We start from the raw sequence: 57,671 nt of genomic DNA on the forward strand, positions 1-57,671 counted from the left end.
AACTCATCATAAAATAAGGTAGTTAAGTAGTAATAAGAAGGAAAACCACAGCTCTTTGGGCTGTGGTTTTTTATTTTAAAACTCAATTATGCTGGCCTGTCTGAACACAATTTTAAGGATTTAGAGGATGGACAGGATTGGATTTTGTAAAAGAAAAAAGCGGGTACGGGAGAGAAGCGAGGTGTGTTTGAATAGATAAAATGGCTATTGCAGCACTTTGAAAGCCTTGAAACGAGTATTGCACTTGCTAAAGTAGGTACTATTTCCATTTACTTTTTTCTATCCCTTCACTCCCGGGCCGGCTGTAATGCTTCTACCGAAAAATCCTGTCCATCTTTTAAATCTTTAAAATCGTGTTCAGACTAATAAATCCTGGTTCAGACAAAAGGCCCGTATAAATAGCAAATCGAAAATAGACCTATAGGAAAACGATTCTGCCTGGTAGTTTCGTTGAATAGATACAGGTTGTGGGCAGAGGTAATTTCAGGCGGAAAGCTGCAGAAGGTAATACCGGGTTTTAGAAAATACTTAAATTGGCAACCTGAATCATTTAGAATCAAAAAGGAGGAAAAATGTCCGGACACAGTAAATGGTCTACCATTAAGCGGAAAAAAGGCGCTTTGGACGCCAAACGTTCCAAGATCTTCACCAAAATTATAAAGGAAATCAGCGTGGCCGTACGCGAAGGCGGCCCCGATCCCGAAGGAAATCCCCGGCTGAGATTGGCCATTCAGACGGCGAAAGCCAACAACATGCCCAAAGAGAACATGGAGCGGGCCATTAAAAAAAGCTCCGGCACCGACGGCGCCCATTACCAGGAAGTAACTTATGAAGGTTATGCCAGCAACGGCGTAGCCGTTTTCGTGGAGTGCCTTACGGATAACCTGAACCGCACCGTAGCTGCCGTTCGCCTGGCCTTCAGCAAAGCCGGCGGCGCATTAGGAACCAACGGTTCTTTGGAATTCATCTTCGACCGCAAAGGCGTGTTCGTGCTGAAAAAAGGGGAGCAGAAAGTAGACGAAGAAGAATTCACCCTCGAAATGATCGATGCCGGTGCGGAAGATGTGGTTTTTGAAGACGAATTCATTACCGTTTATACTGCTTTCGAGGATTTCGGCGCCATGCAGAAAAAAGTGGAAGAAATGGGCCTGGAAGGGGAAAGCGCCGAGGTGCAGCGGATCCCGAAAACCACCGTGGCGCTTGATCTGGAAAATGCCCGCAAAGTGCTGAAGCTGATCGATGTACTGGAAGACGACGACGATGTGCAGAAAGTGTATCATAACCTGGAGCTTACCGAAGAAATGATGGCAGCGCTTGATTAAGCATATACCTGAGTCGAAGAAAAGGATGAAGGGGAGGAGATAAAACGTTTGGTGTTTTAGTAACAATTATTATATTTGAAAAAACATCTTTCACGAAATCCCTCTTCATTTTATGGTAAATAACTACTCCGAAACCTCGGTTTCCGAAAATTATTCGGCGCCGGAACAGACCCTGGAATTTAAAGGCAAAGGCACCGAACTCTTCGGAATACAGCTGCCGAACTGGGTACTGACCCTGGTAACCTGCGGGCTTTATTACCCTTGGGCCAAAGTGGAAATCCTGAAATATGTGTACAGTAAAACCGAATTTGCCGGCAGCCGCTTCAAATTCCACGGTACCGGGAAAGAAATGTTCAAAGGCTTTATCAAGGCCATCGGTATTTTTGCTGTGCTCATCGGATTTTTTCTCTTTTGTTCGCTTTCGGGAAAGCCGGAGTTGATTCTGGTTGGGATGTTAGGTTTTTATGCCGGTTTAGGCCTGATTATTCCGGTGGCGATTCACGGGCGCATGCGCTACCGCCTTTCCCGCACTTCATGGCGCGGCATTCATTTCGGTTATACCGGCAGCCTGAAACAACTTTATATCGAATGCATTAAAGGCGCTTTTCTTACAGCAATCACTTTTGGCATTTACGGCAGCTGGTTTGTGGTAAATCTGCGCAAATACATTATCGGGAATATCCGGTTTGGTAACATTCGTTTCAGTTTCGACGGGGAAGGCGGCGAGCTTTTTATTACCCACCTGAAAGGTTACTTTCTTAGTGTTTTCACCTTGGGGATCTACCTTTTCTGGTACATGCGCGACCTGCACTTCTTCTACGTAAATAACATTCTGGCCGAACAGAACGGCCGGCTGGTGCGCCTGGATGCCAATGTAACCGGAACCGGCTACCTGAAACTGATCGTAGGCAACGTGCTGATCATGGTTTTCACCTTAGGCCTGGGAATTCCGTTCGTTACAGTAAGAACGCTTAACTTTGTAATTTCAAACACGCAATTGATAGGAACGCTGGATCTGGAAAACATCGAACAAGCCGAAGCCGACCGCATCGGGGCTACTTTCGAAGACGTTTCCGACCTGCTTAACCTCGACCTAGTTTAATTCGACTTTTTAATTTTTATGGCCGTATTTCAGGGCTTATTTTTCGACGGTAAAACATCTTCCGGGCAACCGGTGGAAATTAAATTATCTCCCGGCCTGCTGGTGCTCACCAAAAAGTATGGTCCGGAACCCTCAGAGTTCGGCTGGAAAATTGCCAGAATTTCCCGTAACGATTTTAACGACCGGGAACAGGTAGTACTGGAATATGCTTCAGAGCCCCGGGAGGTACTGGAAGTAAACGATCCGGCATTTTCCGGGGCTTTGCAGGCCGCTTATCCGCATGCCCCGTTCGTAAAACTGAAGTACAGTTCTTTCGTTTCTGGCAACCCCTTGCCTTTAATAGGCGTGTTGGTTGGTTTCATTGCTCTCATCGCGGCTGCTTATTTCTGGCTTATTCCTAAACTGACCGACGTTGCCGCCGAGAATATGCCCACCATCACCGAAGCGCAGATCGGCGAAGCCCTGATCGGAGCCATGCTGAAGGATGAGGCCATCGATTCTGCCAAAACGGTTTATGCCCAGAAATTCTTTAACCACTTACATGGGAAAAGCGAAAATGTAGCCACCATTACCGTGATCGATGAAAAGCAGGCCAATGCCTTTGCAGTTCCGGGTGGGAATATCGTTATCTTTAAACCGATCATCGCCCTCACCGACAACTACGCCGAACTGGCCGGCCTTCTTGCGCACGAAAATGCCCATTTGCAGCACCGTCACTCGTTAAAGCTCCTGTTCCGGAACTTGTCTACCTATTTTCTGGCTTCGCTGCTTTTTGGCGACGTGAACGGCTTAATGGCCATTTTAATTGAAAACGCGGAAAATCTGAAAGAACTGGAGTACAACCGCGACCTGGAAAAAGAAGCCGATATGTCCGGGCTGGAGTTGCTTCGGGCCAGAAAGATCGATCCGAATGGCATGGTGAACTTGTTTAGTGCCTTAAAAGATGAACACGGGAAATCCGCAATACCAGAGTTTTTAAGCACCCACCCGGTTTTCGATTCCCGGATCGAATACCTGAAAGCCGAGATCGTTAAAAAGCCTTATCAGACCCAACCGAATGATTCCCTGGAATATTATTTCCGGAAACTGAAAGAATAAAAGCGCGGGCTGCTAACGGAAATTCTGTAATTTGGCAGCGTTCCGGAGTTTTAACCCTAAACAAAAAGCCAATCCGGAACGGTTGGCTTTCTTTTTTTATGCAACCTGAACTTCCTTTCAGCGGACTTTTTGTGCTCGAACTGGCAAGCGTGCTGGCCGGACCCAGCGTGGGGCAATTTTTTGCCGAACTCGGCGCCGAAGTCGTAAAAATTGAAAATACGGCTACGCAAGGCGATGTAACCCGCAAATGGAAAGCCGCGACCGAAGACCCGGATACGGATATTTCGGCTTATTTTTCGTGTGCCAACTGGGGTAAAAAATCGGTAGCCCTGGACCTGAAAAACCCGGAAGGTTTAGCGGTGGTGTACCGGTTAGTTCAAAAAGCCGACATCGTAATTGCCAGCTACAAACCCGGCGATGCCGAAAAGCTGCAGGTCGATTATGAAACGCTATCAGGAATAAATCCGAAACTGCTTTACGGCAGCATTACCGGTTACGGCCCGGAGGTTGCCCGCGCCGGTTACGATGCCGTTATTCAGGCCGAAAGCGGTTTGATGTACCTGAACGGGCAGCCCGACGGGGAACCCACCAAAATGCCCGTAGCCTTTGTAGACCTGCTGGCGGCGCACCAGTTAAAAGAAGGCTTGCTTACTGCTTTGTACATGCGCGAAAGAACCGGAAAAGGAACATTGGTACAGATCTCCTTGCTCGATGCCGCGCTCACTTCCCTTGCCAATCAGGGAACCAACTATTTAGTAGCCGGACTGAATCCGCAACGGACCGGCTCTGAGCACCCCAATATCGTTCCCTACGGTACCATTTTCAAAACTTCCGACCAAAAACAATTAATTTTGGCCATCGGCGACGACCGGCAGTTTCAGCATTTATGTGAAGTATTGGGTGCACCGGAATTAGCTTCCAACCCTTTATTCAACCGCAATAATGCGCGGGTAAAAAACCGTATTGTTTTAAATGAAAAACTCAAAGAACTGATAGCCGGTTTTAATCAGGCTGAACTTTTAGCGGAACTGGAAAGGCGGTTTGTGCCGGCCGGAGCGGTAAAAGATGTGCAGGAAGCGCTTTCCGGGAAGGCGGCACAGGAATTAAAATTGCAGGCGAAAAAAAACGGAAAACTGTTAGTTGGTATGAAAACGGTAGCATTTAAGCTCCAGAACCTGCCGAATGCTGAATTATTGCCACCGCCTCATTTTGGAGAAAATACAGTGGAAGTGCTTGAAAATCATTTGGTTAAATAATGTTAATTTTTGAAGAAGTATCGGGAAGAAGGCACTTCCTGGCCGAAAATTGGGTTTAAAGAAAAACTAAAACCTAAATTGCAGAAAAAAGTATGCTGAAAGCGGCATATATCTTTTGAGCTGCTTTTTTCAATTTCAACTTTTAAACACACAATACTTATGGAGGACAGACTGGATGCTATTTTTGAAGGTCTTAAGCAGAAATCTTCGGCCAAGCAGGCCATTTATCGCAACACCAAGACTACTTTCGATAAACTTAGAACGATTTCCAAGGATCTGGTAAAACGGCTGAGCCAGCGCGTTACGCCCCTCGACGATACCGTTGTTGTTGAGTACCGCGATGTAAATGAACTGGAGTTTCACATCAAGATCTCCGGCGACCTGCTTATTTTCGTGATGCATTCCAACATCGTTACTTTTCCGGACGATTACGACCTGATGAAGAGCGATTACGTGGAGGAGGACTTTAAGCGGCGTTTCTTCGGCCACATTATGGCTTATAATTTCATGGCCGATTCCATAAAGTATAACCGCATGAACGATCCCGGTTACCTGCTGGGCCGTTTGCTGGTGAACATCGAAAACCATTTCTACCTGGAAGGCGTGGACCAGATGAACCTGGATTATCAGGACATCGAAAAAAATGAAATTACCGACGAGAACCTGCTGCTGATGGTGGAAAGTGCGGTAATTGCTTCGGTAAACAACGACCTTATGGCCCAGGAACTGGACGATATCCGGAAAATTACCGTGAAGCAAAAGCTTGACAACCAGCAGGTAAGCCGCACCCAGAAAGTAGGCTTTAATTTCAGCTACGAAGCAGGCCACACCCACGACTAGATTTTTTTTCGATTTTATACCCTTTATGACTTCTGAAAAGCAGCACCTTGCAATAAAGAATATGGTTTGCGCGCGTTGCGTGCGGGTGGTAAAAGAAGAACTGGAAAAGCTCGGCCTTACCGTTGACCAGGTAGAACTGGGCGAAGCCACGGTTTCAGGAACTGCTGACCGGGAAGAAATTAAAGAAACGCTGGCGGCTGCCGGGTTTGAACTGCTGGAAGATAAAAAAGCGAAGCTCGTCGAGCAGATCAAAAACTATATTATCTGGCTCGTGCAGCACCCGGAAGCCCGCAATACCAATTATTCCGATAAAATTGCGGAGCATTTAGGCAAGGATTACCACTACCTGAGCCAGCTTTTTTCTGCTTCCGAAAACGTTACGATCGAGCGGTACATCATTCTGCAAAAGATCGAGCGGGTAAAAGAACTACTGGTCTACGACGAACTGAACCTGAGCGAAATCGCCTACGAGCTGGGCTACAGCAGCGTAGCGCACCTTTCGAACCAGTTTAAACAAGTTACCGGATTCACGCCCACCGCCTTCAAAAAGCTCAAGAACCACCACCGCCAACCGCTGGATCGGCTAGGTTCGGGAAATGAAAAAGAATAAACAGAAGATGGAAAACTTGGTGAATCAATAGTATTCATAAAATTTCGAAAAGCCCTTGGCCTGAGCCTGGGGCTTTTTTTATTTGCCAGGTTTAAGGTGCTCATTAAAATTGACCGGGCAAAATTTCATTGCCGTCTGCTTTAGCTGACGGAAGCCGTCTGCTTATTTTAATAAATATTTGGCTAAAGCCGGAATTGAAACGCCCCTAAATCCGTCAGCTAAAGCAGACGGCAATGAATAGGATGCGATGGGTAGGATAAGGCATACAACCAAGCCTTATTTCCTGCCAAACTAATCCTGTAAATCATTCCGGGAATTCTGTAACGCTTTCGGGCAGCTGTCGTCATACATTTGTATTGTTCAATTACGTACTAAAGCTATGAGCACTACAACCTTAAATCCCGCCCGGAAACCGGTGGAAGGCACCTTCCCGGTAACCGGCATGACTTGTGCCGCCTGTGCCTCCAGTGTGGAAAGCATGCTGCAGCACCAGCCCGGCGTCGAAAATGCCCAGGTAAACTTTGCCGGCCAAACGGCCACCGTTTTTTATTTCCCCGATCAGGTAGAACCCAAAATCCTTCGGAATGCGGTTAAATCCTTGGGCTACGACCTGCTGGTGCAGCCTTCCGAATCCGATATAGAAGCCCTCGAGAAAAAGCAGGCACAGGAATACAAGCGTTTAAAGACCCGGACGTTTGGCGCCCTGGCGCTGGCCATTCCGGTTGCGGTACTCGGCATGATGTATCATAATCCTTCGCCTGCCTTAAAATGGGTGGAACTGGTTTTAACCGCGCCGGTGGTTTTCGGTTTTGGCTGGCCTTTCTTTAAACGCGCCTTTGCCCAGGCCCGGCACGGCCGCGCTAACATGGATACCCTGGTGGCCGTGAGTACCGGTATTGCCTTTATTTTCAGCGCTTTTAATACCATTTACCCGGAATATTTCGAAAGCCGCGGGCTGATGGCCATGGTTTATTACGAAGCGGCCGCGGTAATTATCGGTTTCATTCTGCTGGGTAAGTTACTGGAAGAAAGGGCTAAATCCGGCACTTCCGCGGCCCTGAAAAAGCTGATGGGCCTGCAACCAAAAACCGTAAAAGTGCTGAAAAACGGTACCGAAACCGAGGTAAAAGTAGAAGAAGTAGCTTACGGCGATGTGCTGGTGATCCGGCCCGGCGAGAAAATTCCGGTAGACGGCATGGTGCTGAACGGGGAATCTTTCCTGGATGAAAGCATGCTTACCGGCGAACCGCTGCCGGTTGCCAAAAAAGCCGGCGCTACGGTGTTTGCCGGCACTGTAAACCAGAAAGGTAGTCTGCAGGTAGAAGCCCGGAAGGTAGGCGCTACTACATTACTGGCCCAGATCATTAAATCGGTGCAAAGCGCCCAGAACTCCAAACCGCCAGTGCAGAAACTGGCCGATAAAATTGCCGGGATCTTTGTGCCGGTAGTGTTGGTAATTGCTACGCTGAGCTTTGCGGCCTGGATGTTCTTTGGCGGAGAATCAGCTCTCAGCCACGCCTTACTGGCTTTCGTAACGGTACTAATAATTGCCTGCCCGTGTGCCTTGGGCTTGGCTACGCCTACCGCTATTATGGTTGGGGTAGGGAAGGGCGCTGAAAACGGGATTCTGATCAAAGATGCCGAAAGTCTGGAGAAAGCCTATAAAATGGATGTTCTGATTTTAGATAAAACCGGTACCATAACCAACGGCAAACCCGAATTAACCGACATCCACTGGAAAGCCGATCCCACAGATATTCCTGCCTTAAAGCAAGCGCTCGTCTCCATGGAAGCTGCTTCCGAGCACCCGCTGGCCACGGCCATCGTGCATAAATTGCAGGAAGAAAAATTAGAAAGGGCAGAGGTAAAAGACTTTATCAGTATTACCGGCCGTGGCGTAAGTGCAAAAGTAAACGGTAAAAACTACCTGGTCGGCAACCGGAAATTCCTGAACGAAAACCTGGTACTTGCTGATCCGGAACTGGATAAACTTGCGGAAGCCTGGGAACAGGAAGCCAAAACGGTCATGTATTTCGCCGAAAATGTGAAAGCCGTTGCTATTATTGCCGTCGCCGATACCCTGAAAGAATCTTCGGTAGCCGCCATTTCACAGTTAAAGAACCTGGGAATTGAAATTCACATGCTCACCGGCGACAACGAAGCCACAGCCAAAGCGGTAGCTGCCCAAGCCGGCATCCCGAATTACCAGGCCGGCGTAATGCCATCCGACAAAGGTGCATTTGTGCAGGAATTAAAGCGAAAAGGCAAAGTGGTAGGCATGGCCGGCGACGGTATTAATGATTCAGAAGCCCTGGCTTTGGCCGATGTAAGTATCGCCATGGGCAAAGGCACCGACATTGCCATGGAAGTTGCCCAGCTTACGCTGATTCATTCCGACCTGAGCCACATCACCAAAGCCATCAAGCTTTCCCGCAAAACCGTAATCACGATCCGCGAAAACCTGTTCTGGGCCTTTATCTACAACGTGATCGGGATTCCGATTGCTGCCGGTATTCTCTACCCGAGCTTCGGTTTCCTGTTGAATCCGATGATCGCCGGTGCGGCCATGGCACTAAGTTCCGTTTCGGTAGTAAGTAATAGCTTGCGCTTAAAACGGCTGAAATTGTAAGAACAGGCAATTGTCTCCATAATAAAAAGTCCGCCGGGAAAGTTTACAACTTCCCCGGCGGACTTTTTATTAATAGGTTCAGTTTCGAAACTAGGATAAAAGTCAAAACATGTCGCAAGTTTAGGCGGAGCCGTAACTTGTGACTATTTCTGATAGCCAGTTTATAACTGGCGGAAGCATTGCGACTTTTCGGTAGCAAAACCTAGCGCTTTCGTAGTCAGCAGCTTTGGTTGCCTTGCAGGCAAGGTCTTTACAAACTGACCAAATAGATTCGCACAAGTTACGCTCCGCTAAACTTGCGCGATGGGAAGTGAAATAGGTAACTTACACGATCTCTCCCAATTCCAGCCAACGTTCGCCTTTTTGGTCCAGGTCTTTGTTTATTTGTTCCATTTCGGCTGCGGCGGCGCTTAACTGCTGGTGATCCAACGCGCCGCTGTTCATTTCGGCTACAAGGGCTTCTTTTCGCAATTCCAGTTTTTCGATGTCTTTTTCCAACTGTTCGTATTCCTGCTTTTCTTTAAAGGAGGCTTTCCGCTTTTTCTCGAAAGGGTCGCCGGTTGGAGCGGCCGCAGGAGCCGGATTGGCCGTTTTGGGTTTTTCGGGCTGAAGATTTACCGTTTTGTCCTGTTCTTTGAGCCATTCGCGGTAATCGGTATAGTTGCCCGGGAAATTACGGATCCTGCCGTTGCCTTCGAAAATAAAAGCATGGTCGATGAGCTGGTCCATAAAGTAGCGGTCGTGAGATACGATCAGCAGACAGCCGCCGAAATTCAGCAGGAAATCTTCCAGAATATTTAAGGTAATAATATCCAGGTCGTTGGTCGGCTCATCGAGGATCAGAAAGTTCGGATTTTTAATAAGCACCCGTAGCAATTGTAAGCGCCGTTTTTCGCCCCCGCTCAGTTTGCCTACCATGGTGTATTGCTGGGCCGGAGCAAACTGGAAGTGCTGCAGAAACTGAGAGGCCGAAATCACTTCGCCTTTGGCGGTTTCCACTACCTCGGCTACTTCCTTTACAATATCGATTACCCGCTGGTCTTCTTTAAAGGTAAGTTCAGTTTGGGTATAATAGCCGAAAACGGTCGTTTCCCCTTTCTCGATTTCCCCGGAATCGGGCTGGATCAGGCCGGTAAGGATGTTGAGCAGCGTACTTTTGCCCATCCCGTTCGGCCCGATAATACCAATGCGGTCTTTCTTTTTGAACACGTAGGAAAAATTGTCGATTACTTTTTTGTTGCCGAAGGATTTGCTGATGTGGCTTACTTCCAGGATCTTGTTTCCTTGGCGCGTTGTTTTAACGGAAAGATCGAGCGAAGGCCCCTGGGATTTGCCGGCTGCTTTTTCCTTTGTTTCATAAAAAGCATCGATGCGCGATTTCGATTTGGTACCCCGGGCTTTGGGCTGACGGCGCATCCATTCCAGTTCTTTGCGCATCAGGTTGCGGGCTCTGTCTACTTCTACGCCCTGCATTTCTTCGCGTTCGGCCTTTTTCTCCAGGAAATAGGCGTAATTCCCTTTATATGAAAAGACTTGTCCCTGATCGAGTTCGGCAATTTCGGTAGCCACTCTATCCAGAAAATAGCGGTCGTGGGTAACCATTAAAAGGGTTTGCTGCTGGGTAGAAAGCACATTTTCCAACCATTCAATGGTATCAAGGTCCAGGTGGTTGGTAGGCTCATCCAGAATTAAAAGGTCGGGTTCGGTAATAAGCATCCGGGCCATGGCTACGCGTTTGCGCTGCCCGCCGGAAAGCACCCTGATCGGGCGGTTCAGGTCGGGGATGCCGAGTTTTCCGAGGATCTGTTTTACTTTCTGTTCGTAATCCCAGGCGTTCAGGTCGGTCATGCGGTCCATAGCTTTTTGCAGCACATCGTGGTCGATGTTTTCATTGGCCATGGCTGCTTCGTATTCGCGGATCGCGTTCAGGGTATCGTTGGTTCCGGAGAAGAGGGCTTCCTGCACTGTAGCGTCTTCGTTCAGGAAAACCGGATTCTGGCTTAAATAGCCTACCAATATGCCATTGCGGGTACTTACCGATCCGGAATCGGGTTGAATTTCGCCGGCCAGGATGCGGAGCAACGTGGTTTTGCCCGTGCCGTTCACCCCAACCAAACCAATGCGCTGGCCGCGGTTAATTCCAAAATTAAGGTCTTTGAATAACCACCGGTCGGCGTAATTCTTAGAGATATTTTCTGCTGAAAGATAATTCATAAAGCAAAGGTAAGCATTTCAGGTTTCATAAGCCGAAACGGTAGGGCAGGAAGCGAAAAAGTAAAGTCAGGCCTTTTTTAACCGGACCGTAGTGCCGGCTACCAGGTCGTGGAGCGTTTGTTTCCGGCTACTGAAAAATGCGGAAACCAGCCCAAGAAGCAAGGTTCCAACCGAAAGGTATTTGGCGAAATGCCGGATAGAGGCCTGCCAGAAATTAATGCGTTTGCCGTTCATATCGGTAACCTTCATCCTTAATACAATTTTCCCCACCGTACCCTGCTTCACCGAAGACTCCATAACGGCATTATACAGCCAGTGAATAAATAAAAAGTAAAGATTGACATAAAGCAGTTTGCCAATGTAACCCATATCGGCCAGAAAAATATCCGGTTTCGGGAACAGTAAGCCACTGCTGCCGTCGGCCGGAAACGGGCAGCCGACCATAAAATAAACCGTAAAACTCTGAATGAAAAGGAACAGGCCGGTATCGATCAGGAAGGCAGCCCAACGGCAATGGAGGGGAGCATAGGCCGAAGTTCGCCGTATAACGGAAGGCCGGTGAATGCTGATAACTGCCATATAAATTTAAAGTGTATTGGTGTTGTGGGTAAAGCATAGTATATGGAAGTTTCAGATCTCGGAAAGGAAGACTGGAGGGGTGAGTTACAGGTTAAAATATTGTATAAATATCAGGGTGGAAAATGCAGGATTAAAGCCGGAGCATGTTTAATTAAACGTTTTTGAAAGCAAAAGGGTAGGCTGTCCGGCTTTATTATTTGTACTGAAAAGCACCTTTTAGGCCTGTTCTGCCATATTTTTCCAGGTTATAATTACAAACATGAACGTTGTTGTTCCCTGAAATTTATGGCACAAAAAAGCCGGAGTTTCTACTCCGGCTTTTAACAAGTCAATCCAAAACAATTAACTTGTGTGGTGGGTCCTGAAATCGGTATGCGGCCGGTGCACGTAATCCGGAACCGTTTTGGTCATGATCGAAGCTAAGATCGAGAAGATACCTACGATTACATGAGGAGCCCATACTATATTGCTGAAATTAAAGATCCAGGGAGATGCTGCCAGGAAAATACCTATTATAAAGTCCATCCGCAAGTGGTTCACCATCGAAATTTTATGGATAACCCCTGCTTCATAATCCGTCATAATAGCTTGCAGCAGCACCAGTACCCCGACTACAACCGGTACCCAGGTTTCGGCTCCACCTCTGTCGAAGTTAAAGAGCCAGGGAGCGGCAATAAGCAAAACGCCCACGATATAGTCGAGCATACCGTGAACTTTTGTTGGTATGATACGCATAACTACCTCCTTTTTAAAATGTATTACTTTATTGTTTACGATTTCTGTTAGCAAGGTGGTATTAATTGTATCTAAAGTAAGTGGTAATCCCGCTACCGTTCTATCCGGACTTGAATTCGATCCTATTTGCAAGGTTTTTATCCACGTAATTTTATTTTTTTTCCGGCAGGAAATTCTTAAACCCCGTGGTGCGGAGTCCGGTGAACGTTTCCGGGGCTGTAACCAGGCTCTTTGTTTGTAACCAGGTACATTAAAATTGGAACAATGCCCAGGATCACGTGCGGCATCCAGACCCTTTCGTTAAAGCCGAAAAGCCAGGGCGAACAAGCCAGCGCCGCCCCGATAAAAATATCCATGATCAGGTGGGTGCGCATCGGGATAATGTGAACCAAGCCGGGTTCGAAATCGGTCATTGCAGCCTGAGCCAGAATAAGCGCCCCGATTACTACCGGCACCCAGGTTTCCGCCCCGCCGGCCGCAAAATTCAATAGCCAGGGCGAGGCAATAATGACGATGCCCAGCAGATAATCCATAATGCCGTGCATCCGGGTTGATATTAAATTCATAGTTTGTTTCCTTTCATTTATGAGGGTGAATACTGATTTTTTTAATTGAATATAAATTCAATCTATTACTAAATAAAATACGTTGTAAAAAGCAGGTTGTTAAGGTTAAGTGCTTAATTTATTGGTAAATACGAAGTTGTTTTTGCCCTGCCTTCCGGTACAGAAATAGTATTGTTTTCGCCTGAAAAACCCGGGAAGTGGCCATTGTGAACCGGAAATTAAAGGATGCTAAAAGGAAAGGTTTATTTTACCGGAAAAGCCTGCTAACTTCGGGCTTCAGTTTTAATTTATGCCAGTTCAGGAGTTAAAAAATCTGCCCATCGGAATTTTCGACAGCGGCATCGGCGGGCTTACCGTAGCGCACGCCATCACCCGGATTCTTCCCCACGAAAACCTTATTTATTTCGGCGATACTGCCCATTTGCCCTACGGCGATAAATCTACCGCCGCTATTCAGGCCTACTCGGTAAAGATCTGTGACCTGTTGATCCGCCAAAAATGCAAGGTTATTTTAATCGCCTGTAATTCGGCCTCGGCCGCCGCCTTCGAATTAGTTAAAGAATACGTAGGCTCCAAAGCCAAAGTCCTGAACGTAATAGACCCGACTGTTGAATACATCGGAGAGCATTACGCCGGTAAAACTATCGGCCTGATCGGAACGAAGCAAACCATTAATTCCAACGTTTATAAAAAAAAGATAGACGCCCTGGACAAGGAAATTACCCTGCAATCATTGGCAACGCCTTTACTGGCAGCCATGATCGAAGAAGGCTTTTTCAACAACAACATTTCCGAAAGCGTTATCAGCACCTATCTGTCCGATCCTCACCTGCAAAATATCGAAGCCCTGATCCTGGGCTGTACCCACTACCCATTAATTAAGAACCAGATCGGAGCCTTTTACGAAGGTAGGGTAGATGTGCTGGATACCTCGTTCCTGGTAGCGCAACACGTAAAAAGTTTCCTGCAGGAACATAACCTTGCCAGTGAGAACCCAGCTGCCGATCACCAATTTTACGTTTCCGATTTTACCCAATCCTTCGAAGAATCGACCCGCATCTTTTTCGAGAAGGAAGTACACTTGGAGCATTATCCGTTGTGGGAATAGCTTTGTAAAGTAATTAGGTTCCCTTTTTTCTTTCTGAAATGAAGAACAGGTAATCAGTTTTTTCACTTTAAGAATCAGGACAACTTAAATTTGAATAATAAGCATTTGCTTTTTCTGTCATTCTGGAAGAATCTTGTGATTTCTGAGCTTTGAACCCATAAATTTCTTACAAAATGACAACCGTAATAGTTTAAAATAATTTGGTCCATTACTTAAGCCATTTCAGGTTAAAGCAACTTTGGAAGAAAATAAATTGTTCAGCAGGAGCGGGGAAGAAATTTAGCTTTGGTATTGGTAACGGTACTTTTTAAAGGCGTTATGTTACCGTTTAAAGTATTTTGAATAAAACAAAAAGTGCCTGCCTGTCAGGAATTGCTTTACCGCTACAAATACTGGTAACTTTGCTTTCAATTCCGGAACTGAATTTCAGGAGTTGGGTAAACGCTAAGCTTTCCGACCTGAAAAGGCAGGTTGCTTACATTAAATAGAAATGCTATTAAAAAGCTCCCAAAAAGTCCTCCCCTGTTTTTAGGGGAGGATTTAGGTGGGGTCAAACGAACAACGTTCAATAAATAAATGAGTGACGAAATAAAACACGAGTGCGGCATTGCCCTGATCCGATTGCGAAAGCCGCTTTCGTATTACGCCGAAAAGTACGGGTCGCCGATGTATGCCATCAATAAGCTGTACCTGCTCATGGAAAAGCAGCACAACCGCGGCCAGGACGGCGCCGGCATCGCCAGTATCAAGATCAGCGCGCAACCCGGCACCGAATACATCAGCCGCGACCGGAGCGTGAAAACCCAGGCCATAAACCACATATTCGGGAAAATTGGCGAACGGTATACCAAGCTGCAGAAAAAGCACCCTAACGAAGTAAAAGATATTGAATGGCTCCGGCAAAACATGCCTTTTTTAGGCGACGTTTACCTGGGCCATTTGCGTTATGGGACCCACGGGGAAAACGTGATCGATAACTGTCACCCGATGGTGCGGGAGAATAACTGGCGGAGCCGGAGCCTGGCCGTGGCCGGTAACTTCAACATGACCAACGTAGAAGAACTTTTTACCAAACTGGTAGAGATCGGTCAGCACCCTACCCATAAAGTAGATACCATTACGGTGCTCGAAAAGATCGGCCACTTCCTGGACGAAGAAAACCAGGTAATGTTCGATCATTTCAAGAAAACCACCGACGACAATACCGAGATCTCCAGACTGATAGAAGAAAACCTCGACCTGCAGCGGGTACTTCGCCGCGCCTGCAAAGATTTCGACGGCGGTTATGCCATGGCCGGCTTAACGGGTTATGGCGCCAGCTTCGTTGTGCGCGATCCTTCGGGCATTCGTCCGGCTTATTATTACATGGACGAGGAAGTAGTAGTAATTGCTTCGGAAAAACCCGCCATTAAAACGGCTTTCGGTATCGAGTACAGCCAGATAAAAGAAATTACCCCCGGCTGTGCCTTGATCGTAAACAAAAAAGGCGAAGCCCGGGAACTGGAAATTACACCACCGCGCGAAAAACGGTCCTGCAGTTTCGAACGCATTTACTTTTCCCGCGGCAACGACCCCGAAATTTATACCGAGCGCAAGAATATGGGCCGCTTGCTGTGTGCTCAGATTTTGGAAGCCATAAATTTCGACCTGCCCAATACCGTTTTCTCCTACATTCCGAATACCGCCGAAACTTCTTTCCTGGGCATGGTAAAAGGCATGGAACAATACCTCCGCGAACACCGCATTGCTTCCAGCCATAATAAAAGCATCAGCCCGGAAGAACTCGATGAGATCCTGGCTTTCCGGCCGCGGGTAGAGAAACTGGTAATTAAAGACGTAAAACTACGCACCTTTATTACCGACGACAACAACCGCGACGATCTGGTAACCCACGTCTACGACACCACCTACGAGGTTATAAAAAAAGGCGTCGATACGGTAGTGGTTATCGACGATTCCATTGTAAGAGGTACCACACTCGAGAAAAGCATTATCCGGATGCTGGACCGCCTGGAACCAAAGAAGATCGTGATCGTTTCCTGTGCCCCCCAGATCCGCTACCCGGATTGCTACGGCATCGATATGTCGAAGCTGAAAGAGTTTGTCGCCTTCCGCGCCATGCTAAACCTGCTGGATGCTACCGGTAAGAGCCATCTGCTGGAAGACGTATATAAGAAATGCAAAGAAGCCGACGGAACCGAGCGCATGATGCAGGAGAACTTTGTGCAGGAACTTTACGCTCCTTTCACGGCAGAAGAGGTCTCGCAGGAAATAGCCCGCATTGTAAAGGCCAAAGATGTAAAAGCCGAAGTAGACGTAATATACCAGACCATCGAAAACCACCACCTGGCTTGTCCGAACCATTCCGGTGATTGGTATTTCACGGGAAATTATCCGACGCCCGGCGGGAACAGGGTAGTGAATAGGGCATTTATTAACTTTATGGAGAACAATCAGAACAGGGCTTATTAAATTCTGAATGGCACTGTTAAAACGGCCATTACACAAACAATAACCAACAGGGCAGGGCTTATTTAAGCCCTGTTTTTTTTGTTATTTTAATGAAGTTTGATAAAATAAATGCAACGAACAATTTAGTGTTCAAACATAAAGTTGTTATAAGGTATTTTGTGTTTTTTTGTTAATACAAGGTTTAATATTCAATTAAAAATGTGTTAATTTTGGAATAGTAAAAAATTAGCATAAAACGCACTATTAAAGTTGGCGGTAGAATTCTGGCACTTTTTATGTGTATATTACAATGAATTTGAACTAAATTTTATAAAAAATGGTTCGCCGGCTAATCCCAGGTATCAAGTTCATCGTAATATGCTCGGATTAAAGTTTTCGCATTTATTATTTTTATATGAAGCAATCATTACTAGGTAAAATCAAAGGGTTGGTATTAAAGGGAGGTGTAAGCGGGATGTTAGGAATTGTCCTGATTCAGATCCCGACATATGCAATTCCTGCCGGCTTCGATTACCGTACCCGCCAATCCGGTGCCTGGAATAATGTTGCCACCTGGCAAAGAACTCCAACCGGTACTCAAAGCTGGGCCAACATAATTGATCCTGCCGATATTCCGGACAACACGGCTGATTTGATCCTAGTCAGAGCCGGGCATACGGTTACAGTAAGCACAAGCTTAACGGCTGATGATATTTCCGTGCAGGCCGGCAGCAATCTGGTAGTGAATAGCGGCGTTACCCTGAATATTGCCGATAGTCCCAATGCCAATGACTTACGGGTATCCGGAACGCTTAGCAACAGCGGCAATATTACTAGCCTTACAGGTGCGGCCATAAGTTTTCTGAACGGGAGCGTTTACAAACATAATTTTACTACCACTTTCGGTACCATTCCTACAGCCACCTGGCAGACATTATCGACTGTGGAAATAACTGGTTATACCAATCCTGCCGGAACCCCGCAGGGTTTTGATCAGAGCTTTGGGGATTTGATCTGGAATACACCCTCTCTTTCAGTTGATGTGAATTTAAACGGTGCTTTAAGTGGTGTGATCCGGGGGAATTTTACGGTACAAAATACAAATGGCAAAACCCTTCACCTGACTTCCGATCAGGCAACGTATACTGCCACAATTAACGGCAATCTCAGTATTACCAACGGCAGCCGCTTAAATATTTCGAATGGTACGGCGTCCGGTAATTCGTTCACCTTAATTTTAAGAGGTAACCTTACGGTAGATCCAACTTCATCATTCACCCATTCTAATAATGGCTCTTTCGGAAAATTGCAACTTACCAATACCAGCCTTATTTCCACTCCTCCGGCCGCCAATTTGGGCAATATGGACTGGTTAGTTACCAGTACCGGTATGGTTACTTTGCTGAATGATGTATCGATTGCCTCTTCCCGAACCTTTACGGTAAATGGCCGCTTAGATATGGGCACAAATGCCTTGCAAGGTAGCGGGAAGTTTTTTTTGGGGAACTTCGGAACGTTAGGGATTGGATCACCGGCTGGTATTACCACCTCCGGTGCTACCGGTAATATTCAGGTTACGGGAACCCGCACTTTTCTGGCAGCAAACTATATTTACAATGGCACCGCTGCTCAGGTAACCGGAAACGGTATTCCAACCCTGGTTAAAAGCCTTACGGTAGAGAATCCTGCCGGGCTTACTCTTTCCAGGCAAGTAGGAGTGAATGAAATGCTGGACCTTAAACAAGGCGCGCTTAAATCTACTGTCGCTAACAATGTTGTGTTAAATGCTGGTGCTATTACATCCTCCAGCGAAGGTGGAGTTAGTTTTGTAGATGGGCCAATGGCTTATAACGTAAACACTACTTCGCCGATCAGCCTTAGATTTCCGGTAGGTAAAAACGGTAAGGGGCGGACTATTACTTTGGAAATAGCCCAGGATGCTTCAACATTAACCTCCTACACGGTAGAGCAGGTAGAAGGCGCTCCCCCAACCAGAACCTTACCGGCCAGCGTAGACCGGGTTTCGCAGGTACGGTATTTTAAAATAAATAAAAGCGCCGGCGCCAACTTAACGCAAGGCTTTGTGAAATTTACCTATGGCACCGACGATGGCGTAACTCAGAAAGAAATGCTTACCATCGTTAAATCGAACGCGTCAAATCAATGGGAAGATATTGGCCTTGGAGGTGCCGGTGGTACTGCCGATGGCACGGGTGAAATTCAGTCAGCTGTTTCCTTTACTACTTTTAGCGATTTTGTTTTAGCCAACGCAAAAAACGGCGCTAACCCACTGCCGGTTGAATTAAAGTCTTTCACAGCCAAAGCCTCAGGAAAGTCGGTGTTACTTAATTGGGAAACTGCTTCTGAAAAAGATAATGCTTACTTTATAGTAGAACGCAGCCACAACGCTAAAGAATTTAAAGCACTAGGTAAATTAGAAGGCAAAGGCGCTTCGGCAACGCTTCAGCACTATAATTTCACTGATAATACTCCTCTGGCTGGGTTATCTTACTACCGGTTGAAGCAAGTGGATTTTAATAGTGGTTTTACTTATTCCCCTGTTGTTAGCGTGAAGGCAATTGTAAAAGATGCTGAAATGCTGATTTATCCGAATCCGGCCGTGGATGTTGTTAACCTGGAGTTGAAAAATGTAACAGATGTCGCCCTGATACGGGTCGTTAACATGTTTGGCCAGGAAGTCATCAGAAAATCGATCGATAATGGGATGGAATTTCAGTTGAATATTGAAGCCCTGCCTCTAGGAGCTTATCAGATTATTAGTGAAACCGCACAGGAAAGACACATTTCAAGGTTTATAAAAGCAGCAAAATAACGCCATTAGGTATTTGCCGCGAGGTAATTATTGACTCTGAAGCACCTGCAATTGCAGGTGCTTTTTTTTATACCAGACTTATTAGCAAAATAGGCAAACAGGAGCTTTTAAAAGGTTTACAAGCTTGTAAATGACAGGAATTAGCCCCTCGATAGAAAACGCTGTTGCTGCACATTCAGAATTCAGAAGGTTTTCATACTAAGATTGCCTGGCCTTTCGGCTCCAAATCATGGTCGCCGAACTGGTAGAAGATGATCCATTTAAATACCTAACACTTAAATATTTAAAGATGTTATTCATGTTTTATAAATATGAATTAATAAATATTAGAATAGTTAAAAAAAAGAATCTTCAACAAACAAGGTAACTTAACGGGAAAGTATTATACTGTTTTAATGAGGGTGTTTTCTATTCGTTTAAATTCCTTTAGATTAGTGGTGTTAAATAAATGTTGCATGTTTTGAAGTTAATAAAATATTGGTAAAGTTATAATAATTGCTTTAGGGTAATTTTTTTAAGCTAGTGATTTAAATACTATTTTAACAGACATCATTGAATCAAAAATTTAAACTTTCATCTAAACTAAATACTTATGAATCGAATTTTACCCAATCGTTTTTCTGAAAAGGTCTGGCAGCAGCGCCTTGGCCTGGTTTTACTAATGGCTTTCTTTCTGCCGCTTCAGGTTTTCGCGCAAGCTGGCTACAAATTTCGAACGAAACAGTCCGGTAACTGGAGTGATATTACAACCTGGGAACGTATAGCTATTACGAACGGTACAACCTGGTCGAATCTTCCCAACGGTGCTAACCCGCCGAACCAAAACGCAGGCCAGATCACCATTCGCCCAGGGCACGAAGTTACTGTTACGGTGAAAGCTCACGCAGATGAACTGGTTGTTGAGGCCGGAGGGATCTTAGCCGTTAACGACACCCTCAATATCTGGGATGCCGGCAATGCAACGGATATGGTGGTATTTGGTACCGTTAAGAATTCCGGGATTATTTTCAAAGCATCTACCAGCGTTACAATTGAATTTAATGCTAACAGTGTTTATAAGCATATGCATACTTCCAGTTATGGAAGAATTCCGGTGGCAGCCTGGGATCCTCGCTCCACGGTAGAAATTCTGGGCCTTACCACCCCGTCTGATGGTGCATTCCTTTCTACTTATAACCAGGAATTCGGGAACCTTACCTGGAATACCCCCAACTTAGGGAATACCATTAACCTTTCCGGAGCGCTGGCAAAAATCAACGGCAATTTTAATGTTATTTCCACGAATGGGAAGGTGCTGGTACTTGGTAATTCAACAGCTTATAATAACCCAACCACAGCCTATACTTTAACCATAGGTGGCAATCTGAACCTGCTTGGCGGGGCTTTGAACCTCGGAGGTACTGCTGTAGCTTTTGAAGCCAAATTAAACCTGGGCGGAGACCTGAATATTGATGGAACCGGCAATCTTCGCTCTGCCAATACAAATACGCCTGCAAAGATCATTTTCAATGGGGTGGATAAAAAGCTTACCCTGGCAAATGCAGCCAATAATACCTCTATTAACGGTGCCTCCATTAATTATGAAGTGGCAAGTGGCTCCAGCTTATCTTTAGCATCTGACCTCAACGTTTCAACCGGCCGCAGCTTTGTAGTGAATGGAGAACTGCAAACCAATGCTAATGTAATTAGAGGCGGAGGCAATTTTGTACTCAACTTCGGAAGTATCTTCGGTGTTGGTTCTCCATCCGGAATTACTTCTGTTGGCGCAGCTGGCAATATTCAGGTTACCGGCATTCGTTCTTACGGTGGTTTGGTAACCTATATTTATAATGGCACCAGCCCTCAAATTACCGGCGATGGTTTACCAACTTTAATTACGGATCTGACCATAAATAATAATTCCGGCATTACCCTTTCGAGGGAGGTTACTGTAAATAACCTGCTTAAAATGAACGAAGGTATCCTGAAAACCAATGGTAATAATTTGATCGTTGCCAGTTCCGGTAACATTCAAATGCCTTCTGCCGATAGAATCAGTTTTATTGAAGGAGGCCTGACGCATTCAATAGAAACAACGTCTACTGTTACCCTGGAGTTTCCGTTAGGCAAAAACGGAAAATACCGCCCGGTTATTCTGGAGATCAGCCAGGCTTCATCAACTCCGACTACCTATACCGCAGAGCAATTTGAAGGTGCCTATCCTACAGCACGCCCGCTTCCGTCGTCAGGTTCTTTAGACCGGGTATCGACAGTGCGTTATTTCCGGATCACCCAAAGCCCGGCAGCGCCTTTAAACGAAGGACTTGTTACGTTAAACTATGGTTCGGATGATGGGGTTGTGGATCCTAATACCTTAAGTATTGCTAAATCGACAGTTGCGGGTCCGTGGATGGATCTGGACGGCACCGCCTCTTTGGGATCGGGAGCAACCGCAGGCACAGTGGTGGCCCTGTTCAATGAATTCAGCGATTTTGTGCTGGCTAATAAAATTGGCGGGAACAACCCATTGCCGGTAGAACTTATCAGCTTTTCTGCCAGGGAAAAAGAAAAGGCAGTTGAATTGAACTGGGCAACTGCTTCGGAAAAGAACAGCGCTTACTTTGATGTAGAAAGAAGCTTTAATTCCCGCAATTTCGAAGCGATCGGCCGGATGGAAGCTGCCGGAAATACTTCTGTTAAAAGAAACTATCAGTTTCTGGATGCTGCTGCTAAAGCCGGGATCGTATATTACCGCCTGAAGCAAACCGATCTGGACGGCACCTTCACTTATTCGGAAGTAAGATCTGTGGCTGTTACCGGTAAAGTAAATTCGGTGGTGTTTTATCCAAACCCGGTTAAATCGATGCTGAACATTGAAGTTACAGGAACGAATTCGGTAATAAGGGTAATAAATACCTTAGGTCAGGAAGTGCTTCAGAGAAAAATTAATGGTGCATCTTCGGTCCAGTTAGATGTTAGTTCGCTGCCAAATGGTAGCTACCAGCTCATTACCGAAAACGACCAACAAAAATCAGTTAGCAGGTTTATGAAAATTGTGCAGTAATTGATAAGAACTCCAGTAAAAGGCACCCGGTTATCCGGGCGCCTTTTTTTATGCCCTGCGTCTCTGGGTTAGCAAAGCAATGGTTTATTTCAGGGGGAGGCTTTGAAGATTATCCTAGCCCTATGAGATTCAGGAATAGTAAAGTCTTCTTATAATTTAGCGAATGACCTGTTTCTTATAGTAGGTAACATAAATTTAATTAACATCTGATTTATTATAAAGGAATGGTTTAGTATCTTTGAAGTTGATATTATGAGGATATTTTTTTGGACTAATAAGTTGGTTTGAAAATATTTAATTCATAGTCTTAGCAGGAACCTTATTTAAATTTCTTTATATGAAGCATTTTTTACCCTCCAGTTTTTTCCGCCGAAAGCATAGCGTTTTCTTAGCCGGGCTTTTATTTTGGTTGTTGCCGCAGTTGAGTTGGGGGCAGTTATCAATTACTGATGCTACAACAAAAACAATTGATTTTGGTACAACCGTAAGTGGAGTAAATAATGGGGCTTTTAATGCCTCAGGATTTCTGATAACCCCAACTACCGGAAAACTAGATGCTGATGCCTGGGCAATAACTGGTTGGAGTGATGGGGATAAAGATTTTGCTGTTGAAAAAACAGGAACAAATGATTTAGGCAGAGGAACCTACACAGGAACCGGAACCACTAATACCACTACTGGTGGTATATATGCCTTAACCGGATCACCGGCTTCATCAACCAATACTGCTTTAATGATACAACCTACAGGAACCGAATGGTCACCTGGAACGATTACGCTTCGTATTAAAAATGATCACGCTACTGATATTATCACCAGCATAGACATTGCTTATGATATTTTGATAAGAAATAATGAAAATAGATCCAACTCATTTAATTTTTCTTATTCTTCCGATAATAATAGCTACATAAATGTAGGTGCCCTGGATTATGTTTCTCCGCTGACTTCTAATTCTACAAGCTTCGTAAAAGTTGGAGGTACTAGCCCGAGTAGATCTACCACTATCAATGGCTTGAATATTCTTCCGGGGCAATATTTTTATATTCGCTGGACTGGAGATGAGGCAGGTGGATCAGGCTCAATGGATGAATTTGCCCTGGATGATATTAAGGTAACTCCTGTCTTAACCCCTGTTGTTTCTACTCCAACTATTACTACATCAAATCTGGCCACACTTTCATATTGTGCCGGTAATACGGTTACCGTTGAATTTACTACCACCGGTACTTATAATGCAGGCAACGTATTTACCGCGCAACTTTCTGATGCGTCCGGTTCGTTTACTTCACCAATCCAATCGGCAACCGGTACAAATCCGATTTCCCTTACTATCCCGACAACTGCTGCTACTGGTAATGCATATAAAGTACGGGTAATCGCTTCCGATCCGGCAACAGAAGGTTCTGCAAGTGCTGCTTTCACCATTAATGCAAAGCCTGCAACAAACAATACTTCCGTATCTCCGGGCTCCGATCAAACAGTAGATCTGGCTACCACCGGCAGCTTGCTTACCGCCAGTGCGGCTGAACCATCAACTTTTTCCTGGAAGTTTGGAGCAAGTGCTTCAGGACCCTTCAACAACACCATAGCCGGAATTTCCTCTAATGCCTATACCATAACCGGATCACATTTCCCTGGAGCCGGTGAGTATTACCTGGTTGCTGAGGCAACATCGAACGGCCCTTGCAGTACCATTGGTATTAGTAATCCGGTAAAAGTAACCGTTACGGCATCCCAGCCAATTATTTCTACTTCAGTAACTTCTTTGTTGGCTTTCAGCGCACCTGCGGGCACCACAGGTGAGTCGTTAGAACAATCTTATACCTTAACCGGTTCTGCTTTGGCAGGCGATGTAACCATAACAGCTCCTTTACATTATAAAGTCTCCTTTTCTTCGGGGAGTAATTATAGCAACCAGTTAACCCTTAGTCCGGTAAGCGGAGCGGTTAATGCAACTATTTACGTAGTTTATGATCCGGCTGTAGCAGGCACTCATAATGGCAGCATTTCCCATACGAGCTTAAATGCTACTACTAAAGAGGTAGCGGTTTCCGGAAGCAGCAATCCAACAATCAGTATTACCGGAACTCAGCTTACTTTCTCCGCGTTGGCTGGTGGCCAGTCTGCAGAACAATCATACCAAATTTCAGGAACGGCTTTAACTTCAGATGTTCAGGTTGCTGCCCCAGCTCATTTTAAAATTACTAAAACAGCTGGAACAGGCTATGCCGGTTCATTACTGTTTACTCCTAATAGTAATGGCGTCGTTAATGCAACTATTTATGTGGTTTATGCACCTACGGTGGGCGGGGCTCATTCCGGCGACATTCAGCATGCAAGCGCCGGCGCTTCGGTTGTGTTGTTAGGGGTAAGCGGTAATAGTACTCCAACCTTACAGGTTACCGGTACTTTTACTCCGGTTGCAAACCAGACAATCAATACCAACAGTACTGCTCAACAATTTTCAGTATCCGGTTCAAAGCTTACCGGCAACGTGGTTATTACGGCTCCGGCTGAATTCCAGGTATCAAGAACCAGTGCTACGACCGGTTTCAGCAATTCTGTTTCATTTACACCATCCGCAGGTTCTGTGACTAGTGATTATTGGATCCGTTTCAGCCCTACGGTTGCAGGTGCACATTCAAGTAATGTAACAGTAACTTCGGTTAATGACGGTCTTTTGACCAACATTGCTGTAAGTGGAACTGCTGTTAACCAACCAGTAACTATTCATTATTGGGCCTTTAACTCTGGTGCAGGCAGTGTGGCAAATGATAAATGGCCAATGGCAAATGCAATTAATGCGACTTCAGGTTCCGGAACAATAACGCATGATATAGCTGCAACGGAGGACTTTGCAGGTACAACTGATAATGCAGAAAGTGGATATGCAGCTGGAGCTTCTTTTTCAGCGGTGAATAGCGCCAATAATGGGAAAGCCATCGTTTTTAATGTACCTACTACTGGCTATGAGGGACTTAGCTTTAGTTTTTCGAGCAGGGTAAATGGTACATCCGGATTTTCTACGTATGTAGTTGAATATTCAACTAATGGAACCGATTTTAACCTTGCTCAAACTTTCACCGGAAAAACAAATACTTCCTTTGCAACATCAACTGTTGATTTAACTTCCATTCCGGCAGCTAATAATAATCCGAACTTCAAAATAAGAATGACTATTTCCGGAGCAACTTCGTCTTCAGGGAACGTTAGGTTCGACAATATTAAATTAGCAGGCAACCTATTACCCCCAACAATTATAACCTCAAATGTAACCAATGCACCTTACTGTGCCGGCACTTCCATAAGTGTTGCCTTTAGCACTACAGGTACATTCGGATCTGGAAATACCTTTACAGCTCAGTTATCGGATGCCAATGGTTCCTTTGCCACACCGCTTATATCCGCTTCCGGTACCAGTCCGATCTCCGTGGGAATCCCAGGATCTGCAGTTTCAGGCAGCAATTATAAGGTTCGGGTTATTGGTTCGAGTCCGGCAACTACCGGCTCCGAAAGTGCTCCTTTCAGTATTAAAGGCACTCCGGCCAGCAATATTACTACCCTAATTACCGGTGGCCAAAGCCTGCCGGTAAACGGCACCGGAGCTACTTTAACTGTGAGTTCAGAAGAAGCTTCTATTTATACCTGGAAATTCGGAACCGACCCAAATGGACCTTACAACACCATTATTAAAAGTGGTAGTACCAATACGTATCAGTTAACCGGCGCTGACTTTGCCGCTCCCGGTGAATACTATCTGGTTGTAGAAGCTGTTTCGGTTTGCGGGAATATTTCAGGAACCAGTAATGAAATTAAAGTAACCGTTACTGCTCCTAAACCAGTAATTAATGTTTCTACGAACGGCCTGGCAATTTTCAATGCCCCTGCTGGGGTAAGTGGTACTTCTGCAGAGCAATCATTCACGGTTGATGGAACTGGTCTTACAGCTGATATAGTAGTTACTGCTCCGGCTCAATACCTGGTATCTGCTACTTCTGGTTCTGGTTTCAGCAATTCTGTAAATCTGGTACAAGTTTCCGGCACTGTTGCAGCTACGGTTTATGTGGTTTACGATCCATCGGTGGCCGGTACCCATACTGATTCTATAGCACTTACCACCTCCGGAGCCACTACGAAGAAGGTAGGCGTTTCCGGCGAAAGTAATCCCTTACTTACCAGTTCAGAGACATCCTTGTCGTTTACAGCTTTGGCCAATAGCCAATCGGTAGAGAAAACCTATACTATTTCGGGTAAAAACCTGACTGCTGATTTAACGATTACTACAAACAGCAATTTTAAAATTTCTACGGTTTCAGGTTCTGGTTTTAGCACTAGTCCATTAACCATTTCGCCGGTGAACGGCGTGATCCCGAATACTACCATTTATGTGGTTTATGCCCCGGCAACCGGCGGCATTCATAATGGTTCTATTCTGAACGAAAGCGCGGGTGCCAGTACGGTTACTTTATCTGTAGATGGTAACAGTGCCCCTACTTTAAATATTACCGGTTCCTTTGCAACAGTGTCGAACCAGGTTGTTCATTCTCACAGCGTAGGTCAGTTGTTTGCTATCGCTGCCGGGAAATTAACGGGCAATGTGGTTATTTCAGCTCCAGCGAATTTTCAGGTTTCCGGAACGAGCGCAACTGCCGGCTTTACCGATATGTTAACCTTAAATCCTTCAGGGGCAGCAATCTCCGACAACATCTGGATCAGATACAGTCCGGAGGCTGCCGGCAGCCATTCAGATTATATTACGGTTGCCAGTGTAGCCGACGGAATTTCGCAGCAAATAGCAGTAAACGGATCCAGCATTTTGGCCCCAGTAGAGATTGCCGGGGAGCTTTTGCTTGAGGATAACTTTATTGGGAAAAAGGATGATCCGATATCCGGAGCCGGCTGGACCAGCATTAATTCCGGCAACCCGATCTTATTTTCAGAATCCGGTTTAGATTATTTAAACTATGGATCTACTAAAATCGGCACCGGAATTACAATTGCAGCTACTGGCCTCGATTATTACAAAACCTTTAAGCCAGTTAATGGCAATGGCGTATTGTACCTTTCTGCAATTATTAATACCGCCACATCTTCTACCGGTGATTATTTTCTGAATTTAACAGAACTTAATGGTAGTGGTGGTGTTACAACCGGTTACCGTGGCAGAATTTTTATCAAAAACTCCGGTAATCCCGGTTTTATTAACTTTGGTATTTCCAACACAGGCACTAGTACCATTTGGAGCGGTGATTATCCAAAAGGAATGAACCACTTGATTGTAGTTCGCTATGAGTTTAATACTTCAAATCAAACCCAAAGCTCTACGTTATATATTAATCCAAATACTTTCTCAGAAGCAGCTTCTACTGAAAAGATTACGGCAACCGACAATACCACATCTTCCATTCCGCTTAATATCGGAGCGGTTTCTATCCGCCAGGGTAACGGCCCGGTATTGACGCTGGATGGTTTACGCGTTGGAACCGGTTGGGGAGCGGTGTTGGGTAACCCAAGTTTCATTAACCCAGTTTCTACTTTAGCGCCAGGGAATTACAACAATGTGCATATAAATGCTTCAGGTGGCGTAATTAATGCAACCGGAACTGTGGTTGTAAATAATAATTTAACCCTGACGAATGGTAAGGTAGTATTCCCAACGAATGGTGGTTTTACGGTGAACGGTACCTTTAATGGTGGCAGCGCAAATAGCTATATTGAAGGTTTCTTAGCCCAGACCGTTGCAACTACCAATCCGGTTACCTTATTCTTCCCGGTTGCCAAGGCTGGTAATTACCGACCAATAACGCTGGATCTTCAGCAGAATTCGGTTACACCTACGCTTTATACTGCCGAACAATTTGAAAGTAATCCGCCAACCCGCCCTCTGCCAGTTGAAACGATCAAGAATATTTCGGCGGTGCGTTATTTCTCCATTAACAAGGGTGCAGGTGCGAACGTAACGGAAGCCCTGGTAAAACTTTCTTATGGTGCTGATGATGTAGTTACCGATAAAGCCAGTCTTTCGATTGTAAAGTCGAACCCTTCGAATACCTGGGAAGACATTGGACTTGGTGGCTCCGGCGGTACCGCGAACGGAAGCGGTGAAATTCAATCTACCGTACCATTTACAACCTTCAGCGATTTTGTGCTGGCAAACAGAATTGGTGGTACTAACCCGCTGCCGGTAGAGCTTATGAATTTTACGGCTAAGGCCAAAAACACCAGTGTTCAATTAAACTGGGAAACTGCCACCGAAAAGAACAACGCCTATTTCTCAGTTGAAAGAAGTGCCACAGGAGATAATTTTGAAGCGATTTCCAGAGTGGAAGGAAAAGGAAACTCTACCAGCGTACAGAAATACCAGGCGCTAGACAATGCTCCTTTAGCCGGAATGGCCTACTACCGCCTGAAGCAGGTCGATTATGACGGAACTGTTAATTACTCGAAAGTGATCAGCATTAACCTGAAAGGGGAAAAAGAACGGGTTGTTCTGTACCCGAACCCGGCAAAATCTGAATTGAATATTTCCCTGCCGGCTACCTCCGGAAAAGCAGTGATCCGGGTGATGAACCTGTTAGGTCAGCAGGTGCTGGCTGAAAGGGTAGAAGTCGGAAATGCCATTAAGCTGAATGTACAGAACCTGCCGGCTGGCACATACCAGGTAATGATTGAGGCAGATCAGGTACGTGAAGTGAGACGATTTGTAAAAGTTGGTAACTGATTCTTAGCCCTGTAAGTTTAATTAAAAGCCCCGGAGCATTCCGGGGCTTTTTGTTTTTCAGGATCCTTGTTCCAGGTAGAAAGGTGAAGGTATTTTGATCCCCACTTTTTATCACGGAAAGAATAGCGATTTTAAGAAAGATATTCATGTGATGTTAAATTTTACAAGAACAATGAACTAAATTAAAGCAGAAATCATTTGAGGCATAATTCATTTTAACAACAGAGGTATGAAGTATTTGTTTTCTGAAATTTTACGGAATCGTAAGTCTCTCCTTTTTTTCTCCCTGGCGGGAATTTTAGGAATTCAAGAATCTGAAGCGCAAATTACTGCTGCCTTGCTCGATAATTTTAACCGGCCCAACAACCTGAGCGTCGGGGTTCCTTCTTCCGTTGGAGGCAGTACCTGGCTCGAAACCGAAACTTCGGGTTCCAACAATTACCGGATCAGAATTGAAAACAACATGCTGGTGCTGGGCAGCTTTAACAGTGCAAGTTCAGGCGTTGGCTCTTCCGGCCTCGAGCAGGCATCGAATGAGGTAAGTAACCAGTACGCTACCACATTCAGCCAGGCGGCAGCGCCATTGAACTGGGCGTTCAATTTCCGACAGAACCGTTCGGGTACTTCCGGATTTGGGGCAACTACCTACGGTGTGGCATATATTCTGGGGTGCAACAAACCGGTATTTACCGATCCCAATGCCGTGGGCTACGCGGTAGTTTTAGGCAACTCCGGCTCTCCGGATTACGTGCGGTTGGTGAGTTTTAAAAATGGCTTTACCGTTAACTCCAACCTCACTACGTTAGTTTCAAGCCCGGAATTTACCGAAACCGCTTACTACAGCGTAAAAGTCACTTACGATCCCTGCTCCAAATCCTGGGGGCTGCAGGTGCGGAACGATGGCGCTTCCTTTGCCGATCCGCTTACCGTGCAGGAGCCGGTTTTGACTTTTTCGGACCAAACCCATACCAATACGAATTTAAATTTTACCGGCGCGGCCTATAACCATGGCACGGCCAATGTAACGGCCTATTTCGACAACATTTCCGTACCGAATTCACCCTATTTTACGGCTCAAACTTATACATGGACCGGTTCGCTTTCTTCCGACTTTACCGAGCCGGGAAACTGGAATCCTACCCGTAACTGCCATCGTAACTCGGATATTCTGACTTTTAATGCAGGCGGAACGATAAACCTCAGCAATGTAAGTTCTCAGGAATTCGGGAAACTGCTGGTGCAGAACAATACCGCTCTAAGCCTGAAGGCCAAAGCCGGAAGTACCCAAACGTTGCAGATTGCTGGCGGCAATCAGGAGGACCTGGTTGTTGGTGCAGGTTCTTCTTTAATAATAGACAGCAACGATGCTCTGGAGATTAGTTTAAAGACGGGTACAACCGGAATCATTGCGGGGAATTTCACTTTTCAGAATACGGCCATGAACCTGGGACGTGCCCACCGCTTGCTGGTGGCAGATGCCAATGCTCTAACCGTTACTAGCGGGGCACAGGTAAATGCAAGAAACCTCAACGGAGAGCCTTTTGGCATTACCGGCACGGCCAATGCCGTAATCTTTAAAGCCGGTTCGGTATATATTTCCAAAGATGGCGCCAGTCCGTTCGGGTTGGCTACGCCGAATTCGAAAGTGGTTTTTGAAACCGGCAGTTTGTACCGCCACGAGCAGGTAGGAACGGCGCCAAAATTCGATGGCCGGGTTTATGCTGATTTTGAACTGAACGTAACCAACGCCCTGGCCATTATTTTTGGTACGAGCGCCCCGGTGCCAACGCGCATCGACAATTTTACGATCAGCAGCGGAACCATGAACGTTACCTTGGCAAGTGGTAGCACGCCGCTCCCACTGCAAATTAAAGGCAATTTAACAATAGCTCCGGGTGCTACCTTCAATTTTAACCCTGCAAATGCCGTAAATACGTCACCCATCAGTCTGAATGGTACTAAAAAGCAGCAAATAAGCGGTACCCTAAATTTAGGACAATACGCCAACCTTGAACTTAACAATCAGGCTGGAGCAGAACTGCTTACGCCTCTGACCATAAAAGGCAATCTCCAGTTCTCACAGGGAATCCTCACGTTAGGACCGGTTGCTACGCTTACGTTCGAAGATAATGCGGCCACTACCGGTGCCTGGAGTGGAAGCTATGTAAACGGCCGGATCATTAAAACCGGCGACGATGCCTTTAGTTTTCCAACCGGGAAAGGAGGCTATTTTGCCCCGATCGGAATTTCAGCTCCGCAAAATGTGACCGATAAATTTTCTGCAGAGTATTTCCCAGAGAACCCCGTTACCTTGTTCGGAAGCCTTAAACACGATTCATTGGGACAGATTTCGAGTACCGAGTACTGGGATCTTGAACGGTTGGCAGGTGCTTCAGAAGTAAAAGTAACTCTTAGTTATGACCCTGGCCGTAGTATTTCGATAGCTGATCCGAATGAATTACGGGTTGCTCATTATAAAGGAGGCGATGCCGGTTGGGCAAACGAAGGTAAACCTGAAATGACAACCAGCGAATCCTCGATGATGTTGCTATCCACGCGTAAAATGCAAAGCTCTTTCAGTCCGTTTACTTTTGCTTCCGTTGCTTCCAATAATCCCTTGCCGGTGGAGCTGGTGAATTTTACCGCTAAAGCCGGAATTGAAATTGTCGTACTTAACTGGACCACGGCAACCGAGCAAAATGCGGGTTGGTTTGAGGTAGAGCGAAGCAGTAATAGCCGTGATTTTGAAAAAGTAGGAGAGGTAAGGGCAGCCGGTAATAGTACCCAGTTAAAACAGTATGGTTTTGAAGATAAAAAGCCCGGGAGCGGGGTGATTTATTATCGCCTGAAACAGGTGGATCTCGATGGCACCTTTACCTATTCAAAAACGGTAGCTCTTACGGTGAAAGAAAACGAATTCCTTTATCTTTATCCAAACCCGGCTTCTGAGCAGCTTACTATTCGCTTGTCATCTTCCGCATCCGCTACCATTCAGATCCTGAATATTCTGGGGCAAGCGGTTTGGTTAAGAAACAATATTTCTGGCTCCGAAGTTAAGCTTGACATTGCACAACTTCCGGCCGGTACTTACCAGCTAATAGTGGAAACGGAAAACGGAAGGGCCACCAGAAAATTCGTGAAGGTAGGCAACTAAAGGGTAAAAATTAGCTAAGTGAAAGCAAGATTTTTGGCTTAACCGGAGCTTTTGCTTTTATACCTAATTAGCGGTAGGTATTTGGCGTTTAAAAGTCATCAGGAATTGGGTCTTCAAATGCGATGAATATTACTGAATCTGGTCAGGCATTGCATAATTTTTATAAGAACTTTTTACAAAGGCTCAAAACTCAGCAAAATAAAAAGCAGCGCGTAAGTACCAAAAAACTTAAACAACCTGACCTATGATAGTAGCTACTTGTATTTTCGCCCTTACTGCCGCTTTAATGTACGTTTGTGAAATGCCAACGGAAGAGAGTGATTCCTAACTCTTCATAGCGCGGTAAGTTAATTCAACCTTCCTTTATCTGCCTGAAATATAAACTAGGAAGCCTGCTGTTCAGATCAGCAGGCTTTTTTTCTGATTAAAGCATATTGGCAAAGCAACTTAATTTAGCTGGATGAAGATAGGTTGAATGTGCTTAGTCACATGTTTCTGGTCTGAATGATACTAAAATAGAATGAGTTATGCATAACGTCTCCGATGGCTGTCCCCTGACGGCCATCTTTCCTACTTCGAAAGGAAATAAGCTAGGAAGCAAATAAAGTTCTGTCTTGGGATAGGACTTGGGAAACATTATTACCTATGAGCATAAATGATGCTATAATAGTATGATTACTCCATGCAATATAAAAAAATAAAAAAAGCCTTTCCTGTTAACCAGGAAAGGCTTTAAATAAGGTAAAATGCTAAGCTTTTACACCGAAAAACTATCGCCGCAACCACAGGTACGGGAAGCGTTCGGGTTGTTGAAGTAGAAGCCCTTGCCGTTCAGGCCGTCGGAGAAATCGAGTTCGGTGCCGGCCAGGTACAGGAAGCTTTTCATATCTACCACTACCTTTACGCCTTTGTCCTCGAATTCCTGATCCATCGGACGAACTTCGTCATCAAAATCGAGCTGGTAGGAGAGGCCGGAGCAGCCGCCACCGGCAACGGAAGCGCGCAAGCGGAAGGCATCGGTTAGGTTGGCATCCTTTTTCAGCTTTTCTACTTTTTCTTTGGCTTTATCGGAAACGGTTATCATAATCGCTGTTCGTTAATCGTTGCTCGTTGTTCGATAAATAAACAAAAAGCTGGTTTTATTAATTCCTTACGTTTGGCAGCACCGTACTGATTACCGATGCGAGCACAGCCACCCGAAGTTTAAATGAATCTGACTGAAACATTTACAAATGAAAACTAAAATTAAGAGGTCGGGTTCAGCACCACACTGAAAACAGTAATGGTGTTTATATCGCGGCCGTAATACAATTTATCCAGCGCACTGTAAACGTTCGCTGCCCGGAAGTAGGAGGTTTGCAGTTCTCGTTCGCCGCGGGCAATCCACTGAATAGTGAAGCTGCTTTCCTTGTCGCGGTAATTCTGCACGTAATCCCACATTTTGCGAAGCGCTTCCAATTTATTCAACCCGATTTCTGAGTGAAACAGGAACGATTGGCTATGGCGGGGATTTACAGTGATCAGATCCAGGCGCGTACGTCCTTCCAGTTCCCGGTACTCGAACAAAAGGGTAGAGCTGTTCATGCCCAGGTAATTCATGATCTGGTCCTGCAGGCGCACAATTTCGGCCCGAACGTCGGAGGTAACTTCCATGGCTGGCAAGTTTAAAATGGTTTGAAATTCAGTTAAGAATTTTTAAACTAAAAATTTTGTCATCCTGAGCGATAGCGAAGGAACTTGGTGGCTCGTTGTAGAAAGTTTTCTACTGGGAGCCGACGAGGTCCTTCGCTCACGCTCAGGATGACAGGATGATATTAGTGGTGCGATTTCGGCATTTCGAGCGGCTCCAAACCGTTCTTCACGCGGTAATCGTTGATCGCAGATTTAATGGCGTCTTCAGCCAGAACGGAACAGTGAATTTTAACCGGCGGCAAAGCCAGCTCTTCCACAATTTCCATGTTGTCGATTGCCAGAGCCTCGTCTACTGATTTACCTTTCAGCCACTCGGTAGCCAAAGAAGAAGAAGCGATAGCCGAACCGCAACCGAAGGTTTTGAATTTCGCATCGGTAATGATCTGGTTTTCGTCTACCTCGATCTGCAGACGCATTACGTCGCCGCACTCAGGAGCACCAACCAAACCGGTACCAACACTTTTTTTGCTTTTATCCAGCGTACCTACGTTGCGCGGGTTGCTGTAATGGTCAATAACTTTATCTGAATAAGCCATTTTACTAGTGATTAATGATTAGTGATTAATGATTAGTAAATTAATGATTAATGAAAAGTGATTTTTTACTCATACAGAATAACTAATCACTATTCATTAATCACTAATCACTATTAATGTTCCGCCCACTCTACGCTGTCCAGGTCTACGCCTTCTTTGAACATCTCCCATAGCGGCGACATTTCGCGGAGCTTGGTTACTGCTTCTTTTACGTGATCGATGGCATAGTTGATCTCTTCTTCGGTCGTGAAACGGCTCAGGCCGAAACGCAGGGAAGAGTGTGCCAGGTCGTCGCTCATACCCATAGCTTTCAGCACGTAGCTTGGTTCCAGGGAAGCGGAAGTACAGGCTGAACCGGAAGAAACGGCCAGGTCTTTTACGCCCATCATCAGGCCTTCGCCTTCCACGTATTTAAAGGAAATATTACTTACGTGCGGCAAACGGTGCTCTTTGGAGCCGTTCAGGTACGATTCTTCCAGTTTCAGAAGTTCGGTTTCCAGTTTCTCGCGCAGCTTTAAAATGCGTTGCGTATCAGATTCCATTTCGTTTTTGCACAGCTCGCAAGCCTTGCCTAAACCTACAATGCCCGGCACGTTCAGGGTGCCAGAACGCATACCGCGCTCGTGACCGCCGCCGTCCATCTGGGCGGTAACTTTAACTCTTGGGTTTTTCCGACGCACGTAAAGCGCACCAACACCTTTCGGACCGTACATTTTATGGCCGGAAAACGCCATCAGGTCAATACCGTCTGCTTCTACGTCAACCGGGATTTTACCAACGGCTTGGGTAGCATCGGTCATGAAAAGAACACCGTTTTTGCGGGCTAAGGCTGATATTTCTTTGATCGGCTGCAGTACGCCCACTTCGTTGTTGCCGTACATGATCGAGATCAGGATGGTTTGCGGCGTAATGGCAGCTTCCAGTTCTTTCAGGTCGATCAGGCCTTCTTCGTTTACTTTCAGGTAAGTTACCTTGCCACCCAGTTTCTCGATGTGCTTGCAGCTATCCAGAACCGCTTTGTGCTCGGTAACCGCCGTAATAATGTGGTTACCTTTGGACGCGTACATTTCGAAAACGCCTTTAATAGCCAGGTTATCGGATTCGGTAGCGCCGGAAGTAAAGATGATCTCTTTCGGGTTACAGTTGATCAGGCTTGCGATCTGCTCGCGGGCGTAATCAACGGCTTCTTCGGCATTCCAGCCAAAGGCGTGGTTACGGGAAGCGGCATTACCGAATTTATCGGAAAAGTAAGGGAGCATCGCTTCCAGCACGCGGGGATCCATCGGCGTGGTAGCGTTGTTGTCCAGGTATATCGGGAATTTCAGCATAATTGCTAATATGTGGTTACGTATCTCTATTTTTACCGCTTATAAAACAAACCCTGGGGCTTATTAGTTTAGCGCACCGCAAAATTACTAAATTAGATTCAATTTAAATAATTATGAAGAACCTCGAACATATCGGCATTGCCGTGAAAGACTTTGCCGCCGCCAACACTTTATTCACCAAACTGCTGAACGCGGAACCTTATAAAATAGAAGAAGTGGCTTCTGAAGGCGTTAACACTTCCTTTTTCCGGATGGGCGAAGCAAAGATTGAGCTGCTGGAAGGCTTAACCCCGGACAGTGCCATTACCAAGTTCCTGGAGAAAAAAGGCGAAGGCATTCACCACCTGGCTTTCGAGGTAGAAGATATTTACGCCGAAATGGAGCGGTTAAGAGCTGAGGGCTTCACTTTGCTGAACGAACAACCAAAACGTGGCGCCGATAACAAACTGGTTTGCTTTGTACACCCGAAAACGGCGAATGGCGTTTTAGTGGAGTTGTGCCAGGAAATTAAGTAAATTGTTTAATGGCTGAATTGTTAAATTGTTGATTGTGGATTGGGTTTTTGGAGTGGTAGGATAGCGTTTTTTACGGTCATCTCGACGATAGGAGAGATCTCATCCGGTTGGTAGGGAGGTTTGCTATGGAATGTCTGAATCAGGATTTTCAGGATTTACAGAATTTTCAGGATTGCAGGCAAATAGGATGTTTTTTGCTGAATGATAGGAGTGTTAGCGATATAAATTATTCAAAGTTATTGCGTCATTCCGAGCGAAGCCGAGGAAACTTATGGGGCAATGTTATTAATTAGCTCTTCTGAAATCTAAAACTTACAGAATGAGAAAGGTATTTACCCATTTACTACTCTTATTCCAAATTGGGATAATGGCTTGTAATGAGGAGCCAAATAACAAAAGTGAAAGCTTTAAGGGCGTTAATACTAAGCCAAAAACAGTTGAAAGTAAACCTACTTTACCAGCTATTGCAAATAATGCCGCTTCTGAAGTTGCTTTGAGTTTTATGAATAACTATAAAGCACACTGTGATAGTGCTTCTAAATCGATGGATACCGGAAAATGGATTGAATTTAACCCGCTACTCACCCCAAGTTTCAAAATAACTTATAAAAAACTGGTGGATGAGGCCTTTAAGACAGATCCCGAATTGGGGCTTGATGCAGACCCTATTTTTGATGCTCAGGATTATCCGGATGAAGGCTTTATTTTATTGGAAAATGGTGAGAATGGCTATGTAACTTTACAAGGTAAAGATTGGCCTGATTTTAAATTAGTAGTGAAGGTTATTCAAGCAAATAATAACTGGTTGGTTGACGGTGCTGGAATAATAAATGTTCCGGAAGAGAAAAGAGTAAAGAGATTATAACTAAGCCCCATAAATATCCTTGAGCGCTACGCTCGCAAGCTTCATACTCCCGCCCTCACTTGTGCCCGGATTGACCTCAATTATGTATTCTAAGCGTTCCGCTAAATTCCCCTCAACCGCTAATTCCTATTTCCGTATCCAAAGCACCAACCTGATAAAACTATGAGCAAAGAAATAAAGGAAATACACCGTGTAGTAGATCAGTTAATGATCGGGAACGTGATCCTGTACCCGACCGATACGGTTTGGGGCATTGGGTGCGATGCGGAAAACGTGCAGGCCGTGAAGCGGATCTATGAAATAAAGGAACGCCCGGAAGAAAAGCCTTTTATTTTGCTGGTGGCCGACGTGGAAACGCTTAAACGCTACGTAAAAAATGTACCGGAAAACTTCGTGAACCTGATCCAGAACCAGGAACGCCCGACCACTTATATTTTCAACGATGTCCAGAATTTGCCGCCGGAAGTAATTTCCCGGGACGGCAGCGTGGCTTTCCGGATCCCGCAAGATGAGTTTTGCCACCGGCTGACCCGGCAATTTGAACGGGCTATTGTTTCTACTTCGGCAAACGTGAGCGGGAAACAATCCGGGGGGAGTTTTTCCGATATTCCGGATACCATTAAAGAAAAAGTAGATTACATGGTAGCCTGGCGGCAGGAAGAAGAAATTCAGGCCAGACCTTCCCGAATTGTGCAGTTGCAGCCCGACGGTAGTCAGAAAGTGATCCGCGAGTAGTTTTTTTGCACAAAAGCCTACTGTTTTTTTGAGTAGTTTTGCAGCCGGAAGCATCGAAAGCCTATGCTGTTAAAGTCCCCCTTTGGAGGGGGGGTAGGGGGAGGATCTTTACGTTATTTGGTACTCTCCCCTTGAGGGGAGCCGGTGGGGTGTTTCACATGGCGCGAATTACACCCCTCTAACTCCCCTCAAGGGGAGAATCTTCAATAATGTAGTCCTCCCCCTAACCCCCTCCAAAGGGGGGCTTGTTACCTGCCAGCTTTTCTGCTTCTGTTAATTCTGTAAATCCTGATTCAGACAAGCATGCAAACTGTTGAACTGCCCGATCATAAAATATTTGGAACCGTAGCCGAAGCGGCCGCTGAATTGCAGGTGGAAACCTACGTGATCGGCGGATTTGTGCGGGATCTGATCCTGAAGCGGCCTTCCAAAGATATTGACGTGGTGTGCGTGGGAAACGGTATAGCACTGGCCGAAAAAGTGGCCGAGAAGTTGCCGCACAAACCCAAAGTGGTGGTATTCAAGAATTTCGGCACGGCCATGCTGCGGGCCGAAGACTGGGAAGTGGAATTTGTGGGCGCGCGGAAAGAATCGTACCGATCTGATTCGCGGAAGCCGGAAGTGGAAGCCGGAACGCTGGAAGATGATCTGAAACGCCGCGATTTTACGATCAATGCCCTTGGGATAAGCCTGAACAAAAATTCCTTCGGACAATTGATCGATAAATTCGATGGGTTGGGCGATATAAAGCGGAAAATGATCAAAACGCCGCTGGAACCGGGCATTACCTTTTCCGATGATCCCTTGCGGATGATGCGCGCCATCCGGTTTGCCACCCAACTCGATTTCGACATCGATGCCGATACCTACGATGCCATTGTCGATAATAAGGAGCGGATCAGCATTATTTCCAGAGAACGGATTACCGACGAGCTGAACAAGATCATTCTGGCCAAAAAGCCGAGTTACGGTTTCAAGCTGCTCTTCAATACCGGTTTGCTCAAGCTGATCTTCCCAAAAATGGTGGAGTTGCACGGCGTGGAAACCAAAAATGGCAAATCGCACAAAGATAATTTCTACCACACGCTGCAGGTTCTGGATAATGTGGCCGAAGTAACCGATAACCTCTGGCTTCGCTGGGCGGCCATTCTCCACGACATTGCCAAACCTGATACCAAACGTTTCCACGAAAAAGCCGGCTGGACCTTTCACGGGCACGAAGACCGCGGCGCGCGCATGGTGCCCAAGATCTTTGCCGATCTGAAACTGCCTTTAAACGAACAAATGCGCTACGTGCAGAAGCTGGTGCGTTTGCATTTGCGGCCCATTGCGCTGGTAAAAGAAACCGTGACCGATTCCGCCGTAAGAAGATTGCTTTTTGAAGCCGGAGACGACATTGACGACCTGATGAAGCTGTGCGGCGCGGATATTACCTCGAAGAACGATGCCAAGGTGAAACGCTACATGCAGAATTTCCGGCTAGTGGAAGAGAAGCTCAAACAGGTAGAAGAAAGCGACAAGCTCCGGAATTTTCAGCCCGTTATTTCCGGCGAGATCATCATGCGTACTTTCGATCTGAAGCCTTCCAAAGAAGTGGGTTTGTTGAAGGATGCCATAACCGAAGCCATTCTGGAAGGAAAAATCCGGAATGAATTTGAACCGGCTTACGCATTTCTATTGGAAGAAGGCAGGAAACTGAAGCTGGAACCCGTAATGCTCATTTCCAAAGAAACGGCAGAAGAGATGAAGCTGGCAGTAAAAGCCGAATAGTAAAGGCCTGATTTTTCGAATCGGGTATAAACTTCCGGCTTATGCCAAGTTATACCAAATCGCCAAAAGCCAATTCCATTAAATACTTATGCTGGTGCGAGATACTTATGCTGGTGCGAGCCTCCGGCTCGTATCACTTTTGCTCGTATCACTTTCAAAACCTGACCAAATAATTCCGATACTAGCCGGAGGCTCGCACCAGCGATCAAGGTAATTACAGGAAAGGAACAATCTTTAAAAGAACTTGTATTACTCCGGCCCATTTGGGAATGTCTTATTTACGGGTCTGGTTTCCGGGAGCTGGTTTTCTAATCCATTTCAGGTAAGGAAATACTATCAGGGCGCTCACGATCAGGTAAAGTAAAATAGCCGCGGGTACCAGTTTTTGGCCGGGTAAATTGGCGCTGGCTACGGCAATGGCAATGGCCGGATGGCGCGAAGCAGCAGCCATTGCCAGAACCGAGCGGTCTGCCGGATCAGGACCACCCAGAAAATGGCCTGCCAGTAATCCGGTAATCGAAAAAACTGCAATTGCCAGCACTGTTCCGTTGCCAATCAGATGAATCACGGCCGGAAACATTTTAACCAGTACTGGCAGCAGCGCTATCCCGAGCATGATCTGCGAAATTCGGGCTACCGGATTCCCGAACTTTTTGGAGAAAGCCGGGGCAAAATACCGCAAGGCAATGCCTGAAAAAAGCGGCACAATTACTGAAATCAACGCTGAAGCAACAATTTCTTTCATGGCAATGTTTACAGGCCTGACCAGGATAATGTCCAGAATTTTTAAGGTAAGCGGAATGAGGATCAAAGTGAGTAAGGAGGCTGTAAGCATTAAGCCGATCACGTAGGATCTGCGGCCGCCGGCATGTAAGGGCTTTCGGGGAAATAAGGGCGCTAGCGGAGAAATTGAAATACCGACGAGGGCTACTTTTACCAGTGGCGACAGAGCGGAAAAATGCGCAATAAGCAAGGCAACTACCGGCATAATAATGTTCATGGCCAGGACGGAACGCAACAAAAGCCCAGGCTTCCGGATCAGGTAAAAAGCATCTTCCGAAGTGGTTTTTAAGCCATAACCTAAAGCGGTGAGGAAGATGCTTATTTTCAGGATTACACTGATTATGGCAATGGCATTCATGGGGTACAGTTTTTGAAGTTGCTGGTTTATTTTTTCAGAAGTTTTGCATAGCGTTACTTATTTTATCGGGGACCTTTCCGGATCATTTTCTGCAGGCTTCTAAGCGGCTCCTGGCTTACTTTAAACCTCCTGAAACTGGTGGAGTCCATATCGGCGATAAGGACGATCACGACGGCATAGGTAATGGTTAAGATCGGTATTTCGAACGTTCTGCGGCTGCCGCTAATACCTTTCTGGTACCCGTACGCGAACATGCTGATGACATTCAGAAAAAGCAGCGCTTCCCAGAGGGCATCGGGGATCCGGAAAACCAGGGCTACCGTTTTGCGCTCTTCGGCCAGGGAAATGATCTCGTTCACGGAAGTGATAAAGAGCGATTTCATAGCCGGCGGAATATCCTGCTCTTCCAGCGAAAGGGCTTGTTCCCAAAGTAACAAATGAATAGCATCTCTGCGATCGAGGAGGGCTTCTACATTATTGCTTTCCGGAAGTTTAAGAAGAAGATCGGTGTATTCGCTGAAAAGTTTCCGGACGGTGGTTTTCTGTTTTTCCGGCAAGAGACCGGCGCGTAAATAACCGGCTCCTATGGCGTTTGCCTGCGAAATTACCAGGCCCTTGCGGTCGGCGAAACGGGAAGAGGTAATGGAAAAGGTAAAGCCAAGCATAAAAGCCAGAAGCGCCAATATGGCGGAGACGGCCGTTCCGATGGGGGCAGTGGGTTCGTTTATTCCGTTTTTAACTTTGCGGTGACCGGCCCAAAAACCAAATTCCGTAGCAAGCACCCCGATTATCAGAAGGATAATGAACAGCACCCAGGAAGGCATGGAGGTTAAAGAATTCGCTAAATCCATAATGCAGACTTTAAGCCCGGCGGAAACCAGCGGGTGGCGGATTATTCATTCTTTTGTTGGTGCGGTATTTTTATTTAACCGGGTTCAGGGGCTGTCTTTTTTCATCATTTGCTGTACTTCTATCAGGGGTTGCTGGCTTATTTCGAAGCGGTTCGGCCCGGTAGAATCCATATCGGCGATCATGGCAATTACCAGCGCAAAGGCAGCGGCCATTAAGGGAATGCTGACGATGCGGCGGGTGCCAAAAGTGCCGGTCTGGTAGCCTACTACAAAAGTTCCCAGGAGGGAAAGGAGGATAAGGGAGCTCCAGAGTACATCCGGGATCCGGAAAATGAGGCTTACGGTTTTTCGTTCCTGATAAATGTTTATGACATCGTTCAGCGAATCGAGGAAGAAGGTCCTGATCTCGGAGTCCATGTCTTCTTTTGTTAGCGTTGAGGCCTGCTGCCACATGAGCGCGTGCAGCGCTTCTAACTGAGCAATGCCCTGAATACTTGCTTGAATGTTCCGGTTACTATTTGGACCATATGCTTTTAGGTTTTCCTGCAGGAGGATCTTCAGGTATTCCCGAAGGTATTGCCGGATCGGAGCTTTTTGCTTTTCGGGAATTAAATTGCTGCGGAGGTAGCAGGATGAAATGGCGTTGGCTTGTTCAATTACCAGCTCTTTGCGTTCTCCGTAGCGCGATTCGGTAAAGGAAAAGGTAAAGCCCAGCATAAAGGCCAGTAATCCTAAAATTGCCCCGACGGCCGTTCCGATGGGGGAGTCGGGTTCTTTAATGCCTTTTTTTCCTCTCCGCTCTGCCATCCAGGCGCCGGCTTCGGCGGCCAGTACGCAAATAAGAACTACCAGCGCGAATAAAGCCCAAGAGGGTATGGAAGTAAAAAAGCGGGCTATATTCATACATTTTAATTTTATTTTAAATGCCTGGCGTTCTGCAGGAAGTTAATGGCTCTATTCAGGTTTGCTTTCGGCACCGCCTTGATCTGTAAACAGAATTCTGGTCAGGGAGTTTTTTCGTGCATCATTTGCTGTACATCCAATAAGGGTTGCTGGCTTACTTTTAAGCGGCCTCTGCCGGTAGAATCCATATCTGCGATCATGACGATGACGAGGGCGAAAGAACCGGCCAGCAAGGGCATGCCTACGCGCGTTTCGGTTCCTTTGCTATGGTGCTGGAAACCGCTGATGAACATGCTCAGGAAAGCCAGCAGGAACAAGCAGTTCCAGATAGGGTCGGGGATGCGGAAAATGAGCACAATAGTTTTGCGGGTGGCATTCAGGTCGATGGTTTCATTTACAGACTGAATGTAAAGGCTCCGGATCTCAGAATCCATATTTTCTTTATCGAGGGAAGCCGTCTGCAGCCAAAGCGCCTGCAGAATTTTATTGAACCGGGGCATGTATTTTTCTAACTCCTCCGGACTGGTAAGTTTCACCCGCAAGTCCACGTATTCGCGGAGCAGGTTTCGGGACGTTTCCCGTTGTCTGGGGGGCAGGTAACTGGTGCGTAAATACGTTGTTCCAATGGTATTGGCTTCTTCCAGAATATGGTTTTTCCTGTCGCCGAAGCGGGTTGCGGTCATAGAAAAAGTGAAGCCCAGCAGGAAAGCCAGCAAGCCCAGCATCGCCCCTGCAATGTCGCTGATAGAATCTTCCGGGTCCCGGGATTTTTGCTTTAGCCGGCGGCGGGCAAAAAATGCACCGATCTGCGTTGCCAGTAAAGCATAGCAGAAAACGAGCAGAAACAGCGCCCAGCCCGGCAGGGAAATCAGGAAGTTTCCGAGATGCATGTTTTTACATTAAAAGTATAGCGTTTTATAAGTAAATTAGCTTTGGTAACCAGACTGAAGAATGGTTGGTGAAAAACACACCACAACGGCAGGCGGTACTACCAGACAATTTTACATTTTTGATGTATAGCATTTTATTTCACGTTGGCTTTCTCCCAGGCTCTTACTTTTTTCCGGGCTTCGTCGAAGATGCGTTCGTAATTTCCTTTGCGTAGTTTTTCGCTGGCTTCGGGGCTTAATCCTTTAATAAGCGGTTCGTACATGTTGTAAACCGCATAATACATTTCCGGGCTCGAGGGCGCTACTACGTCCGTGCCGAAAAGGATGCGGTCCGGGTAGTGGTTTATTACGGTAATGCCGTTTTGCAGCGACTTCGGATTGTTTACCATATATTTCGCTACCTCATCCCAGGAAATATCGAAATACACGTGTTTCAGGGCCGGATCTTCCAGGATATTAATTACGATGTCCAAAAAGGTGGGATTAGGTTCTCCCATAGAAGCAACTGCTGAGGGCTGCACCGGTTTTACCACCCGGCCCATACCCACGTGCGCCCAGATAATGGTGGTTTTGGGGTGCCGCTTCAGCAGGTCTTTCATTTGCGTGAGGAAAACCGGTTCGGCGCCCGCTTTGGCAAAGGGGATATCCATATCGCTGTGCAGAATTACGGCAAGGCCAACTTCGCCGGCAAAATCGAGGATACTGTCTAAAGCCGGATTGGTAAGGCTGGCTACTTCGCCGGCAACTTTAGAGGATACAAATTCCTTGTGAATACTGAACTCGCCGATGCCCGAAAATACGCCCGGAAACGTTTGCAGTACCCGTTTTATATGCGCTTTGCCGTACATGTCGGCCGGGTTGAAACCGGTGATCATCGGGTCGAAGCGCTGCTTTTCTTCAGGAGAAAGTTTATTGAAAACGCTGGCAATGTAGGCATCGGTGAAGGAATAATAATAGAGCGGCGCATCACTTTGCAGGTAGTAGGTGGGGGCGAAATTTCCGGAATTCTGGTACGACCAGGCTTGCTGCAGGGGTATGCCGAAAAGGGTAGAACGGCCCACGCGGTTGCCCATAATTTCCAGGTATTGCTGCACCGTAATGCCTTCCTGAATATAGTTGGTCAGGTGGAAATGCGAATCGTGAAAATCGTACTTGGGCAGTGGGGCAGTTTTCTTTTTTTTCTTCTGCGCTTCGGCGGAAAAGGCCTGAAAAATGATAGCCAAAACGATCAGAAAACTGCAGCACCGGTGGTAATTAATGATCTTCATTTAGCCAGATTTTTAACGGAACAATCCCTTCGTTTTTCAGCGGAAAACCATAGCGTTTTAGCCCGGATTTTTCAGGTAATCGCAATGTTCCGGGACTTTCTGAACGTAGTTGGTCAGCTGGAAACGGGCATTGTGAAATTCGCAATTCGGAAGTAACATATGCGGTGGTTTTTAGCGGTAAATTCAGGTTTCGGGCTTCATTGAACATGCTCTTATAGCATAATATCGGTGGCAATAGAAACAGTGGTTCCGGACTGGCCGGCTATGTAATAGCCAAACGTAGAACCCGCCGGCGATCTTTCTACCCGGATTAGGTGCAGGTTTATCCGCCAGCTTCGGGTGCCGGAAGGAAAATAGCTCAGGCCGCCGGCCACCTCCCAGGGGTTGCGGTCGAACTGATCGATAACCGTGGAATAAACGCCGTACAGGTCCAGCTTTTTCTTGATTACCGAATAAGAAGCCCCGACATACACGCCGTTGTCAATAATTTCGGATTCAGATTCAGGAATGGGGCCGGTTGTGTTGAAATGAGATAACCTTCGGCGGAAAAATTCGGTCTGTAAATGGAAGCCTTTGAATTTAAAGCCAAGGTCAACGGCGCCGATCTGGTATTGGGCATTCCGTACCGTTACACCATCGGCCAGGGAGCCTGTTTCAAACAAATAAACGCCGTCGGAAAGCCTGATCTGGGTTTCAACCGGATTCGGTTCGGAAGTGGGGTTAAAGCGGCCTTCACGGGCATGAGTAAAGGAAACGCCAAAACGGGTAGCCAGTTTTTGGTGTTGTTCAAAATCGCCGTAACCGCCGCGCGGGCCAAATTCTCCGGTAGTCGGCATCCACCAGAAACTGAAGCTTTTGGTCAGGTCGCGGGTCATCTGGGTATTATTAACGCCCAGCTGGCTCAGGTTATTTCCCAGGAACAGCCAGTAACTAAACCGGGGCAAAACTTCGCCGGTAATCCAGAAGCCACCGGTGAAACCCGGGCGCAAGGCCTCTTCGGCCATTTGCCGGTCGGTAGCCATAAAGTAAGGCCAAGGCCCCTGCAAAGACCGGATACCAAGGTTAGGTCCAATACCGGCGCCAAGGCGCAAGGCCTTGTTTACCTGATAATGCATATTCCCGAAGATCAAGGTCTGGCCGGTAGAAGCTAAGCCCCAAATGCTTACCGTATAGCGGAGCTTAGGCGTATAAAAAAAGCCCGATGCCCAGACGAAGGTACGATGCCACTGAATGTCGTGCCGGGTATCAATGTTTCGTACCCTGCCCAGGTGATCGGTAAAGCTTTGGGTAGCCGGTAATTGGTTGGTGTAGCGCAACAAGCCGTAAAGGCTCAGGTTCAGGCTGCCCCACTTGCTTTTGTAAAGGTCGAAGCCCCGGCCGGGGCTAAATTCTCCGGCCTGCGTTGTGGGAATGGGTTCTTTTTCAATGTTCAGGGTATCGTAGGCTTCCACTTTCATGTCGTCCTGGGCTTTTACTTTTTCCGGCGAAAAGTATAGCATTGCCAGGACGGCCAGGAGCAGGAACCACCCACTACTAAGCCGGAATTTTTTTCCGTTTGGCGAACTGTCTTTTGCGGACATCAAGCCTACCATTTTCCCGGATTTCATTTTTGAGTTACTTGTGCAGCACTACCCGGCTTTACCAGGTAAGGATTCAGGCCCAACTTGTTCACAATGTCGGTGATGGCTTTCTGGGCGCGGACGCTGTTTCCAGCTTCATCTAAGCGGGGCGAAAAAGCAGCTATGCCGTACTGGCCCGGAACGATGGCCATAATGCCGCCGCCCACGCCGCTTTTGGCCGGTAAGCCAACGTTGTAGAACCAGATGCCGGAGTCGTCGTAAAGGCCGCAGGTAGCCATAACCGGCAGTACGTGGGCTACGGTTTCCGGCGATACCACTTTCTTTTTGGTAACCGGGTTGGTGCCGCCGTTGGCCAGGGTGGCCGCAATCATGGCTAAGTCTTTGGTATTGATGTTTATGGCGCATTGCTTCGTATAAATATCCACCGATTTTGCCGGATCGAAATACATGCGTTCGAAGGAATTCATGAGAGAGGCCAGCGCCTGGTTGTGCTGGTTGGTGGCGGCTTCGCTTTTATAAACCGGGTCGTTTACCGATAGCTGCCGGCCGGCAAAATCGTTGTGGGTCTGCAAAATGGTATTCCATTTTTCTTCGTAGGTGTTGCCTTTTACCATACTGGTGGCCGCAATGGCGCCGGCGTTTACGAGCGGGTTAAGTTCCTTGCCTTTGTTTTCCTCCACAAAAACGGCAGAGTTGAATTTCTGGCCGGTCGGGTCCACGCCTATTTTATCCTGAATGGCTTTGGGGCCGAAATCTTCAATATCGCGGGCCAGCGTTAACACTTTGGAAATGGATTGAATGGAGTACATGGCATCGGCATCGCCTTTGCTGTAAACCTTGCCGTCGGGGGCAATAACCACAATGGCAAACTGCTCGGAAGGTACTTTGGCCAGTTCGGGAATGTAGTCGGCGTTTTTACCTTCTTTCAGGTCTTTGTATTTGTTGTAGGCTTCGTTCACGGCGCCTTCAATGCCGCCTTTATCGGAGCTGGTTGCAGCGTTTGGTTTTGCATGCTTTTTCTGGGCGCTGGCTTGGTAACCTGCACCGGAGAAAAACAAAAAGAAGGCCATGGCCAGTATCGGGAAGTTTTTGTCTGATCTTTTTTTCATAGGATAAAGTTTTTGGTTGGAAGGCGTTTGAGGGCACATTCAGAAATGCAGGCACTGCATTCAGTGCTTCACCTGTGCCTGATAGCAAAACAACAGGGCTTACAAAAGAATGTTTTAGCTGGATTTTATTGATTCCCTATTTTTCAGCCACTTTATCTGGAAAGCCGATCGGAAGCGGCATCAGGCAAATTGATGCTGAATAAGAATTTATACTTTTAAAAGGAGGATCATTCCGGCCGGTTTAACTATTTGATTTGCTGCATCCGGTAACTTTTCAGGCAGATTCACAAAACCCTTAACATTCGGGAATTACAAAACCGAACAATTACAACGGGGGCCGGTTAGGAATAAGAACGATACTTTTTTACCTAAAACCATAGCGATTCTCAGAACCGGAATACAGCTTTTGATCTCTGATTTAAAAAGTACAGGCTTCTGAAAGGTTCTGATGCCAGTTGACTATTCCGGGAAAAGCTAAATGAACCTGTTTTTTTTACAGTAATCCCAAAGCTATGCGTTACGCTAATCTCCAATTCGTTTTGCTGCAGCATTCAGGAACAACCCGGTATGTTTTAGTGCTGTTCCGAATTGTTACCCTGGCATTTTTACTGCTTCGGCTCCCCCTTTTTACTTATGCCCAGGATACCACCGCCATCTCTCCGGATTCTACCATATTCTGGAGAATTGAGGCCGGCGATGAAGCCGATATTGAAACGCCCCGGCGCCAGCTGATTAAATGGAATGAGTATTCAGGGCCTTATTTCAGCATACGGCTGGGAGGCGGGCTTTTGTACGACGTAGCCACTTATGAGCAGGATGCCCAAAGCAAGGAACAGGTTGGCGATCTGAAAAAGGATATAAAATTCCGCGATGGCAGGTTCCTGTTTAAAGGCCGGTTCGGGCCCGATAAAATGAAGCATCCGGTTACCTATACCATGGGTATTATGTATAACCAGCCCACAAAATCGTGGTTGTTCCGGGAAACGGGGATCATGGTTGGGGTGCCCGAACTACGGGGAAGCTTTTTTATTGGCCGAACCAAAGAAGGTTTTTCGCTGAACAAAGTTATGGTGGGTTATGCCGGCTGGACCATGGAACGTTCTACCATGAGCGATGCTACCATACCGATCCTGGGCGATGGCATTAAATATTATGCATATTTGCCAGGGTCAAGAATCGGCTGGAATGTCGGTTACTTTTTTGACCAATTTAACGAAAATCAGGCATTTTCCTCCTACGACAACCAGGTAGTTGCCCGGATTATGTGGCTGCCAATTCTATCGGACCCGGAGCGCAAGGTTTTTCATATCGGCATTAATCTCAGGCAGGGAAATGTAGATAAGGATACATTGCAGCTCAGATCGCGGCCGGAATCCTGGACGGCCCCGTATTTTGTCGATACAAAAAAATTCCGGGCCACGCAGACCTTTATGTACGGCGGCGAAATTTACTACCGGCACGGACCCTGGCTGTTTGGTTCGGAATACTGGTTTATGGATGCAAAAGCGCCGGAAAAAGGCAATCCGCGTTTCCATGGCGGCGACATTGTAGCTACCTGGCTGATAACCGGAGAAACCCGCGCCTATAATACCGCCGGCGGATTTTTTAAAGGGATCTCCCCGAACCGGACCGTATTTGAGGGCGGGCCGGGAGCCATTGAAGCTGTTCTCCGCATTTCCTATATCGATCTGGATGATAAAGGGATTTCTGGCGGAAAATTCTGGCGGATTACGCCCATGATGAACTGGCACATGTCCGACAACATACGGCTGGAAATTGGTTATGGGTATGGCGAACTCGATCGTTTGGGGCTGGAAGGTGGTACCCAGTTTTTCCAGGGCCGCATTCAGTTTCAATTATGATTTAAAGCTGAAAACCAAATTGCTATCATCATCATAATTACCAAAACTAAAAAACAGTAGGATTTCAGGCCTGAAAAGCCGGTTTGGATTTATTTTCATAATCCGGCAAATTATTGCTGCACAAACAATTTTACAAAGAGATATTCCATATGAAGGACGTAAAAGGAAAACTGTTAATAATTGGCGGCCATGAAGACAAAGGAGACTATGAAAACTTATCGGAAGAAGATCTGGCTCGGAAAAATTCCTTTGCTGCGGAAGGCGTGCTGAAGCGTTTCCTGGTTACCCTACAGAAAGATGAGCCGAAGATTGAAGTAATAACTACTGCTTCGGAGATTCCCGAAGAGGTGGGCGAAATGTATCAGAAAGCCTTTAAAAACCTGCAGGTAGAAAAGGTAGGAATAATGCACATAAAAGTGCCCGCCGATGCTAACGACCCGGAGGTGCTTGAACGTTTGCGTAAGGCGGATGGCCTGCTTTTAAGCGGGGGCGACCAAAGCCGCCTGGTAAGTACTTTTTCTGGTTCCAAAGCGCTCCGGATCATCCAGGAACGTTACCGCGACGAAGAGAATTTCCTGATTGCCGGTACCAGCGCCGGCGCTATGTGCATGAGCCAGGTAATGATCACGGGAAATATAGAATCCGGCCCGATGGTGAAAGGCACCGTTCATACGGGAACCGGTTTAGGCTTGCTGAACCGGTTAATTATCGATACGCATTTTATGGTTCGCCGAAGATTTTTTCGGTTGGCAGAAGCAGTGGCAGCCTTTCCAGACCATATAGGCGTTGGCCTGGATGAAGATTCGGCTATTCTGATCAGCGCAAACAAAACCATAGAAACCATTGGCTCCGGATTGGTTGTAATTTTTAATGGCCGGCAGTTAACCAAAAACAACTTTCCGGATATTTTGCATGGCGACCGAATAAGCTTGCAACACATAATCCTGCACATTCTGCCTAAAGGCGAAAAGCTTGATGTTACTTCAAAGCTTAATTAAAATAATTATCCAATTCAACTGCTTTTCAGGCTTAAAAGCATAGCGTTTTAGGGGTGAAAACTACCTGTTTTTGCAGACAATTCTTACCATGAATTATGTAGTAATAAAGTTGCCGGGTTTAATAACTGACGTTACGCAAGGTGTCTTTTTATTGAAGACCTGATCTGTCTCACATTAGTTATTAGATTGGAAACAGCTCTATCGGCCGGCTTTGTTGTACTTTATTGCCGTCTGCTTTATCTCACGGTTAAATAGAACAGCAAATAAGGCTTATGCCAAACAACTCATGTTCAGAGAAACCCGGTTAGGCTAAAGCCATTAATTTGTTTTCCTGAAATCCGTCAGCTAAAGCAGACGGCAATGGATTTTTGATCGCGGAAAGAATCAGTCCACTACATAATTGATTCCCTGCTTGCGTAAGGTCAGTTATTAACTGACCTTACGCAAGCAGGGGAAAAGTCACCCTTTGGAGGGCAGGGTTGATTCATTCTGGCGGATTCTCCCCTTGAGCATCAGAGGGGTGTTTACGCCTGCAGGTATTAATCAAAATAACGTTTTAACACCCCTATAATCCCCTCAAGGGGATAGTCATTAGCCAGAATGAAATAGCTCTGCTTTGGAGGGGGGCCTCAAGAAACTTGCGTAAGGTCAGTTAATTAATATTCCTGGAAAATACGCTGCAAGTCCTCCGGTTTCCGGTCTTTCAGCAAGGCCAGGGCTAACAATATTCTGGATTTCTGAGGGTTCAGTTCGTAAGAAGCGATGGTGCCGTATTCATCGTCTTTTACTTCCACATCGCGGCCAACTTCGCCGGTTGCCACGCGGGAACTTCTTACCACGGCTACTCCTTTTTTAGTGGCTCTTTTAGCTGCGTCTAAAGCGGCTTTGGTCATGTTGCCGTTGCCTACGCCTGCAATTACAATGCCTTTCGCTTTATTTTTTACCGCAGCATCAATCATGCCCCCGTCCATATCTACACAGCCGTAAACGATCTCCACTCTTGGTAAGGTTTTCACGCCGTCAATAGAGAACTCACTTTTCTGGCCGAATTTTCTGTCCGGGTAGCGGTTGAAATTGTTCTTGCCATAGGCAGAAGTTCCAATCAGGCCTATCAGAGGCGACATAAAAGTTTGCACGGAAGTGGTACTAACCTTCACCAGGTTCTGGGCCGAGTGGATCCAGTCGTTCATTACCAGCAGCACGCCCCGGTTTTTTGCGTTCGGATCGGCAGCTACTGCTATGGCGTCATAAAGGTTCAATGGGCCATCGGCGCTCAGGGCGGTACTTGGCCGCATGGATCCTACCAGTACCACCGGCTTATCAGTTTTAACTACCAGGTTCAGGAAATAGGCAGTTTCTTCCATGGTATCGGTGCCGTGGGTAATTACAATGCCATCGGTGCCGGATCGGGTAAGTTCGTTTATGCGGTTGGCCAGCTTCATCATAATATCGAAGCTCATGTCCTGCGAACCGACATTCGAGATTTGTTCGCCTTTTATGTTGGCCAGTTTTTTGGCATCCGGCACAGCATCCAGCATGGCATCGATGGTTACCTGGCCGGATGTATAACCCGCCTGGGTACCGGTGGCTGCTGCCCCCGCAATGGTGCCCCCGGTAGCCAGAATTACTACATTGGGCAGGGCTGGTTTTTTCTCGCCGGAAGCTGTTTTTTCAGTTTTAGGACCTTCGGTCAGGGCCAGTGCAACCTGACCGTGGCCTGATTGGGCTATGCCATCTGCTGGAAGCAACGCACAAGCCAGCAAAGCAATGGTATAAGTATTAAGATTTTTCATAGGAATGAGTAGCTTTAGCGTGAATGAAGTAAAGAGACATGGGTGTCTGGCTATTCGTATTCAGACTGGAAATGCATAAGGTTCTATAATTCAAAAGGACACATAGCCGGGTTTCCTTCAGATCATGCGGTAATTTTAGTCTGGTTGCTTATTTCGATTTGGATTTCCTTTTCTTCTTGGTGTCGGAAGTTTTTTTGGCGGCTACCTGGGTGGCACCGGTCGGGCCGGTTGGGCTGGTAAGTTTGGCCGGGTCCATCAGGTCTTTGATCTGGGCGTCGGTGAGCAGGTTTTTCTCCTTGATCAGTTCCAGAATGCCTTTGTCCTGTTCTAAAGCTTCTTTTGCCAGTTCGGTGGTTTTATCGTAACCTAAAACCGGGTTAAGCGCCGTTACAATACCCACGCTGCGGTCCATGTAATGCTTCAGCACTTTTTCGTTGGGCGTGATGCCTTCAATACATTGCGTCCGGAACAAGGGCATGCCTTTATAGAACAAACCCTGCGACTCCATGATGGCAACGGCTACAACGGGTTCGTAAGCATTTAACTGCAATAAACCATCCTGAGAGGCCATGGTCACGGTCATGTCGTTGCCCACGGCTTTAAAGCAGATCTCATTCATCAGTTCCGGCATAACCGGATTCACTTTGCCCGGCATAATGGAAGAACCCGGCTGCAGGGCCGGCAGGTTTATTTCGAAGATGCCCGTACGCGGCCCTGAAGCCAGGAAGATCAGGTCGCTGGAAATTTTGGAAATGGTTACGGCCAGGTTTTTCATCGCGCCGGAGAACATTACAAAGCCCTGCATGCTGGACGTTGCCGCTACCAGGTCTTTGCTTAAGTGCATTGGTTTGCCGGTAATTTTAGCCAAGTGCATGGCGCATTTTTCGGCGTAACCCGGCGAGGCAGTAATGCCCGTACCAATGGCCGTTGCGCCCATATTTTCTTCGTACAGGTAGGCTTCGGTTTTAACCAGGGCATCGATGGCAGCGTCGATCTGATTCCCGAAAGCATGAAACTCCTGACCCAGGGTCATGGGTACGGCATCCTGCCCTTCGGTGCGGCCTAATTTTAAAAGATTCTTGAATTCATCGCCTTTTTTATGAAAGGACGCCGACAAGGCTTTGGCTTCCTTTACTACTTTATCGTTGTGCAACAGCATGGCCACGTGCAGGGTAGTAGGGTACACATCGTTCGTGGACTGGCCCATGTTCAGGTCGTCGTGCGGCTCGATGAACTGGTATTCGCCTTTCTTTTTGCCCATCATTTCCAGCGCAATGTTGGCCAGTACTTCGTTGGCGTTCATGTTGGCCGAAGTGCCGGCGCCGCCCTGGTACAGGTCCACCAGAAAGTGCTCATGGTATTTTCCATCGATCACGGCCTGGCAGGCTTTTTCAATGGCAGCGAGTTTTTCCTTGCTTAACCGGCCTACATCGGCATTGGCGCGGGCAGCAGCCAGTTTTACCATGGCGTAGGCGCGTACATAATCCGGATAGAAACTGGTGGGAACGCCGCTAACCTGAAAGTTTTCCAGCGCCCGGGCCGTTTGCACGCCGTAATAGGCATCGGCTGGGATCTGCTTTTCGCCTAATAAGTCTTTTTCGGTACGGGTGTTCTGGGCAAAAAGCGAATTCCCGCAAATACTGACGAGTGCCAGCAAAAAAGTTATGTAACGTAATTTTATATTCATGAACAGGAAATTAAACTTTTGAAAAATTTGGATAACTGGCAGGTTGCCGGCAAAGCCCTGACTTTTTCCCCTGAATTTGCCAGCGTTTCCGGGGAACTTTTCAGGCAATAGGGCACAGGTTTTTTGTCTTTGCTAAGGCTGGGCAGGAAGCAAACCGGATGATTATGGAGTAGTAGGTTCGTGGTAGAATTTCTGGCTGAAGTTATATTTAAAGGAAACCTGGATGCGGTAATCATTGGTTTTCCAGCCATCCTTGAAATTTTTGCGGTCGCCCCATTGGAATTCCAGCGCCATAAGGGCGTTAGCAGTTGGATAGTATATGATATTGCCTATGGCATAAGATCCTTTATTGAAGGCACTGGGATCCTGGGCATCGGAATTATCGATATCAACCATGGAATAGCCAAGGCTGCTGCTGAACTTATCGGACCAGTAACGATCGTAGAATGCTACAAGGCCCAGAACCGGTAAAGCTACACCTTTAACAGGTGTTCTCGTATTGTTGAATTGGTTCTGAACCCCTACGTCTACCGGGGCATCGTTCATGTAGTTCTCGATTCCTTCGCCGTAAACCGCCTGTAAATGGAGAATGTCTTTCTTGAAGAATTTAATGCCCGAGCTCAGGTTTAAGCCCCAGCCGGTGGCATGACCGCTCAGGTCGAAGGCATCGTTGTTAAGGTCTTTCCAGGCCATGCGCCGGACAATACCAGCCAGTTCTACATAGCCCCATTTCTTCCCAAACCGGTATTCCGCTGAAAAATCCGGCAACTGGAATTGAGGAAATACGCCTTCCAGCTCGATACGGTTTGCATAAAGACCCTGATCGGCACTGGCTCCCGGTCTTTCCAGGGCAAAAGTAAGGCGGGTATCACCCTGTATCGGCATGTAGCGGATCTGCACGTTGCGGAAGAAAACCATCCCGTTCGGCCCCCAGTATTCCACTGTATTGGGAAAAACGTCGATGTCCATGAAAGGACTCCAGTATTGGCCCGCGCCCCACTTGCCGAGTTCACCGTAAGCGTGCCGCAAACGGAGGGTAGTCTGGCCGGCATCTACCCCGGTGCCGAATAATTCCCATTCGAAAATGGTTTTAAGTTCGCCGAATCTGGTAGGAAGATAGCCTTTTACGCCCATACGGGTTTGCCTCACGCTGAAATAAGTTTCGCCATTGGCGCCGAACTCGTTTTTAAAGGCAGGCAGTTTGGTGGGCCGAAGCACATCGAACCAGGCAGGGTCTACTTGTTTGAAATCGTGACCGGCATCCGTCATTGTAAAGCCGTAGATCTCCATACTTACCTGCTTTTCCGGCTGCGGTTCTACTTCCTGGGCGGAAGCCTGCAGCGCGAAAAGGCACGTTATGACGACAAATAAAAGTATCGGGTTCCTCATAGTTTATGATATTATTGGTTAAATTTTGAGAAAGAGTGTTACCTGGATCGGTCTTCTCAATTTAAAGACTCTGTTATTAGCTGATTATGCAACCAGACAGGTGGAGCGTTTTGAATAAAGAACAAATTTCAAAACCTTATGGGCTGATGTTTTACTAAGTTAAAGGTGTATTTCACACCTGTAAGCCCCGTTTATTTATCTGATATTTTGTAAAGCTGGTTACTACTGAAAATGGATGCGGATCGATATTAAGTTAAATCAAAAATGAACCGGAAAGCTGCTTCAGGAGCAGGTTGAAATGAATATGCTACCGGAAAGGAAACAAGCGTAAACGACAAAAGTTTGTGGGTTAAATTCAAATTCCGGTCGAAAATTTAGCTATTCGATTACCAGATTCCTGCTTTTTCCTGTTTAATCGGATGTATTTTAAACATTTTGGGCTTCCGCGGATTTATTTGTGAACAATTGTTTATCATTATAAAGCGCTGCCCCGAAATGAAAAACCTCCTGCGCCTTCGCTACATTTATATAATAGCGGTGATTTTTGCTTTCCTGGATTCTATTTTTTTTCTGATCTCCGGCGTAATTGAATCTATTCACGGGTTCATGGTCTTTTTCAGGAAATTAATGACGGGGGAAAAGATTTTGATCGGGGTTTATTTCATGGAAGCGCTGGACAGGTTCCTGATCGCTTTTGTGTTTATGATCTTTAGCTTAGGAATTTATAAGCTATTCTTCGTAAAAGAACATAGCTCCGTAGATCTGCCTGGGTGGCTTCAGATCGAAAACTTAAAGGAACTGAAGGTGCTGCTCTGGGAAACCATTATGGTAACGTTAGTAGTGTACACTATTTCCCTGGTGGTTAATACTACCGCCGACAAAGGAGCGGTTATGGAAAGTTTAAGCTGGAATGCCCTGATTTTGCCTGTTATTATCCTGATCTTATCCGTAAGCCTGTATTTTATGCGGAAAGAATAGCGTTTACGGGTGCAGGAAATAGGCTGATTAGGTGTTTTGCAGGGAATACTTTTCTGCATCATTTCCTGTACTTTTTTAAAAGGGGCCGGCTTATTTCAAAACGCTTCAGATTTATCGCATCCAAATCGTAAAAAGGCACTTTTACCAAGGCAAAGCGGCGGAAAAAATGGGAAGTCCGGTTATTTGGCGGTTGCCTTTACTTTTGACGAATTGAAGACGTAAATAATGATGAATTTGAAATTGTTTAGCGATAATGCTTTGCGGATGATGCCCATTTAAATTACGGAAGCGGGAAACTTGGTACGCTCATACTACCAGGTTGCCCGCTTCCGTGAAAGCCGGGCCGGAACTTATTGCAGCGCCGGACCGGGCTTGTTTTATTGAATATTTCCGTATCTTTTTTTTTATGGACTACCCTTTTTCCGGCAGGTTGCATACCGTTGTGAAGCATTATTGTACTTGGACGTAGACTACCGTAGTACCTTGCATTTGTGGCTGGTAACGAACACCGTTGCAGTCAAATATCCCCGATTGATCGATGCAGCCGGCTGGTAGCGAATAGAGCACTGCCGCCGCTGCGGCTCCTGCTGCGGCGGCGGCTGGTGCAGGCGCAACATATACTTCATCTGGTCCTTCCCAACGGTCATGCCTTCTGTCTACCCGCCTGGCTGTACGGCGGGAAGTTCCGCGCACATCCATGCGGGCGTTCTGGTTGTTGACGAACTGGGCAAGGAGCTCTTCCGAGGCCAGCATCATCAGAAAGAAAGCAGCCAGTAAGGTGCGGTATTTTTTGAGCTGTATTTTCGATATTTTTTTCATTTTCAATTAAGTTTTCAGTTTTCAACTACTATGCTGTAGGCAGCATTTTTTTTATTGTGCTGGATCAATCGTCTGCATCTACCAGGATGTAGACCACTTCGGTGCCCTGCATTTGCGGGGCGTAATAGGTGCCGTTGCAGTTGTAGTAATTGTGGTAAGGGGAACAGCCACCGGGCAGGGAAGTGAGTACAGCCGCGGTAGCCACCCCGGCTGCTGCGGCGCCGACCGGTGCAGCATAATATCCGCCACCGTACCGGCCGCCATAAAAATAGTCGTGCCGGCGGTTCACCCGCCGGGCGGTGCGGCGGGAAGTGCCCCGTACATTCGCGCGGGCGGCCCCGTTGCTTATAAACTGGGCCAGTATTTCTTCCGTTGCCAGCAGCGAGAGGAAGAATGCGGCAACTAAACCCGCATATTTTTTTACCTGCTTAATTGTTAACTTTTTCATCTTTGTGAAACTTTAGGGGCATCTCCGAGGCGCATGAACGGTATTTTCCTGGCATTTGCCGGCGGCACAAACGTAAATTGCTGATCGGCGAATTCAGGCCCGCTTCCTTGTTTCCAGTCGGAAAAATCCACGGTGAATTCGGGTTTTCCGGGTTCGTTTTTGGAGATGATCTTGTAGCGGAGCGGCAACGCTGTATTTCCCTTCTGGACCCACATTTCCCAGTCTACATCCTGGCTTTTAAAAGCTAAAT

Annotated in this window: 41 protein-coding genes (1 of these 41 running past the window's edge); 20 read left to right on the forward strand and 21 right to left on the reverse strand. The window is 46.6% G+C overall.

Annotated features, from left to right (window positions below; all coding sequences use genetic code 11):
* Positions 1-572 precede the first annotated feature (572 nt).
* The 7 genes from F0P94_RS11340 (at position 573) to F0P94_RS11370 (ending at position 8,857) form a co-directional block, all read left to right on the forward strand.
* Entirely contained in the window at positions 573-1,322 is a 750-nt protein-coding gene (locus tag F0P94_RS11340) for a YebC/PmpR family DNA-binding transcriptional regulator (RefSeq protein ID WP_150904012.1), read from the forward strand.
* A 112-nt stretch (positions 1,323-1,434) separates the two neighbouring features.
* Positions 1,435-2,424, forward strand: a complete 990-nt coding sequence (locus F0P94_RS11345) for a YjgN family protein (protein WP_150904013.1) — start codon at positions 1,435-1,437, stop codon at positions 2,422-2,424.
* 18 nt (positions 2,425-2,442) lie between these two features.
* Positions 2,443-3,522 carry a M48 family metallopeptidase gene (locus F0P94_RS11350; RefSeq protein ID WP_150904014.1) on the forward strand — a complete coding sequence of 360 codons (1,080 nt, stop codon included), beginning with the start codon at positions 2,443-2,445 and terminating at the stop codon, positions 3,520-3,522.
* 98 nt (positions 3,523-3,620) lie between these two features.
* Entirely contained in the window at positions 3,621-4,778 is a 1,158-nt protein-coding gene (locus F0P94_RS11355; RefSeq protein ID WP_150904015.1) for a CaiB/BaiF CoA transferase family protein, read from the forward strand.
* Between the two features lie 159 nt (positions 4,779-4,937).
* Positions 4,938-5,618, forward strand: a complete 681-nt coding sequence (locus tag F0P94_RS11360) for a hypothetical protein (RefSeq protein ID WP_150904016.1) — start codon at positions 4,938-4,940, stop codon at positions 5,616-5,618.
* Between the two features lie 25 nt (positions 5,619-5,643).
* Positions 5,644-6,228 carry an AraC family transcriptional regulator gene (locus tag F0P94_RS11365; RefSeq protein WP_150904017.1) on the forward strand — a complete coding sequence of 195 codons (585 nt, stop codon included), beginning with the start codon at positions 5,644-5,646 and terminating at the stop codon, positions 6,226-6,228.
* 379 nt (positions 6,229-6,607) lie between these two features.
* Entirely contained in the window at positions 6,608-8,857 is a 2,250-nt protein-coding gene (locus F0P94_RS11370; RefSeq protein WP_150904018.1) for a heavy metal translocating P-type ATPase, read from the forward strand.
* Between the two features lie 324 nt (positions 8,858-9,181).
* On the opposite strand, the gene F0P94_RS11375 is transcribed toward F0P94_RS11370, so the two are convergent.
* From F0P94_RS11375 to F0P94_RS11390, 4 genes are all read right to left on the reverse strand, one after another.
* Positions 9,182-11,071 carry an ABC-F family ATP-binding cassette domain-containing protein gene (locus F0P94_RS11375; RefSeq protein WP_150904019.1) on the reverse strand — a complete coding sequence of 630 codons (1,890 nt, stop codon included), beginning with the start codon at positions 11,069-11,071 and terminating at the stop codon, positions 9,182-9,184.
* Positions 11,072-11,137: 66 nt separating this feature from the next.
* Positions 11,138-11,650 (reverse strand): RDD family protein, encoded by a 513-nt coding sequence (locus F0P94_RS11380; RefSeq protein WP_150904020.1) that lies wholly within the window; start codon positions 11,648-11,650, stop codon positions 11,138-11,140.
* Between the two features lie 342 nt (positions 11,651-11,992).
* Positions 11,993-12,355, reverse strand: coding sequence for an SPW repeat domain-containing protein (locus F0P94_RS11385; protein ID WP_225307194.1), 363 nt, complete (start codon positions 12,353-12,355; stop codon positions 11,993-11,995).
* Positions 12,356-12,561: 206 nt separating this feature from the next.
* Positions 12,562-12,951, reverse strand: a complete 390-nt coding sequence (locus tag F0P94_RS11390; RefSeq protein ID WP_150904022.1) for an SPW repeat protein — start codon at positions 12,949-12,951, stop codon at positions 12,562-12,564.
* 289 nt (positions 12,952-13,240) lie between these two features.
* Here F0P94_RS11390 and murI point away from each other — a divergent pair, with 289 nt between their 5' ends.
* The 6 genes from murI to F0P94_RS11420 all read left to right on the forward strand — a co-directional run bounded on the left by murI (position 13,241) and on the right by F0P94_RS11420 (position 32,264).
* Positions 13,241-14,059: a glutamate racemase gene (gene murI, locus F0P94_RS11395; RefSeq protein WP_150904023.1), complete on the forward strand. Its 819-nt coding sequence runs from the start codon at positions 13,241-13,243 to the stop codon at positions 14,057-14,059.
* A 576-nt stretch (positions 14,060-14,635) separates the two neighbouring features.
* Positions 14,636-16,531: an amidophosphoribosyltransferase gene (locus F0P94_RS11400; protein WP_150904024.1), complete on the forward strand. Its 1,896-nt coding sequence runs from the start codon at positions 14,636-14,638 to the stop codon at positions 16,529-16,531.
* Between the two features lie 394 nt (positions 16,532-16,925).
* Positions 16,926-19,343 carry a T9SS type A sorting domain-containing protein gene (locus tag F0P94_RS11405; protein ID WP_150904025.1) on the forward strand — a complete coding sequence of 806 codons (2,418 nt, stop codon included), beginning with the start codon at positions 16,926-16,928 and terminating at the stop codon, positions 19,341-19,343.
* Between the two features lie 592 nt (positions 19,344-19,935).
* Positions 19,936-22,386 (forward strand): T9SS type A sorting domain-containing protein, encoded by a 2,451-nt coding sequence (locus F0P94_RS11410; RefSeq protein WP_150904026.1) that lies wholly within the window; start codon positions 19,936-19,938, stop codon positions 22,384-22,386.
* Positions 22,387-23,119: 733 nt separating this feature from the next.
* Positions 23,120-29,110 carry a T9SS type A sorting domain-containing protein gene (locus F0P94_RS11415; protein WP_191907022.1) on the forward strand — a complete coding sequence of 1,997 codons (5,991 nt, stop codon included), beginning with the start codon at positions 23,120-23,122 and terminating at the stop codon, positions 29,108-29,110.
* Positions 29,111-29,447: 337 nt separating this feature from the next.
* Positions 29,448-32,264 carry a T9SS type A sorting domain-containing protein gene (locus F0P94_RS11420; RefSeq protein WP_191907023.1) on the forward strand — a complete coding sequence of 939 codons (2,817 nt, stop codon included), beginning with the start codon at positions 29,448-29,450 and terminating at the stop codon, positions 32,262-32,264.
* Positions 32,265-33,021: 757 nt separating this feature from the next.
* On the opposite strand, the gene F0P94_RS11425 is transcribed toward F0P94_RS11420, so the two are convergent.
* The 4 genes from F0P94_RS11425 to F0P94_RS11440 form a co-directional block, all read right to left on the reverse strand.
* A complete protein-coding gene (locus F0P94_RS11425; protein ID WP_150904029.1) occupies positions 33,022-33,348 on the reverse strand; it encodes a HesB/IscA family protein in 327 nt (108 codons plus the stop codon).
* Positions 33,349-33,509: 161 nt separating this feature from the next.
* Positions 33,510-33,917 carry a hypothetical protein gene (locus tag F0P94_RS11430; RefSeq protein ID WP_150904030.1) on the reverse strand — a complete coding sequence of 136 codons (408 nt, stop codon included), beginning with the start codon at positions 33,915-33,917 and terminating at the stop codon, positions 33,510-33,512.
* Between the two features lie 161 nt (positions 33,918-34,078).
* A complete protein-coding gene (gene iscU / locus F0P94_RS11435; protein WP_150904031.1) occupies positions 34,079-34,492 on the reverse strand; it encodes a Fe-S cluster assembly scaffold IscU in 414 nt (137 codons plus the stop codon).
* 113 nt (positions 34,493-34,605) lie between these two features.
* Positions 34,606-35,820, reverse strand: a complete 1,215-nt coding sequence (locus F0P94_RS11440) for an IscS subfamily cysteine desulfurase (protein WP_317133062.1) — start codon at positions 35,818-35,820, stop codon at positions 34,606-34,608.
* 113 nt (positions 35,821-35,933) lie between these two features.
* Here F0P94_RS11440 and mce point away from each other — a divergent pair, with 113 nt between their 5' ends.
* The 4 genes from mce (at position 35,934) to F0P94_RS11460 (ending at position 39,705) form a co-directional block, all read left to right on the forward strand.
* Positions 35,934-36,335, forward strand: a complete 402-nt coding sequence (gene mce / locus F0P94_RS11445; RefSeq protein WP_150904032.1) for a methylmalonyl-CoA epimerase — start codon at positions 35,934-35,936, stop codon at positions 36,333-36,335.
* A 319-nt stretch (positions 36,336-36,654) separates the two neighbouring features.
* Positions 36,655-37,200, forward strand: coding sequence for a hypothetical protein (locus F0P94_RS11450; RefSeq protein ID WP_150904033.1), 546 nt, complete (start codon positions 36,655-36,657; stop codon positions 37,198-37,200).
* Positions 37,201-37,362: 162 nt separating this feature from the next.
* Entirely contained in the window at positions 37,363-37,935 is a 573-nt protein-coding gene (locus F0P94_RS11455) for an L-threonylcarbamoyladenylate synthase (RefSeq protein WP_150904034.1), read from the forward strand.
* A gap of 303 nt (positions 37,936-38,238) precedes the next feature.
* Complete coding sequence (locus tag F0P94_RS11460) at positions 38,239-39,705, forward strand: CCA tRNA nucleotidyltransferase (RefSeq protein WP_150904035.1); 1,467 nt, start codon at positions 38,239-38,241, stop codon at positions 39,703-39,705.
* Between the two features lie 274 nt (positions 39,706-39,979).
* Here F0P94_RS11460 and F0P94_RS11465 read toward each other — a convergent pair whose 3' ends face one another.
* From F0P94_RS11465 to glsA, 7 genes are all read right to left on the reverse strand, one after another.
* Positions 39,980-40,846 carry a bile acid:sodium symporter family protein gene (locus F0P94_RS11465; protein ID WP_150904036.1) on the reverse strand — a complete coding sequence of 289 codons (867 nt, stop codon included), beginning with the start codon at positions 40,844-40,846 and terminating at the stop codon, positions 39,980-39,982.
* Positions 40,847-40,908: 62 nt separating this feature from the next.
* Positions 40,909-41,697, reverse strand: coding sequence for a bestrophin-like domain (locus F0P94_RS11470; RefSeq protein ID WP_150904037.1), 789 nt, complete (start codon positions 41,695-41,697; stop codon positions 40,909-40,911).
* Positions 41,698-41,781: 84 nt separating this feature from the next.
* Entirely contained in the window at positions 41,782-42,600 is an 819-nt protein-coding gene (locus tag F0P94_RS11475) for a bestrophin-like domain (RefSeq protein WP_150904038.1), read from the reverse strand.
* A gap of 101 nt (positions 42,601-42,701) precedes the next feature.
* Positions 42,702-43,490 carry a bestrophin-like domain gene (locus tag F0P94_RS11480; protein WP_150904039.1) on the reverse strand — a complete coding sequence of 263 codons (789 nt, stop codon included), beginning with the start codon at positions 43,488-43,490 and terminating at the stop codon, positions 42,702-42,704.
* Between the two features lie 134 nt (positions 43,491-43,624).
* On the reverse strand, positions 43,625-44,758 hold the full coding sequence (locus F0P94_RS11485) for an amidohydrolase family protein (RefSeq protein WP_150904040.1): 1,134 nt from the start codon (positions 44,756-44,758) through the stop codon (positions 43,625-43,627).
* A gap of 212 nt (positions 44,759-44,970) precedes the next feature.
* Positions 44,971-46,365: a hypothetical protein gene (locus F0P94_RS11490; protein ID WP_150904041.1), complete on the reverse strand. Its 1,395-nt coding sequence runs from the start codon at positions 46,363-46,365 to the stop codon at positions 44,971-44,973.
* On the reverse strand, positions 46,362-47,447 hold the full coding sequence (glsA, locus tag F0P94_RS11495) for a glutaminase A (protein WP_150904042.1): 1,086 nt from the start codon (positions 47,445-47,447) through the stop codon (positions 46,362-46,364). The genes F0P94_RS11490 and glsA overlap by 4 nt, the downstream gene beginning before the upstream one ends.
* 512 nt (positions 47,448-47,959) lie before the next feature.
* Between glsA and F0P94_RS11500 the strand changes: the two genes are divergently transcribed.
* Positions 47,960-49,309 carry an OprO/OprP family phosphate-selective porin gene (locus tag F0P94_RS11500; RefSeq protein ID WP_150904043.1) on the forward strand — a complete coding sequence of 450 codons (1,350 nt, stop codon included), beginning with the start codon at positions 47,960-47,962 and terminating at the stop codon, positions 49,307-49,309.
* A 149-nt stretch (positions 49,310-49,458) separates the two neighbouring features.
* Complete coding sequence (locus F0P94_RS11505; protein WP_150904044.1) at positions 49,459-50,307, forward strand: cyanophycinase; 849 nt, start codon at positions 49,459-49,461, stop codon at positions 50,305-50,307.
* A gap of 656 nt (positions 50,308-50,963) precedes the next feature.
* On the opposite strand, the gene F0P94_RS11510 is transcribed toward F0P94_RS11505, so the two are convergent.
* The 3 genes from F0P94_RS11510 to F0P94_RS11520 all read right to left on the reverse strand — a co-directional run bounded on the left by F0P94_RS11510 (position 50,964) and on the right by F0P94_RS11520 (position 55,176).
* A complete protein-coding gene (locus tag F0P94_RS11510; RefSeq protein ID WP_150904045.1) occupies positions 50,964-52,100 on the reverse strand; it encodes a type II asparaginase in 1,137 nt (378 codons plus the stop codon).
* A gap of 148 nt (positions 52,101-52,248) precedes the next feature.
* Entirely contained in the window at positions 52,249-53,787 is a 1,539-nt protein-coding gene (locus F0P94_RS11515) for an aspartate ammonia-lyase (protein ID WP_150904046.1), read from the reverse strand.
* 162 nt (positions 53,788-53,949) lie between these two features.
* Positions 53,950-55,176, reverse strand: coding sequence for a DcaP family trimeric outer membrane transporter (locus F0P94_RS11520; protein ID WP_150904047.1), 1,227 nt, complete (start codon positions 55,174-55,176; stop codon positions 53,950-53,952).
* Positions 55,177-55,671: 495 nt separating this feature from the next.
* On the opposite strand from F0P94_RS11520, the gene F0P94_RS11525 reads away from it, so the two are divergent.
* Positions 55,672-56,154: a YqhA family protein gene (locus F0P94_RS11525; RefSeq protein ID WP_150904048.1), complete on the forward strand. Its 483-nt coding sequence runs from the start codon at positions 55,672-55,674 to the stop codon at positions 56,152-56,154.
* A gap of 450 nt (positions 56,155-56,604) precedes the next feature.
* Here the strand turns inward: F0P94_RS11525 and F0P94_RS11530 are convergent, their stop codons facing one another.
* The 3 genes from F0P94_RS11530 to F0P94_RS11540 all read right to left on the reverse strand — a co-directional run.
* Positions 56,605-56,973, reverse strand: coding sequence for a hypothetical protein (locus F0P94_RS11530; protein WP_150904049.1), 369 nt, complete (start codon positions 56,971-56,973; stop codon positions 56,605-56,607).
* Positions 56,974-57,037: 64 nt separating this feature from the next.
* Complete coding sequence (locus F0P94_RS11535) at positions 57,038-57,421, reverse strand: hypothetical protein (RefSeq protein ID WP_150904050.1); 384 nt, start codon at positions 57,419-57,421, stop codon at positions 57,038-57,040.
* On the reverse strand, positions 57,418-57,671 hold the final stretch of the coding sequence (locus tag F0P94_RS11540; protein WP_150904051.1) for a DUF2092 domain-containing protein. It continues 592 nt past the right edge of the window; only the last 254 of its 846 coding nucleotides appear in the window; its start codon lies off the right edge, out of view; its stop codon occupies positions 57,418-57,420. The genes F0P94_RS11535 and F0P94_RS11540 overlap by 4 nt, the downstream gene beginning before the upstream one ends.

The organism is Adhaeribacter soli, assembly GCF_008727925.1.
GTDB classification, from domain to species: domain Bacteria; phylum Bacteroidota; class Bacteroidia; order Cytophagales; family Hymenobacteraceae; genus Adhaeribacter_A; species Adhaeribacter_A soli.

Bases quoted from the DNA above. Each gene is read 5' to 3' on its own strand.
- F0P94_RS11490 (WP_150904041.1), bottom strand. From the start codon at position 46,365: ATGAAATCCGGGAAAATGGTAGGCTTGATGTCCGCAAAAGACAGTTCG.
- F0P94_RS11405 (WP_150904025.1), top strand. From the start codon at position 16,926: ATGAAGCAATCATTACTAGGTAAAATCAAAGGGTTGGTATTAAAGGGA.
- F0P94_RS11380 (WP_150904020.1), bottom strand. From the start codon at position 11,650: ATGGCAGTTATCAGCATTCACCGGCCTTCCGTTATACGGCGAACTTCG.
- F0P94_RS11535 (WP_150904050.1), bottom strand. From the start codon at position 57,421: ATGAAAAAGTTAACAATTAAGCAGGTAAAAAAATATGCGGGTTTAGTT.
- F0P94_RS11415 (WP_191907022.1), top strand. From the start codon at position 23,120: ATGATACAACCTACAGGAACCGAATGGTCACCTGGAACGATTACGCTT.
- F0P94_RS11360 (WP_150904016.1), top strand. From the start codon at position 4,938: ATGGAGGACAGACTGGATGCTATTTTTGAAGGTCTTAAGCAGAAATCT.
- F0P94_RS11440 (WP_317133062.1), bottom strand. From the start codon at position 35,820: ATGCTGAAATTCCCGATATACCTGGACAACAACGCTACCACGCCGATG.
- F0P94_RS11350 (WP_150904014.1), top strand. From the start codon at position 2,443: ATGGCCGTATTTCAGGGCTTATTTTTCGACGGTAAAACATCTTCCGGG.
- F0P94_RS11530 (WP_150904049.1), bottom strand. From the start codon at position 56,973: ATGAAAAAAATATCGAAAATACAGCTCAAAAAATACCGCACCTTACTG.
- F0P94_RS11460 (WP_150904035.1), top strand. From the start codon at position 38,239: ATGCAAACTGTTGAACTGCCCGATCATAAAATATTTGGAACCGTAGCC.
- F0P94_RS11510 (WP_150904045.1), bottom strand. From the start codon at position 52,100: ATGAAAAATCTTAATACTTATACCATTGCTTTGCTGGCTTGTGCGTTG.
- murI (WP_150904023.1), top strand. From the start codon at position 13,241: ATGCCAGTTCAGGAGTTAAAAAATCTGCCCATCGGAATTTTCGACAGC.
- F0P94_RS11455 (WP_150904034.1), top strand. From the start codon at position 37,363: ATGAGCAAAGAAATAAAGGAAATACACCGTGTAGTAGATCAGTTAATG.
- F0P94_RS11520 (WP_150904047.1), bottom strand. From the start codon at position 55,176: ATGAGGAACCCGATACTTTTATTTGTCGTCATAACGTGCCTTTTCGCG.
- F0P94_RS11365 (WP_150904017.1), top strand. From the start codon at position 5,644: ATGACTTCTGAAAAGCAGCACCTTGCAATAAAGAATATGGTTTGCGCG.
- F0P94_RS11485 (WP_150904040.1), bottom strand. From the start codon at position 44,758: ATGAAGATCATTAATTACCACCGGTGCTGCAGTTTTCTGATCGTTTTG.
- F0P94_RS11410 (WP_150904026.1), top strand. From the start codon at position 19,936: ATGAATCGAATTTTACCCAATCGTTTTTCTGAAAAGGTCTGGCAGCAG.
- F0P94_RS11430 (WP_150904030.1), bottom strand. From the start codon at position 33,917: ATGGAAGTTACCTCCGACGTTCGGGCCGAAATTGTGCGCCTGCAGGAC.
- F0P94_RS11465 (WP_150904036.1), bottom strand. From the start codon at position 40,846: ATGAATGCCATTGCCATAATCAGTGTAATCCTGAAAATAAGCATCTTC.
- F0P94_RS11340 (WP_150904012.1), top strand. From the start codon at position 573: ATGTCCGGACACAGTAAATGGTCTACCATTAAGCGGAAAAAAGGCGCT.
- F0P94_RS11450 (WP_150904033.1), top strand. From the start codon at position 36,655: ATGAGAAAGGTATTTACCCATTTACTACTCTTATTCCAAATTGGGATA.
- F0P94_RS11370 (WP_150904018.1), top strand. From the start codon at position 6,608: ATGAGCACTACAACCTTAAATCCCGCCCGGAAACCGGTGGAAGGCACC.
- glsA (WP_150904042.1), bottom strand. From the start codon at position 47,447: ATGAAAAAAAGATCAGACAAAAACTTCCCGATACTGGCCATGGCCTTC.
- mce (WP_150904032.1), top strand. From the start codon at position 35,934: ATGAAGAACCTCGAACATATCGGCATTGCCGTGAAAGACTTTGCCGCC.
- F0P94_RS11505 (WP_150904044.1), top strand. From the start codon at position 49,459: ATGAAGGACGTAAAAGGAAAACTGTTAATAATTGGCGGCCATGAAGAC.
- F0P94_RS11515 (WP_150904046.1), bottom strand. From the start codon at position 53,787: ATGAATATAAAATTACGTTACATAACTTTTTTGCTGGCACTCGTCAGT.
- F0P94_RS11345 (WP_150904013.1), top strand. From the start codon at position 1,435: ATGGTAAATAACTACTCCGAAACCTCGGTTTCCGAAAATTATTCGGCG.
- F0P94_RS11390 (WP_150904022.1), bottom strand. From the start codon at position 12,951: ATGAATTTAATATCAACCCGGATGCACGGCATTATGGATTATCTGCTG.
- F0P94_RS11385 (WP_225307194.1), bottom strand. From the start codon at position 12,355: ATGCTCGACTATATCGTGGGCGTTTTGCTTATTGCCGCTCCCTGGCTC.
- F0P94_RS11400 (WP_150904024.1), top strand. From the start codon at position 14,636: ATGAGTGACGAAATAAAACACGAGTGCGGCATTGCCCTGATCCGATTG.
- F0P94_RS11470 (WP_150904037.1), bottom strand. From the start codon at position 41,697: ATGGATTTAGCGAATTCTTTAACCTCCATGCCTTCCTGGGTGCTGTTC.
- F0P94_RS11425 (WP_150904029.1), bottom strand. From the start codon at position 33,348: ATGATAACCGTTTCCGATAAAGCCAAAGAAAAAGTAGAAAAGCTGAAA.
- F0P94_RS11475 (WP_150904038.1), bottom strand. From the start codon at position 42,600: ATGAATATAGCCCGCTTTTTTACTTCCATACCCTCTTGGGCTTTATTC.
- F0P94_RS11500 (WP_150904043.1), top strand. From the start codon at position 47,960: ATGCGTTACGCTAATCTCCAATTCGTTTTGCTGCAGCATTCAGGAACA.
- F0P94_RS11480 (WP_150904039.1), bottom strand. From the start codon at position 43,490: ATGCATCTCGGAAACTTCCTGATTTCCCTGCCGGGCTGGGCGCTGTTT.
- iscU (WP_150904031.1), bottom strand. From the start codon at position 34,492: ATGGCTTATTCAGATAAAGTTATTGACCATTACAGCAACCCGCGCAAC.
- F0P94_RS11525 (WP_150904048.1), top strand. From the start codon at position 55,672: ATGAAAAACCTCCTGCGCCTTCGCTACATTTATATAATAGCGGTGATT.
- F0P94_RS11355 (WP_150904015.1), top strand. From the start codon at position 3,621: ATGCAACCTGAACTTCCTTTCAGCGGACTTTTTGTGCTCGAACTGGCA.
- F0P94_RS11375 (WP_150904019.1), bottom strand. From the start codon at position 11,071: ATGAATTATCTTTCAGCAGAAAATATCTCTAAGAATTACGCCGACCGG.